At 73.7% G+C, this 56,018-nt stretch carries 45 protein-coding genes and 4 pseudogenes (1 of these 49 running past the window's edge); 15 read left to right on the top strand and 34 right to left on the bottom strand.

Annotated features, from left to right (window positions below; genetic code table 11):
* Nucleotides 1-886: pseudogene (locus tag ACFSL4_RS13975) on the top strand (FAD-dependent oxidoreductase) (its annotated part extends 65 nt beyond the left edge of the window); the annotation flags it as partial.
* Nucleotides 887-1,025: 139 nt separating this feature from the next.
* On the top strand, nt 1,026-1,646 hold the full coding sequence (locus tag ACFSL4_RS13970; RefSeq protein ID WP_381082272.1) for an L-threonylcarbamoyladenylate synthase: 621 nt from the start codon (nt 1,026-1,028) through the stop codon (nt 1,644-1,646).
* 30 nt (nt 1,647-1,676) lie between these two features.
* On the opposite strand, the gene ACFSL4_RS13965 is transcribed toward ACFSL4_RS13970, so the two are convergent.
* The 8 genes from ACFSL4_RS13965 to ACFSL4_RS13930 all read right to left on the bottom strand — a co-directional run bounded on the left by ACFSL4_RS13965 (nt 1,677) and on the right by ACFSL4_RS13930 (nt 10,141).
* Entirely contained in the window at nt 1,677-2,228 is a 552-nt protein-coding gene (locus ACFSL4_RS13965; RefSeq protein WP_381082270.1) for a hypothetical protein, read from the bottom strand.
* 77 nt (nt 2,229-2,305) lie between these two features.
* Nucleotides 2,306-3,364: an Acg family FMN-binding oxidoreductase gene (locus tag ACFSL4_RS13960; protein WP_381082268.1), complete on the bottom strand. Its 1,059-nt coding sequence runs from the start codon at nt 3,362-3,364 to the stop codon at nt 2,306-2,308.
* A 155-nt stretch (nt 3,365-3,519) separates the two neighbouring features.
* Nucleotides 3,520-4,416, bottom strand: a complete 897-nt coding sequence (locus ACFSL4_RS13955; RefSeq protein ID WP_381082266.1) for a universal stress protein — start codon at nt 4,414-4,416, stop codon at nt 3,520-3,522.
* Between the two features lie 63 nt (nt 4,417-4,479).
* Nucleotides 4,480-5,382: a universal stress protein gene (locus ACFSL4_RS13950; RefSeq protein WP_381082264.1), complete on the bottom strand. Its 903-nt coding sequence runs from the start codon at nt 5,380-5,382 to the stop codon at nt 4,480-4,482.
* A 150-nt stretch (nt 5,383-5,532) separates the two neighbouring features.
* Nucleotides 5,533-7,902 (bottom strand): glycoside hydrolase family 65 protein, encoded by a 2,370-nt coding sequence (locus ACFSL4_RS13945; protein WP_381082262.1) that lies wholly within the window; start codon nt 7,900-7,902, stop codon nt 5,533-5,535.
* Between the two features lie 207 nt (nt 7,903-8,109).
* Complete coding sequence (locus ACFSL4_RS13940) at nt 8,110-8,982, bottom strand: universal stress protein (RefSeq protein WP_381082260.1); 873 nt, start codon at nt 8,980-8,982, stop codon at nt 8,110-8,112.
* A 141-nt stretch (nt 8,983-9,123) separates the two neighbouring features.
* Complete coding sequence (locus ACFSL4_RS13935) at nt 9,124-9,324, bottom strand: hypothetical protein (RefSeq protein WP_381082258.1); 201 nt, start codon at nt 9,322-9,324, stop codon at nt 9,124-9,126.
* 301 nt (nt 9,325-9,625) lie between these two features.
* Entirely contained in the window at nt 9,626-10,141 is a 516-nt protein-coding gene (locus tag ACFSL4_RS13930) for a hydrogenase maturation protease (protein WP_381082256.1), read from the bottom strand.
* A 350-nt stretch (nt 10,142-10,491) separates the two neighbouring features.
* Between ACFSL4_RS13930 and ACFSL4_RS13925 the strand changes: the two genes are divergently transcribed.
* Together ACFSL4_RS13925 and ACFSL4_RS13920 are read left to right on the top strand one after the other, a co-directional pair.
* A complete protein-coding gene (locus tag ACFSL4_RS13925; protein ID WP_381082254.1) occupies nt 10,492-10,950 on the top strand; it encodes a Crp/Fnr family transcriptional regulator in 459 nt (152 codons plus the stop codon).
* Nucleotides 10,951-11,031: 81 nt separating this feature from the next.
* Complete coding sequence (locus ACFSL4_RS13920) at nt 11,032-11,685, top strand: CBS domain-containing protein (protein WP_381082252.1); 654 nt, start codon at nt 11,032-11,034, stop codon at nt 11,683-11,685.
* Nucleotides 11,686-11,798: 113 nt separating this feature from the next.
* On the opposite strand, the gene ACFSL4_RS13915 is transcribed toward ACFSL4_RS13920, so the two are convergent.
* Together ACFSL4_RS13915 and ACFSL4_RS13910 are read right to left on the bottom strand one after the other, a co-directional pair.
* Nucleotides 11,799-12,389 (bottom strand): Rv1733c family protein, encoded by a 591-nt coding sequence (locus tag ACFSL4_RS13915; RefSeq protein WP_381082250.1) that lies wholly within the window; start codon nt 12,387-12,389, stop codon nt 11,799-11,801.
* A gap of 137 nt (nt 12,390-12,526) precedes the next feature.
* Nucleotides 12,527-13,246, bottom strand: coding sequence for a CBS domain-containing protein (locus ACFSL4_RS13910; RefSeq protein WP_381082248.1), 720 nt, complete (start codon nt 13,244-13,246; stop codon nt 12,527-12,529).
* Nucleotides 13,247-13,822: 576 nt separating this feature from the next.
* On the opposite strand from ACFSL4_RS13910, the gene ppdK reads away from it, so the two are divergent.
* Entirely contained in the window at nt 13,823-16,519 is a 2,697-nt protein-coding gene (gene ppdK, locus ACFSL4_RS13905) for a pyruvate, phosphate dikinase (protein ID WP_381082246.1), read from the top strand.
* Nucleotides 16,520-16,620: 101 nt separating this feature from the next.
* Here ppdK and ACFSL4_RS13900 read toward each other — a convergent pair whose 3' ends face one another.
* The 4 genes from ACFSL4_RS13900 to ACFSL4_RS13885 all read right to left on the bottom strand — a co-directional run bounded on the left by ACFSL4_RS13900 (nt 16,621) and on the right by ACFSL4_RS13885 (nt 19,921).
* A complete protein-coding gene (locus ACFSL4_RS13900) occupies nt 16,621-17,448 on the bottom strand; it encodes a universal stress protein (protein WP_381082244.1) in 828 nt (275 codons plus the stop codon).
* A gap of 139 nt (nt 17,449-17,587) precedes the next feature.
* The gene (locus ACFSL4_RS13895) at nt 17,588-18,088 is read right to left on the bottom strand and encodes a pyridoxamine 5'-phosphate oxidase family protein (RefSeq protein WP_381082242.1); all 501 of its coding nucleotides are present in this window, start codon (nt 18,086-18,088) and stop codon (nt 17,588-17,590) included.
* A gap of 71 nt (nt 18,089-18,159) precedes the next feature.
* Nucleotides 18,160-18,831 carry a helix-turn-helix domain-containing protein gene (locus ACFSL4_RS13890; protein WP_381082240.1) on the bottom strand — a complete coding sequence of 224 codons (672 nt, stop codon included), beginning with the start codon at nt 18,829-18,831 and terminating at the stop codon, nt 18,160-18,162.
* A gap of 19 nt (nt 18,832-18,850) precedes the next feature.
* Nucleotides 18,851-19,921: a zinc-dependent alcohol dehydrogenase family protein gene (locus ACFSL4_RS13885; protein ID WP_381082238.1), complete on the bottom strand. Its 1,071-nt coding sequence runs from the start codon at nt 19,919-19,921 to the stop codon at nt 18,851-18,853.
* A 273-nt stretch (nt 19,922-20,194) separates the two neighbouring features.
* Between ACFSL4_RS13885 and ACFSL4_RS13880 the strand changes: the two genes are divergently transcribed.
* Together ACFSL4_RS13880 and ACFSL4_RS13875 are read left to right on the top strand one after the other, a co-directional pair.
* Nucleotides 20,195-20,581, top strand: a complete 387-nt coding sequence (locus ACFSL4_RS13880) for an STAS domain-containing protein (protein WP_381082236.1) — start codon at nt 20,195-20,197, stop codon at nt 20,579-20,581.
* 205 nt (nt 20,582-20,786) lie between these two features.
* Nucleotides 20,787-21,926, top strand: coding sequence for a site-2 protease family protein (locus tag ACFSL4_RS13875; RefSeq protein ID WP_381082234.1), 1,140 nt, complete (start codon nt 20,787-20,789; stop codon nt 21,924-21,926).
* A 963-nt stretch (nt 21,927-22,889) separates the two neighbouring features.
* Here ACFSL4_RS13875 and ACFSL4_RS13870 read toward each other — a convergent pair.
* From ACFSL4_RS13870 to ACFSL4_RS13860, 3 genes are read right to left on the bottom strand one after another with little or no spacing between them, the layout of a single operon-like run.
* Nucleotides 22,890-23,402, bottom strand: coding sequence for a flavodoxin domain-containing protein (locus tag ACFSL4_RS13870; protein WP_381082232.1), 513 nt, complete (start codon nt 23,400-23,402; stop codon nt 22,890-22,892).
* A gap of 17 nt (nt 23,403-23,419) precedes the next feature.
* Complete coding sequence (locus tag ACFSL4_RS13865) at nt 23,420-24,151, bottom strand: CBS domain-containing protein (protein ID WP_381082230.1); 732 nt, start codon at nt 24,149-24,151, stop codon at nt 23,420-23,422.
* 13 nt (nt 24,152-24,164) lie between these two features.
* Complete coding sequence (locus ACFSL4_RS13860; RefSeq protein ID WP_381082228.1) at nt 24,165-26,858, bottom strand: bifunctional acetate--CoA ligase family protein/GNAT family N-acetyltransferase; 2,694 nt, start codon at nt 26,856-26,858, stop codon at nt 24,165-24,167.
* A gap of 288 nt (nt 26,859-27,146) precedes the next feature.
* Here ACFSL4_RS13860 and ACFSL4_RS13855 point away from each other — a divergent pair, with 288 nt between their 5' ends.
* Nucleotides 27,147-29,099, top strand: a complete 1,953-nt coding sequence (locus ACFSL4_RS13855) for a PAS domain S-box protein (protein WP_381082226.1) — start codon at nt 27,147-27,149, stop codon at nt 29,097-29,099.
* Nucleotides 29,100-29,156: 57 nt separating this feature from the next.
* Here ACFSL4_RS13855 and ACFSL4_RS13850 read toward each other — a convergent pair whose 3' ends face one another.
* From ACFSL4_RS13850 to ACFSL4_RS13830, 5 genes are all read right to left on the bottom strand, one after another.
* Nucleotides 29,157-31,538 carry a phosphoketolase family protein gene (locus ACFSL4_RS13850; RefSeq protein ID WP_381082224.1) on the bottom strand — a complete coding sequence of 794 codons (2,382 nt, stop codon included), beginning with the start codon at nt 31,536-31,538 and terminating at the stop codon, nt 29,157-29,159.
* An 82-nt stretch (nt 31,539-31,620) separates the two neighbouring features.
* Nucleotides 31,621-32,493 (bottom strand): universal stress protein, encoded by an 873-nt coding sequence (locus ACFSL4_RS13845; RefSeq protein WP_381082222.1) that lies wholly within the window; start codon nt 32,491-32,493, stop codon nt 31,621-31,623.
* A gap of 5 nt (nt 32,494-32,498) precedes the next feature.
* Nucleotides 32,499-33,521 carry a zinc-dependent alcohol dehydrogenase gene (locus ACFSL4_RS13840; RefSeq protein WP_381082220.1) on the bottom strand — a complete coding sequence of 341 codons (1,023 nt, stop codon included), beginning with the start codon at nt 33,519-33,521 and terminating at the stop codon, nt 32,499-32,501.
* 21 nt (nt 33,522-33,542) lie between these two features.
* Entirely contained in the window at nt 33,543-34,448 is a 906-nt protein-coding gene (locus ACFSL4_RS13835; protein WP_381082218.1) for a universal stress protein, read from the bottom strand.
* A 187-nt stretch (nt 34,449-34,635) separates the two neighbouring features.
* Nucleotides 34,636-35,265, bottom strand: a complete 630-nt coding sequence (locus ACFSL4_RS13830) for a hypothetical protein (protein WP_381082216.1) — start codon at nt 35,263-35,265, stop codon at nt 34,636-34,638.
* A 513-nt stretch (nt 35,266-35,778) separates the two neighbouring features.
* On the opposite strand from ACFSL4_RS13830, the pseudogene ACFSL4_RS13825 reads away from it, so the two are divergent.
* A pseudogene (locus tag ACFSL4_RS13825) lies at nt 35,779-37,428 on the top strand (SulP family inorganic anion transporter); the annotation flags it as partial.
* A gap of 135 nt (nt 37,429-37,563) precedes the next feature.
* Here ACFSL4_RS13825 and ACFSL4_RS13820 read toward each other — a convergent pair.
* From ACFSL4_RS13820 to ACFSL4_RS13805, 4 genes and pseudogenes are all read right to left on the bottom strand, one after another.
* Nucleotides 37,564-38,109: pseudogene (locus tag ACFSL4_RS13820) on the bottom strand (pyruvate formate lyase family protein); the annotation flags it as partial.
* Between the two features lie 143 nt (nt 38,110-38,252).
* Nucleotides 38,253-39,176 carry a carbamate kinase gene (locus ACFSL4_RS13815; RefSeq protein ID WP_381082214.1) on the bottom strand — a complete coding sequence of 308 codons (924 nt, stop codon included), beginning with the start codon at nt 39,174-39,176 and terminating at the stop codon, nt 38,253-38,255.
* A gap of 3 nt (nt 39,177-39,179) precedes the next feature.
* Nucleotides 39,180-39,719 (bottom strand): Rossmann-fold NAD(P)-binding domain-containing protein, encoded by a 540-nt coding sequence (locus ACFSL4_RS13810; RefSeq protein ID WP_381082212.1) that lies wholly within the window; start codon nt 39,717-39,719, stop codon nt 39,180-39,182.
* Between the two features lie 33 nt (nt 39,720-39,752).
* On the bottom strand, nt 39,753-41,213 hold the full coding sequence (locus tag ACFSL4_RS13805; RefSeq protein ID WP_381082284.1) for an APC family permease: 1,461 nt from the start codon (nt 41,211-41,213) through the stop codon (nt 39,753-39,755).
* A gap of 363 nt (nt 41,214-41,576) precedes the next feature.
* Between ACFSL4_RS13805 and ACFSL4_RS13800 the strand changes: the two genes are divergently transcribed.
* Complete coding sequence (locus ACFSL4_RS13800; RefSeq protein WP_381082210.1) at nt 41,577-42,035, top strand: pyridoxamine 5'-phosphate oxidase family protein; 459 nt, start codon at nt 41,577-41,579, stop codon at nt 42,033-42,035.
* On the opposite strand, the gene ACFSL4_RS13795 is transcribed toward ACFSL4_RS13800, so the two are convergent.
* Together ACFSL4_RS13795 and ACFSL4_RS13790 are read right to left on the bottom strand one after the other, a co-directional pair.
* Nucleotides 41,995-42,831, bottom strand: a complete 837-nt coding sequence (locus tag ACFSL4_RS13795; protein ID WP_381082208.1) for a universal stress protein — start codon at nt 42,829-42,831, stop codon at nt 41,995-41,997. The two genes, ACFSL4_RS13800 and ACFSL4_RS13795, sit on opposite strands and share 41 nt — an antisense overlap.
* A gap of 70 nt (nt 42,832-42,901) precedes the next feature.
* The gene (locus ACFSL4_RS13790; protein ID WP_381082282.1) at nt 42,902-43,810 is read right to left on the bottom strand and encodes a universal stress protein; all 909 of its coding nucleotides are present in this window, start codon (nt 43,808-43,810) and stop codon (nt 42,902-42,904) included.
* 413 nt (nt 43,811-44,223) lie between these two features.
* Here ACFSL4_RS13790 and ACFSL4_RS13785 point away from each other — a divergent pair, with 413 nt between their 5' ends.
* Both ACFSL4_RS13785 and ACFSL4_RS13780 read left to right on the top strand, forming a co-directional pair.
* Nucleotides 44,224-44,688 carry a cyclic nucleotide-binding domain-containing protein gene (locus ACFSL4_RS13785; RefSeq protein WP_381082206.1) on the top strand — a complete coding sequence of 155 codons (465 nt, stop codon included), beginning with the start codon at nt 44,224-44,226 and terminating at the stop codon, nt 44,686-44,688.
* A 28-nt stretch (nt 44,689-44,716) separates the two neighbouring features.
* Nucleotides 44,717-45,442 (top strand): CBS domain-containing protein, encoded by a 726-nt coding sequence (locus ACFSL4_RS13780; protein ID WP_381082204.1) that lies wholly within the window; start codon nt 44,717-44,719, stop codon nt 45,440-45,442.
* A 182-nt stretch (nt 45,443-45,624) separates the two neighbouring features.
* Here the strand turns inward: ACFSL4_RS13780 and ACFSL4_RS13775 are convergent, their stop codons facing one another.
* The gene (locus ACFSL4_RS13775) at nt 45,625-46,212 is read right to left on the bottom strand and encodes an Rv1733c family protein (RefSeq protein WP_381082202.1); all 588 of its coding nucleotides are present in this window, start codon (nt 46,210-46,212) and stop codon (nt 45,625-45,627) included.
* Between the two features lie 234 nt (nt 46,213-46,446).
* Between ACFSL4_RS13775 and ACFSL4_RS13770 the strand changes: the two genes are divergently transcribed.
* A complete protein-coding gene (locus ACFSL4_RS13770) occupies nt 46,447-47,148 on the top strand; it encodes a response regulator (protein WP_381082200.1) in 702 nt (233 codons plus the stop codon).
* Between the two features lie 155 nt (nt 47,149-47,303).
* The gene (locus tag ACFSL4_RS13765; protein WP_381082198.1) at nt 47,304-48,305 is read left to right on the top strand and encodes an Acg family FMN-binding oxidoreductase; all 1,002 of its coding nucleotides are present in this window, start codon (nt 47,304-47,306) and stop codon (nt 48,303-48,305) included.
* Here ACFSL4_RS13765 and ACFSL4_RS13760 read toward each other — a convergent pair.
* Nucleotides 48,291-50,021 carry a sensor histidine kinase gene (locus ACFSL4_RS13760; protein ID WP_381082196.1) on the bottom strand — a complete coding sequence of 577 codons (1,731 nt, stop codon included), beginning with the start codon at nt 50,019-50,021 and terminating at the stop codon, nt 48,291-48,293. The genes ACFSL4_RS13765 and ACFSL4_RS13760 overlap by 15 nt on opposite strands.
* Before the next feature lie 235 nt (nt 50,022-50,256).
* Here ACFSL4_RS13760 and ACFSL4_RS13755 point away from each other — a divergent pair, with 235 nt between their 5' ends.
* Entirely contained in the window at nt 50,257-51,438 is a 1,182-nt protein-coding gene (locus ACFSL4_RS13755; RefSeq protein WP_381082194.1) for an AI-2E family transporter, read from the top strand.
* Nucleotides 51,439-51,703: 265 nt separating this feature from the next.
* Here the strand turns inward: ACFSL4_RS13755 and hypE are convergent, their stop codons facing one another.
* From hypE to hypF, 4 genes and pseudogenes are all read right to left on the bottom strand, one after another.
* Entirely contained in the window at nt 51,704-52,780 is a 1,077-nt protein-coding gene (hypE, locus tag ACFSL4_RS13750; protein ID WP_381082192.1) for a hydrogenase expression/formation protein HypE, read from the bottom strand.
* Nucleotides 52,773-53,897 (bottom strand): hydrogenase formation protein HypD, encoded by a 1,125-nt coding sequence (hypD, locus tag ACFSL4_RS13745; protein WP_381082190.1) that lies wholly within the window; start codon nt 53,895-53,897, stop codon nt 52,773-52,775. The genes hypE and hypD overlap by 8 nt, the downstream gene beginning before the upstream one ends.
* On the bottom strand, nt 53,894-54,202 hold the full coding sequence (locus ACFSL4_RS13740) for a HypC/HybG/HupF family hydrogenase formation chaperone (RefSeq protein ID WP_381082188.1): 309 nt from the start codon (nt 54,200-54,202) through the stop codon (nt 53,894-53,896). The genes hypD and ACFSL4_RS13740 overlap by 4 nt, the downstream gene beginning before the upstream one ends.
* 53 nt (nt 54,203-54,255) lie before the next feature.
* A pseudogene (gene hypF / locus ACFSL4_RS13735) lies at nt 54,256-56,018 on the bottom strand (carbamoyltransferase HypF); the annotation flags it as partial.

The following is a 56,018-nucleotide window of genomic DNA, read 5'->3' as shown; positions in this document are numbered from 1 at the left end:
GGCCGAGCTGGGCCGCCGGGTCGCCGTCGTCGACCGCCCCGACATGGTCGGCGGCGTCTCCATCCACACCGGCACCATTCCCTCCAAGACCCTGCACGAGGCCGTCCTCTGCCTCACCGGTCTCACCCAGCGGGATCTTTACGGGCAGAGCTACCGCCTCAAGCAGGAGATCACCGTCTCGGACCTGACCGCACGGACCCGCCATGTGGTGAACCGCGAGGTCGACGTCATCCGCAGCCAACTCTCCCGCAACCAGGTCTCCGTGTTCGCCGGCACCGGCCGGTTCGTGAACCCCCACACCATCGCCGTACGCGAAGTGACGAGGCAGGAAAGGCTGTTGAGCGCCGCCACATTCGTCATCGCCACCGGCACCCGGCCGGCCCGGCCCGCGAGCGTGGAGTTCGACGGCCGGTCGATCATGGACTCGGACAACGTCCTCGATCTGGAGCGGGTGCCCCGTTCGACGGTGATCGTCGGAGCGGGTGTGATCGGCATGGAGTACGCCTCCATGTTCGCCGCCCTCGGCAGCAAGGTCACGGTGGTCGAGAAGCGGCCAGGGATGCTCGACTTCTGCGACGTGGAGGTCATCGAGTCGCTGAAGTACGACCTGCGGGACCTGGCGGTCACCTTCCGGTTCGGGGAGACCGTCGCAGCGGTGGAACGGCATTCCCAGGGCACCCTGACGATCCTGGGGAGCGGCAAGAAGATCCCCGCCGACGCCGTGATGTACTCGGCCGGCCGGCAGGGCCTGACCGACGAACTCGACCTCGACAAGGCGGGGCTCGTCTCCGACGCGCGCGGCCGGATCACGGTCGACGAGCACTACCGCACGGACGTGCCGCACATCTACGCCGTCGGCGACGTCATCGGCTTTCCGGCGCTCGCGGAGTCGTACAAGGTCGCCGCGCTGGACGCGACGAACAAGATCCGGCAGGTCGACCGGATGAACGACTGATCCGGGCGGGGCCCCTGCCCGCGGTCCCCTCGCGTGGACAGCCGGCCCCAAAGTGATCGAGACTCGGCGGATGGCGAAGTACTACGACGTTCACCCCGACAACCCCCAGCCGCGCACGATCGGGCAGGTCGCCAACAGCATCCGCGAGGGCGCGCTCGTGGTCTACCCGACGGACTCCTGCTTCGCGCTGGGGTGCCGTCTCGGCAGTCGCGACGGCATGGAGCGCATCCGTGCGATCCGCCATCTCGACGACCGCCACCACTTCACGCTCGTGTGCCGTGACTTCGCGCAGCTGGGCCAGTTCGTGTACGTCGACAAGGATGTGTTCCGGGCGATCAAGGCGTCCACACCGGGCAGCTACACGTTCATCCTCCCCGCGACGCGCGAGGTGCCGCGCAAGCTGCTCAATCCGAAGAAGAAGACGGTCGGCGTCCGTATCCCCGACCATGTCGTGGCGCAGGCCCTGCTGGCCGAACTCGGTGAGCCGCTGCTGTCCAGCACTCTGCTACTACCGGGCGAGGAGGAGCCCATGACGCAGGGCTGGGAGATCAAGGAGCGGCTCGACCACGTCGTGGACGCCGTGATCGACTCGGGTGACTGCGGGACCGTGCCGACCACGGTCATCGACTTCTCCGGTGGCGTGCCCGAGATCGTCCGCAGGGGCGCGGGCGACACGTCGCGGTTCGAGTGATCCGGACGTCCCGCGAACGTCGTCCCGGTGTCAGCCGGTGACGGGGTCTTCGAGCGGACCCTGCTCGTCCGCGGGCTCGTCGTGCAGCCGCCGCACCAGGGAGTCCCGGTGCAGCGCGGCGAGCGCGGCCTGCAGATCGGGGTGGCGCAGCAGCGGCACCGCCCGCAGGTCCCCCTCGTCGGGGTCGGTGAGCCTGCGGAAGTCGAACGGGAATCCGGCCGCGTGCTCGCAGCCGCCGAGCGCGGCGACCGCGGCACGGGCGAGGGACGGCGTGGTCAGCAGGCAGGCCGCCCAGCTCGCGACCACCTCGTCCACCCAGGTGCGCCAGCCCGGCTCGGCCCCGTCGGCGGCCACCGGTCCCGGTCCGGCCAGCCGGTCCAGGCGGTCGGAGCCGCCCGGCCCGACGAACGCGACGAGGGCGGCGTCGGCCGCCGTGGGATAGCGCAGCCAGGCGGCCACCGTGGCGGCCTGGTGCGCCTGCACCTGCGCCAGGGCGGTGTCCAGGGCTCCGCCGGAGCCCTGGTAGGAGCGCAGCAGCCACTCCGTGGTGGCGGAGATCACGGGGGACAGGTCGGCGGACATCGACGTCACCGTAGCCGTGCACCCGAAACGGAGAAATGACGCAGATCACTCCGGGGGCATGGAAGGAGCCACAGGCCCTACGGTGCCGGACGGGAACGGCTCGGGGCCCGCCGGGGACGGGGACCGCCGGGGAGCCGTCCGTCGCCGGTCGCGAGCACATCCGCCGCGGGGCGCCGCGGAACCGGGCCGCCGCCGGGCGCGTATCCGAGGCGAAGGACCATCTGGGGGAACTTCCCCGCGCTCAGGGTGCCCCTGACGACCGCCCTGAGGCGGGGGATCTCCAGCGGCTGGGTGTGGAAGGCGGCCACGACGTCGTGGGCCGCCGCGTACAGCAGGATCCGCTCCAGGGCCTGACCGGCGCGGAGCCAGTCCGGACGGTCGTCGTGGTCCGTGCTCAGCACCGCGACCAGTCCCGTCCGCGTCGGCCACCGCCGGGGCGGCGAAGGGAACGCCCGGGTGACGTCCGCGTAGTCGCGTCCGGCGAGGACCGTACAGTCGGGGTGCGGCGCGGCCGTGTCGTGCGGAATCCCGTCGGTACGCGGCCAGGGGCTCTTCACCCGCCAGGTCCACCGGGCCAGCTCGGCGGCGTGCCCCCGGTCCGTCCGGTGGAACTCCTCGGCCTCCCGGACCAGGCCGGCCAGGTGCTGCCGGCTCTCGTTGTCGTCGATGCAGTACAGGGTGGCGCCCTCGTCGGCGGCGTGCGTCCGCAGCGCGTCGGTCAGCGCCGGTGGCAGCGGGTCCACCCGGAAGGGGCCGCGGGCGGTGCGCCGTAGCCGCAGCGCGCGGTACATGTGCTGCTCTTCGCCGGTGGGCCGCTCGTACGCTCCCCACAGCACCCGGGCCAGGAGCGCGCCGTCCCCGGGCCGGGGGAAGGGCTGCACGACCGGGTTGAAGCCAAGGTGCCGCATGGCGAGCCGGATGTTGAACAGGGCGGCGCCGCAGCTGATGACCATCTCCCGGCCGTGCGGATCGGTGAACACGAGGCGCCGGGTGATGTCGGCGTGCACCTCGATGCCCTTGCCCCGGCCCTCCTCGACGAAGATCCAGGGTTGTGTGTTGTACACCGAGGGCGCGGTGACGGCCGCGCGGACCAGATAGGTGGACGCGTGGCACGGACCCGCGCGCGAGACGGACATCGCCGGCGCCGCCCTTTCTCGAGCTTCCTGCTTCCATGCTCGTCCGCGCCGCCGCCCCGGGCATGGGCCGCACGGCCCTCCTCCTGGACCGAGCGGCCCAGGGTGCCGCCCGGGACGGCGTCGCGCGCAGACCGGCCCGCCGGGCGCCGTGCCGGTCAGTCGTGCGGAACCAGGGCGACCGGGCAGTTCACGTGGTGGATCAGGGCGTGGGCGACGGGACCGGTGTGCGAGCCGACCGCGGTGCGGCGCCGTCGGCGGCCCACCACCAGCAGGCACGCCCCGCCCGCCGCCTTTACCAGGACGTGGGCCGGGCGCCCCTCGTACAGGGTCTCCCGGACGAACACGGCGGGGAACTTCTCCCGCCACGGTGCGAGCAGCGCCGTGAGGTCCCGTTCCGCGTCCGCCTTGACCCGGGCGCGCTCCGCGGCGTCCGCGACGCCCCGTGTGTAGGGCACGTGCCAGGCGTGCGCCACCCGCAGCGGCGCCCTGCGCAGCTCTGCGGCGCGGAACGCGAACTCCAGCACGGCGTCGCAGGGCCGGCCGACGTCGAGGGCGACCGCGACATCGCGGTAGGGCGTCCGGTCGGAGGGCCGGCCCGAGCCGTCCGGGAGGCGCTCCTTCCGGGCGCTGTCACCGGCCCGTACGAGGACCACGGGCCTCTCCGCATGGGCCACGGTGGCCATGGCGACGGACCCGGAGAGGAACCCGCCGACGCTGCCCACTCCCTGGCTGCCGATGACCAGGAGCTCGGCCCGCTCCGCCTCGGCGAGCAGCGCGGGCCCCGGCTGCCTGCGCACCTGCTCGGTGGTGACGGTCACCTGCGGGTAGCGCTCGTTCAGCGGGTCGGCGGCGGCCCGCAGCACGCGCCGCGCCCGGGACTGCGGGGCCCGCAGTTCGGGCAGGACCGGCTGCGTGTCGTCCTCGGGCAGGCCCTCCCAGGCGTGCACCAGGCGCAGCGGCAGGCCCCGCCGCAGGGCTTCCCGCGCGGCCCAGTCGGCCGCGGCGAGGCTCTCGCGCGAACCGTCCAGGCCGGCGACGACCGGCCTCGGCATGACGGTCACCTCCTGTGTCGTGCGGCATCCGGCCGGGACGCGGTCGTCCCGCGTCCGGGCCCGTCACCCATGGGGCACGACGGCCACGGGGCAGCCGACGTGATGGATCACGGCGTGGGTCACGGGGCCGGTCCGCGGGCAGGCGACCCGTTCGGACAGGCGGCGGCCGACGACCAGCAGGCTCGCCGACGAGGCGGCGCGCACCAGGACGTTCGCCGCCTTGTCCGCCGCCACCGATTCCGCGACCTCCACGTCGGGGTACTTGTCGCGCCAGGGCTGGAGCACCGCCGACAGGAAGCCAAGCCACTCGTCCGCCCGTTCGGGGTCGGCGACGAGACCGATGTCGCCGGCGCCCAGGCCGAGCGGCGAGGGCGCGTGCCAGGCGTGCACGGCCCTCAGCCGCGCATGGCGCAGCCGGGCGGACTCGAAGGCGAACTCGATGACCTCGTCGCACGGGTCCTCGACGTCGATGCCGAGCACCACGTCCCGGTAGCCGGTGCGGGTGGAGGCGCTGCCGTCGTCCGCCGGGAGGTGTTCGTCCTCCGCCTCCTCGCCCGCTCGCACGAGGACGACGGGGCAGGTCGCCCGTGCCACCACGCCGAGGGCGACCGAGCCCACCAGGAAGCCGGTGAAGCCGCTCAGGCCCCGGGAGCCCAGGACCAGCAGGTCGGCCCGCTCGCCGGCCGTCACCAGGGTGGCGACGGCGGAGCCCTGGACCTGCTGGTCGGACAGGCGCACGTCGGGGCATGTGCCGCGGAGGTGCTCCTCCGCCTGCCTCAGGACGCGCCGCGCCAGATGCCGCTGGGCGGCGTTCGCCGGCTCCCGCTGCCCCTGGGGCGGATGCCCGTCCCAGGCGTGCACCAGGCGCAGCGCACGCCCGCGGCGCGCGGCCTCCCGGGCCGCCCACCCGGCGGCGGACAGGCTCTCGTCGGATCCATCGACTCCGGCAACGACGGGCGGAAGCATGACGCCCACCTCCCACACTCGGTCCCGTTCCCCACCAGCGTCCCGCCAAGGCCGCCGGGAGGCGATGGGCTGTCGGGTCCTGTGCGGGGACCGTCCGGCCCATGCCCACGGGCGGTGCGCCGGCCGGCCGCCGGACACCGTTGCGGCCATTCACTCCGCAAGCAGCAGCCGGCACGTCTCCCCCGGCCGCACGCACACCGCGCGGTCCGGCAGCCGGACGTCGATGGGATCGCGGTCCGACGCCGGCACCGCGATCTCCAGACTGCCGCGCTCCAGCCGCAGCCGCACGCCCCAGTGGCCCCGGTAGCGGATCGCGAACCCGTACGACGACAGCTCCGGCATCGGCACGGGGTCGAGCCAGAGCGCCCCGTTGCGGGTCTCCAGCCCGGTCAGCCCGCGCTGGACGAGGTCGAGGGTGCCTCCCATGGCGCCGAGGTGGATGCCCTCCCCCGTGGTGCCGCCCTGTACATCGGCAACATCGCCCCGCAGGGCCTCCTGGCAGTAGGTCCAGGCGTCGGCGCCCCGGCACCGGGCCAGGACCCAGCCGTGGACGACACCGCTGAGGGTGGAGCCGTGGCTGGTGCGGGCCAGGTAGTAGTCGACGGTGCGCCGCCAGACGTCCTCGTCGAGCCGGTGGCCCAGACGGCGGAAGAGCCCCTGGAGTTCGGACGGTGACAGGAGGTACCCCAGCATCAGCACGTCCGCCTGCTTGGACGCCTTGTAGCGGTTGACGGTGTCGCCCTCCGCCTCCAGGATCCGGTCCAGGCGCCGGATGTCGCCGTACTGCCTGCGGTAGCCGTCCCAGTCCAGCTCGGCGAGGTCGCCGTAGCCGTCGAACTGGCTGATCACGTCGTCGTGGAAGGGCACGTGGAGCGTGCGCGAGACGTCCTCCCACTGTTCGAGTTCGCCCTCGTCGAGCCCGGTGCGCTCGACGAGTTCGCGCAGCCGGGGCTCGGGCAGGGCGCGCAGCGTCTCCAGCGTGCGGCAGAGCACCCATGCGGCCATCACGTTGGTGTACGCGTTGTCGTCGAGGCCGGGCTGCGCCGCGCCGGGATAGCCGTCGTGGTACTCGTCGGGGCCGACCACGCCGCGGATACGGTGCCGCCCGAGGCTCTCGTCGTAGGTCGCCGCGTCCGCCCAGAAACGGGCGATCTGCAGCAGCATCTCGGCGCCCTTGGTGTGCAGGAACTCCGCGTCCCCGCTCGCCTCGCAGTACTGCCACACGTTGTACGCCACGGCCGAGCCGACGTGCCACTGGAGCCGGGAATGGTCGGGCAGCCAGCGGCCCGAGCGCGGGTTGAGGTGCAGTTCCTGGGTCTCCTCGCGCCCGTCGCTGCCGCTCTGCCACGGGTACAGCGCGCCCTTCCTGCCGATCGCGCGGGCCGCGGCGAGGGCCCGGTCCAGTCGCCGGTGGCGGTAGCGGATCAGTGCGCGGGAGACCTCGGGGAAGTGCAGGTTGAGGCCGGGCAGCACGAACAGTTCGTCCCAGAAGACGTGCCCGCGGTACGCCTCTCCGTGCAGTCCCCGGGCGGGCACCCCCACATCGAGGTCGGCGGTGTGCGGCGAGAGGGTCTGCAGGACGTGGAAGAGGTGCAGCCGCAGCACGTCTCCCGCCTCCCCGGGTACGTCGAGGGCGGCTCGCCGCCACAGCACGTCCCAGGCGGTGAGGTGGGTGTCGAGCAGATCGTCGAAGCCGGGTGCCGCGCCCACCCGGTCCACGGCTGCGCGCAGCGGGTCACTGATCGCCGGGTCGCGGGAGGTGTGCAGGGCGACGGTCTTGTCGACGGTGACGGTCCGGCCGGGCGTCAGGGTCAGGCCGACCCGCTGGACGGCGCGGGGGAACTCGTGGCGGGTCGCGATGGGCACCTCCGTGGTCAGCCGGGCCGCCAGGCCGATCCGGATGTCGGAGGTGCGGGTGCGGCAGCGCAGCCACACGGTGTCCGGGGCGGCGGTTCCGGTGTGCACATGGATGAGGTGATGGCCGTTCAGGTCGCGGTAGCGCGCCACGCCCGCGTTGACGACGCCGCCGTCGAGCGCGGCCTCGGCCTCCAGTTCGCCGGTGAACCCCTCGGCCGTGAACTCGGTGCGCAGGGCGGCGAGATGGGGGTCCGCCATGTGCACGAGTCGCTGCTGGCGCACCGACAGGGTGCGTCCCTCGCCGAGGTCGAACCGCGTCCGCCGCTCCAGCAGGCCCGACGACAGGTGAAGGACCTGACGGTGGTCGAGCACGGTCGCGGTGTCCGGGGTGAGCCAGTGCTGGCCGGCGAGGCGGAAACGCAGCGGCAGCCAGTTGGGGAGGTTGACCATGTCCTCGTTCTCGACCTCGCGTCCCGCGACCTGCGAGGTGAGCCGGTTGTAGCAGCCCGCCGCGTAGGTGCCGGGGTAGTGCACGTCGTCCGCGCCGCACTCGGGCAGCGCGCCCCGGGTGGCGAAGTAGCCGTTGCCCAGCGTGCACAGAGACTCGCGCAGGCGTTCGTGCGCGGGGTCGTAGCCCTCGTACGGCCAAGTCCAGCCCGTCACTGCGGCATTCCTCTCCCGAGCGGTTCTGCGGGGTCGCGTACGACGATGCCGGCGCCGCGCCGCATCAGTCTCGCCCCGCCGGCCGGTGCGGCGGCGCGGTCCACGCCGACCGCGAGGGCGGATCCACCGCGGTGGCCCGCCCCGGCACCCGGGGCGTGCTGCCGGACCGGACGGCCACGAGCACTCCTCTGGTCGGTGAGCGGGCGATCACATCCGCTGGGGCGCGATCGCGACCGGACAGTCGGCGTGGTGCAGCAGCGTGTGCGCCACCCGGCCGAGCTGGAGACCGAAGTACCCCTGTCGGCGCGGGGCCCCGATGACGACGAGGTCGGCGGCGGCCGAGCGCTTCAGCAGCACCGTCCGGGCCGGCCCTTCGACGGTGGCCCGGCGCACCCGGACCCCCGGATGGTCCGCCGCCGCGTCGTGGATCAGGGCGTCGAGCAGGGCGGACGCCCGCTGCTCGGGCCGGCACGCCGGTTCCCCGGGCGGCGGGTGACCGGTCGGCTCGTGCGAGGGGCGGCGCCAGGCCCGTACGACGTCGAGGACGCACCCGCGCGTCTGCGCCTCGCGGAAGGCGAACCGCACGGCCTCCCCCGTGGTGTCGGGCTCCCCGGCGCCGAGCATGATCCGCTCGTGGGCGCCGGACAGTCCCGCCTTGTCGCCGCGTACGACGATCACGGGGCAGGGAGCGCGGGCGGCCACGGCCAGGCCGACCGAGCCGAGCAGCAGCGTCGCCAGCCCGCCGCGGCCCCGGGATCCGGTGATCAGGGCGGAGGCGTTGCGGCCCTCGCTCAGCAGGGCGGACACCGCGTCCTCGGGCACCATGTCCGCGGAGACCTTCAGGTCCGGGTTGCGGCGCCGTGCGCGCTCCGCCGCGGAGGCGATGATGCGCTCCTCCACCACTTGCTCGGACGGGCCTTGCGGGCCGCCCGACGGGGCGATCCCTTCGTAGCGTTCCCACAGGGAGGCGTACACCAGCCGGAGCGGCAGACCGTGGCGGACCGCCTCGTCCACGGCCCAGTCGAGCGCCGCGAGGCTCGAGTCGGATCCGTCGACGCCCACGACCAGGGGCAGTTCCATCGTCGCCACCGCCTTTCCGCCCGGCTGCAGTCCACCTCTCACCGTCGCACGGCGGGACCCGGCGGCGGGAGGGGCGCTTCGGCCCCCGTCCGGGACGTTGGGCCCCTGCCTTCGCCCCGTGCCCGCCGCCCGCCGTGTCCGTCAGCAGCGGGCGGCGGGCCGGTGATCTGCCGTGATCGACCGTGACGACGGTGCCGGGCGGGACGGGCCGCGTCCGCGGCGGCGCAGCAGGCGGACGGCCAGCGCGTCGCACGCGGCGGTGAGGACGAACGTCACGCCCATGGCCGCGACGAGCAGGACGGCGAACCGCTGCCAGAACTCCGGTGTGAGACTCGTACCCATGCTGCTCGCTCCCCTCGGGATGGGCGGCTTCTCCTCATCCAGCCAACTCCCTTACATACGACGGCGCATGAGCCATCCGGCCCGGAGAAGGGTCGAAACCGGCCCTTGCGGCGCGGCCGCGACGGCGGGGAGGCGGGCATCGTGTCCACCGGGTTGGGCCGAACGGCCCTGGTGCTCCTGCTGCGGATGTGGTGTCCTTTAGATGACGGGAAGGACCCGAGAGAGACGCGGAGAAACGGCCGTCAGTGCCGCGCACCGCGCAATCAGGATTCGCGAGAAGCGGATAGGGTCCTTCCCGCCGTCATGTCCGGCCGTCGCCGCCCGTGTCCCGCGCCGCCGCGCCCCGGTGGCGGACGATCTCCTCCTCGACCCGCTCCGCCAGGACGTCGACCGCTCCCGCGACAGGCGCGGACAGTCCCCGGCCGAGCGTGGTGTCGGCCGCCTCGACGGCGTAGGAGACCAGCCGGCGGGGCAACCGGTCCAGTTCCCGCGCCGGCTCGACGGCCTCGCCGAGACCGTGCGGCCCCAGGCAGTCCGGCCGCCGCAGCGCGGCAGAGTCCAGTTCGAGCCGGTAGACGCGGCCGGGATGCCCGGGGCGGCCGTGGGCGGGCTCCAGCACGATGGCGAGTTCGGTGTCGTCCCAGAGCCGGATCACCCACCCGGGATCCTGGTCGCATTCGGCGAGCACCGTACCCGGCGGAAGCGGGCGGGCCGCCGCGCGCTCCCGCAGCCGGCAGAGCGCCTCCCAGCCGATCCCGTCGTCGTGCCGGAGCCGGTCTCCGACGGCGATGACCGCTATCCGGGTGGAGACAGCCATGGTTCCTCTCCCTCCGCTGCATGTCTTTCCGGCATGCGGGGTGGTGTGCGCCGCGCCAGGGGCCGGAGGACCCCGCCCCTGGTCCGGGGTGGGCCTCCTCGCCGCTCACGCACGGCCTCGTGGGCACATAGGGGCCGAACGACCCAGCGCCGGGACCGGGCGGCCCGTGGTGCCGTGCGGGGCCCGCGTCCAGGCTGATACCAGGCACCGACGGCACTCCGGTCCGGTTGTACGGGCCGCGGACGCCGCACCACCTGGTGCCCGGTCGGCACCGGCCTCCGAGGAGGCCGCGGCACGCACCACGAACTCGCCAGCCGGCTGCGGCGGCAGGAACGAAGGGAGACGGAGTGATGACCTCTGCCACGAGCATGGCCGCGGCCCTCCCGGCCGAGTACCGGGAACGGCTGATGCGGATCGCCCGCGAGGTGTCCTTCGACGCGGGGTCCCGTCTGTTCGAGGAGGGACGGCGTGCCGACAAGTTCTGGATCGTTCGCACCGGGACCGTGGCCCTGGACCTCCATGTGCCCGGCCGCCAGGCCGCCGTCATCGAGTCGCTGGGGCACGGGGAACTGGTCGGCTGGTCCTGGCTCTACTCGCCGTACGTGTGGCAGCTGGGCGCCGAGGCCATGAGCCCGGTGCGTGCCTACGAGTTCGACGCGGTGACCGTACGGGCGATGTGCGAGGAGGACCCCGAGTTCGGCCGTGCGATCGCCGTCTGGGTGGGCCGTGTGCTCGCCCACCGGCTGCACGCCGCACGCACCCGGCTGCTCGATCTGTACGCCCCGTACGGCAGCGGCGGCCGGTCCTGACCGGTCCGCCCCCGGCGCACCGGCCTGGGCGGGTCCCTGGATCTCACCGTCGCCCCCATCCGACATGTCGAGGAGGAGACCGTGCCCGCTACGCCGTACCTCGTGAGCGACGTCATGACGCACACCGTCATCGCCGTCGGCCGCGACGCCCCGTTCAAGGACATCGTCAGGCTCATGGAGCAGTGGAGGGTCAGCGCCCTTCCCGTGCTGGAGGGGGAGGGCCGCGTGATCGGCGTCGTCTCCGAGGCCGACCTGCTGCCCAAGGAGGAGTTCCGCGACAGCGACCCGGACCGGTTCACCCAGCTGCACCGCCTGTCCGACCTGGCCAGGGCGGGCGGGCTGTCCGCCGGGGAGCTGATGAGCTCGCCGGCCGTCACCGTGCACCCCGGCAGCACCCTCGCCCAGGCCGCCCGGATCATGGCCCAGCGGAAGGTCAAGCGGCTTCCGGTCGTCAACGACGAGGGCATGCTCGAGGGCGTCGTCAGCCGCGCGGACCTGCTCAAGGTCTTCCTGCGGCCCGACAAGGACATCGCCGACGAGATCCGGCGCGACATCGTCGACGTCCTGCTGCCGGTCCCGGTCGAGCCGGTCCACGTCATGGTCACCGAGGGCGTCGTCACGCTCACGGGGAAGATCCGCAACGCCGACCTGATCCCCATGACCATCCGCCTGGCGCGGGCCGTCGAGGGCGTGGTCGACGTGGACTGCCACATCTCCTCGGCCGACGCGTCGTGACCCGCGCCGGCCGGCTGCCGAACACCGCTGCGTGCGCGGCCCGAGGCTTCCTCGGGCCGCGCACAGACGTGAGGCGCGCCTCGTGATGCGGGGCGCGCCTCCGCTGAGCCCGGTCAGCCGATCGTCCGACGCCACCGAGGGCCGATCTGCTCCCACTCCCGGTCCCATGCCTGCAAGCGCCGCCGTTCGAGGCGTCCTCGCACCAGCCACCCGCCGGCCAGCACGCCGCCCGCGGCACCGAGCCCCGCCAGAGCACCCAGGAGCAACGCCTGCAGCCGTGCCTCCGCGGCGGTGGCCGGCCTGGGGACCAGCTCGCCCGTGCGGTCCGTCCACACCGTGGTCGTGCTGCCGGCCTTGCTGTCGGCCCCGACCTTCGCCAGACCCGTGCGGGCCGAGCCGTCGGCCGCGGTCCAGCGCACCTGCGCCCACACGGCACCGTCGGCGTAGGGCGTCGTCTGCGGACGCTTCGCCGCGTCCTCGGCCAGCACTGCCCGCACCGGGGAGCTCTGCGCGCGGCGCGCGTCGAGTCCGTCCTGCACCGCTCCCGCCGCGGCCTGTCCCGCGAACGCTCCGGCCAGAAGGACGAAGAACCAGGTGACGAGCACGATCCACGCCTCCACGCGATCGCTGCGACGCCGGAGGGAGTTGCGCCGCCACCGCCAGAGCCACCTGTTCCTCGCCGTCGTGCGCCGTGTCGTCGCCATCCGTCCGTCACCTTCCTCCGCTCGCTGCGGGCCCCGTGACACCCCCCTTGCTGCAAACGTCCCACGGCCCCCCTCCTCTCAGGAGGGGCCGACCGGGCACGCTGCCGGGACGTCCGGGCCCGCCTGCGGACCCGGGGTCACGTGATGGTCCCGGCTCCCCAGGGCCGCCGGGTGGCCTGCGGCAGATCGGGGTCGAGGGCGGGACGGCGTGGCAGCCCCACGAGGGCGCAGTCCACGTCCACGACGCCCTCGACACCCCGGACCAGGCGCGTGGTGATGGGCACGAGCGTGGTGTCGGGGATGCGGCCGGTGAGCTTGACGACGCCGTCGTGGACCTCCACCTGGATGGGCTCCCGCAGCTCGGGGAACAGCCGCGCGATGATCTCGTCCCGGACCTCCTCGGCGATGTCCTCGTCGTCCCGCATGAACACCGTGAGCAGGTCGGCGCGGCTCACGATGCCCACCAGCGCGCCCTCGTCGCCGACGACGGGCAGCCGCTTGACCCCGGCCCGGGCCATGATCCGGGCGGCCTGCGCCAGGGTGGCCGTCGCGCGCACGGTGACGGCCGGCGCGGTCATCAGGTCCTGCGCGGTCACGGCGTCGGCCTTGGCGAGGCCGGACAGCCCCTGGAGCCGGGGGGTCCGGCCCGGGTCTCGGTCGCGGAACTCCTCCTTGCGCAGCAGGTCGGCCTCGGAGACGACGCCCACGACCTTCTTCCGCTCGCCTTCCACCACGGGAAGGGCACTGACCTCCCACTGCCGGAGGGTCTTCACGATGTCCTTGAACGTCGCATCACGGCTGACCGCGACCACTCGGCCGGTCATGACATCGCTCACGAGGTGGGGGGTGCGTTGCATGGTGCCCTCCGGTGGTGCTGAAGCAGGGACCGTCCTACGACACCTCTCAGTCTCCGTCACGCCCCGGCCGGGGGCATGGGCCGAGTGGCCCCGTCCCGGGATCCCGCCGGGTTCCCGCTCAGGACTCGTAGGCATGACCTGGGTGCGTCCGGCCGCGTGCGGCGCGCACACCCCGGCGAGGTCCTGGCGGGTGCCGACGACGGAGCCGACGGCGGAGATGCCGCCGGGCACGGTCGCGAAGACCGGCACGGTGGTCGACGCGTTGCCGACGGACAGCGCGACCGAACCGGGGGTGGCGCACCGGGCGCCCGCCGGCCACACCGGGTTCCTGTCCTCCGCGTGGCCCTGCGGGTCCGGTTGCGGACGGGGCGCGGAGGCGGAGTCTGGTGGCGTCGGGATGCATCGGTCCGGGTCCGGCGGATACCCGCGTTCCAGGGCGGGGCGGCGCCCGGGGCCGTGGGCCGACCGGCCCAGCGGACGGGACGCCCGGCACCTCCCGCCCCGAGGGGACCCGTCCGACGCTGGAACGGCACCAAGCCCGTGCAGACGCCGTACCGAGCTGAGGAGCACAACGTCATGGTCCGTTACGTGTACGACTTCGCGGAGGGCGGCCGTGACATGGCCGACCTGCTCGGCGGCAAGGGTGCGAACCTCGCCGAGATGACCCGGCTGGGCCTGCCGGTGCCGCCCGGTTTCATCGTCACGACCGAGGCGTGCCGGGCCTTCCTGGCCACCGGCGCCGAGCCTGACGGGATGTCCCGGGAGGTCTCCCGGCACCTGTCGGCCGTGGAGGCCGGCGCCGGGCGGCTGCTGGGCCAGCCGGACGACCCGCTGCTGCTCTCCGTCCGCTCGGGGGCCCGGTTCTCCATGCCCGGCATGATGGAGACGGTCCTCGACATCGGCCTCAACGACGACTCCGTCCTGGGCCTGGCCAAGTCCTCGGGCAGCGAGCGGTTCGCCTGGGACTCGTACCGGCGGCTGGTCCAGATGTTCGGCAGCACGGTCATGGGCGTGGACTCCGCCTTGTTCGAGCGGGCCCTTGAACGACTGAAGGAGCTGCGCGGCGCCCCCGACGACCTGCACCTGGAGGCGGGCGACCTCGCGGAGCTGGTGGACGCCTACAAGATCCTGATCCGCGACGAGACGGGCGAGGACTTCCCCCAGTCCCCCGCCGAACAGCTCCGCCGGGCGATCCTCGCGGTCTTCCGGTCCTGGAACGGCGAACGCGCCCGTCTGTACCGGCGGCGTGAGCACATCCCCGACGACCTGGGCACCGCGGTCACCGTGCAGCGCATGGTGTTCGGCAACCTCGGGGCGGACTCCGGGAGCGGGGTCGCCTTCACCCGCGACCCGGCCACCGGACAGCCCGGCCCCTACGGCGACTACCTGTCCAACGCGCAGGGCGAGGACGTCGTCTCCGGCATCCGCAACACCGTGCCGCTGGCCGGCCTGGAACGACTGGTCCCGGACGCCTACCGGGAGCTGTGCGCCCACCTGCGGACGCTGGAGCAGCACTACCGGGACCTGTGCGACATCGAGTTCACCATCGAGCGCGGCAAGCTGTGGATGCTGCAGACCAGGGTCGGCAAGCGCACCGCCGAGGCCGCGTTCGCCATCGCCGCCGAGCTGGTCGACGAGGGGCTCATCGCCCCCGACGAGGGCGTGGCCCGGGTGAGCGGCGAGGGGCTGGCGCGGCTGATGTTCCCGCGCTTCGACGTCTCCGCGACGGGTGCGGCGCTCGCTCATGGCATCGCGGCGTCGCCGGGTGCCGCGTTCGGTGCCGTGGTCTTCGACTCGGCGGAGGCGGTGCGGCGCGCCGCGGCGGGCGAGAAGGTCGTCCTCGTTCGGCAGGAGACGACCCCCGACGACCTGCCCGGCATGGTCGCCGCCCAGGCGGTGCTGACCAGCCGCGGCGGCAAGACCAGCCATGCGGCCGTGGTCGCCCGCGGCATGGGCAAGGTGTGCGTCTGCGGCGCCGAGGAGCTGGCCGTGGACACCGAGGCCCGGCGCTTCACCACCCGCGACGGCACCGTCTTCGAGGAGGGAACGGTCCTCTCGGTGGACGGCTCCGCGGGCGCCGTGTACCCGGGGGCGGCTCCGCTGGTCGACTCCGCGGTCATGCGCTACCTGGAGACCGGCGAGCGGGACCCCGAGTCGGCCGGGGTGGTCGACGCGGTGGCCCGCGCGCTGCGCCAGGCGGACACCGTACGGCGGCTGGAGGTGCGGGCGAACGCGGACACCCCCGAGGACGCCGCGCGTGCGCGTCGCTTCGGCGCCCAGGGCATCGGGCTGTGCCGTACCGAGCACATGTTCCTCGGCGACCGCCGCAAGCTCGTCGAGGAGATGATCCTGGCCTCTGGGGACGCCGAGCGCGACCGTGCGCTGGAGGCGCTGCTGCCGCTGCAGCGGCGGGACTTCACCGGCATCCTGGAGGCGATGGACGGCCTGCCGGTCACCATCCGTCTCCTGGACCCGCCGCTGCACGAGTTCCTGCCGGACCGCACGGAACTCGCCGTCCGGATCGCGGCCGCCGAGGCCGCCGGCAACCCGCCGGACCCGCACGACACCGAACTCCTCGGCGCGGTGAACCGCATGCACGAGGAGAACCCCATGCTGGGGCTGCGCGGAGTGCGTCTCGGCCTGGTGGTGCCGGGCCTGGTCGCCATGCAGGTGCGGGCGGTGGCGGAGGCGGTCGTCGAACGCACGAGGGCCGGAGGATCGCCTCAAGCGGAGATCATGGTGCCGCTGGTCGGCGCCGTGGAGGAACTCCGGCTCGCCCGCGAGGAGGTGGAGCGGGTCCTGGCCGAGGTCTCCGAGGAGTCCGGGGTGCCCGTGCGGTGCCCGGTCGGCACCATGATCGAACTGCCGCGGGCCGCGCTGACGGCGGGCCGGATCGCCGAGGAGGCGGAGTTCTTCTCCTTCGGCACGAACGACCTGACCCAGACCACCTGGGGCTTCTCCCGCGACGACGTCGAGGCGGCGTTCTTCTCCGCCTACCTCGACAAGGGGGTCTTCGCCACCTCCCCGTTCGAGACGATCGACCGCACGGGCGTGGGCCGCCTGGTGGAGATCGCCGTCGCCGAGGGTCGTGCCGCCCGGCCCGGCCTGAAGATCGGCGTCTGCGGTGAACACGGCGGCGACCCCGACTCCGTCCACTTCTTCCACACCGCCGGGCTGGACTACGTCTCCTGCTCCCCCTTCCGCGTCCCGGTGGCCCGCCTGGAGGCCGGCCGCGCGGCACTGGAGGGGACCGACACCAGCGACAGCCGGTAGCGACAGCCGATGAGGAGAACGCGGTGGGGGGAGGGCCGCTGGCCCTCCCCCCACCCCCCTCACGGGTGCCTCACGGGTGCCGGAACGGACACGGCCGCCCGTCAGCCGTGCGGCACCACCGCGACCGGGGCCGCCGCGTGGTGCAGCACCGCATGGGTCACGGGGCCGATGTGCGGGCCGACCGGCGAGGGACGGCTCTTGCGGCCGACGACGACCAGTGACGCGTCGTGGGAGACGTCCGCCAGGTGCGACCCCGGTGTGCCGATCACGACCTGCTCGGTCGTCTCGACATCGGGGAACTTCTCGCGCCACGGACGCAGGCCGTCGGCCGGCTTGAGGCCGTGGACCACGCGGAGCGCGGCGTCGCGCAGGGACGCCGCGTCGAACGCGAACCGAAGGACCGCGTCGTCGGGGTCGTGCTGGTCGAGGCCGAGGACCACATCGCGGTACGGGCCCGCCGTGGCGGGCCCCACGGGAGCGGACAGGTGCTCGTCCGCCGCGTCGGTGCCGGCCCGTACGAGAACGACCGGCCGCTCGGCGCGGGCCACCACGGCCAGCGCCACGGATCCGAGCAGGGCTCCCGCCGCCCGGCCCGGGCCCCGTGACCCGAGCACCAGCAGCTCGGCCTCGCCGGCGGCGGCCAGCAAGGCCGCCGCGGGCTGTCCCGCCACCCGGTCGGCGATGACCCGCAGGCCGGGGTGACGGCTGGTCACCGAGGCCCGCACCTCGCGCAGCATGCTCGCGGACCGGTCGGCGTCCGGCGGCGGCACGGCCTCCCCTGCGAAGGGCACATAGCCGTAAGGTTGCTGGTCACCGGCGTGCACGAGGCGCAGGGTGGCCGATCGGCGCAGCGCCTCGCGGGCAGCCCAGTCGACTGCGGCAAGGCTCTCGGGCGAGCCGTCCAGGCCGACGGTGACGGTAGGGGTCATGGCGGGCCTCCTTCGGTGTCACCTCCACCCTGGTGGAGGTGCCGCGCGCGTCAGGAGGGCCCACAGGCCCCTGTGTGCCGCCGACCGGCCCTCGGCGGCGGCCTCACCGGGCCCGGCGGGCGGCCCCGGTGAGGGCGCGTCACGCGCCGGGGTGCCGCCGGGTACGGGTGCGCCGGTCCCCTCGGCCGGGTCCGGGACGGCAGGACGACAGGTCGATCCCGTACAGGCTGCGTCCGGCCACCAGGTCGCGCCCCGTCACCAGCTCCGGCTCGATGCGCACGAAGACCTCATGCGGCCACGGCACCCAGGAGCGCGGTCCCGTCCGGGCCAGCCGCTCGTGTTCGGCGGGGTCGGTGACCACCGCCGCCTGCCCGGTGACGACGACGCTCCAGCCGGACTGCGCGGCCGCGTCGATCTCGTCCGCCTCGAAGGCGACCACCGCTCCGTCGACCGCGCGGACCAGCTCCGAGGTCGCCGAGGTACGGAACACCACCGCGCCGTCGCCGTCCACACAGAAGTTGAGCGGCAGGACCGCGGGCAGGGCATGACGTGTGTGGACGATACGACCGACGGGAGCCTTGGCCAGCAGGCGCAGGCACTCATCGCGTTCGAGTTCGCGGAAACCGTCGTTCGGGTACATCAGTCAGTCCGTCTTCCGTCAGTCCGTTGTGCGCCTGGCACGGCGGCGCTGCCGTACGGAGCGAGGTCGTGTCACAACACCGTGATGCGACGCCCGGTGATGCTGAGGGGCTCGATGCGGATCCACATGTGGCGTTCCGGGTCCGCCCAGGGCTTGCTGTACGCCTGCTCCTCCAGCCGCTGCACGGATTCGGCGTCGGTCACGGTGCGGGCGTGTCCGCGGACCAGGACGCTCCAGCCCTGGCTGAACGCCTCGTCGATGCGGTCGACCTCGAACGCCACCTGCGCGCCGGACGCCTGTGCCGGCACGGTGTCGGGGGCGGTCCTGAAAACGACCGAGTCCCCGACGATGCCGTAGTTCACGGGAACGATCAGGGGCCCCGAGACGGTGGGCACCGCCACCCGTCCCACGCCGTGCGTGGCGAGCAGGTCCCGGCACTCCTGCGGAGTCAGTTCGGTGAACTGCGGGTGCCGCCCGGCCTGTCCCATGCCGGGCGGCAGATCGACGTCACCACCGGTGAGTTCGAGCACCGTGGTCTCCAGCGCGCCGGCGAGCCTGAGGAGGGTGGCCACACCCGGTGCGGCGGTGGGCTGCTCCTCCAGGTACTGCAGATAGCTGGGGGCCATGCCCGCCCGCGCGGCCGTTTCCTCCCGGGACAGGCCGAGTTCCTCGCGCCGGACGGCGACGCGGCGCCCGAGATTGCCCGTGGGGCGGCCCAACTCGTGCGGTGCGTGTGCGGCCATGGCCCGTCACTTCCTCTCGTCACGCCGCCCGGACGGCGACGACTTCGTGCTGCTCCCCGCCGAGCACCACCTTGAGCGCACCGGTGTCGGCGGCGCGAGCGAAGACGTCGTACGCCTCCTCCATCTGGTCCAGCGGGAAGCTGTGCGTGACCAGCGACGAGGTGGGCAGCCGTCCGGCGGCCGCCATCCGCAGCAGCGTGGGCGTGGAGTAGGTGTCCACCAGGCCGGTGGTGATGGTGAGGTTCTTGATCCACAGGTCCTCGAGGTGCAGGGTCACGGGCTTGCCGTGGACACCGATGTTGGCGACGTGCCCGCCGGGCCGGACCATGCGGGTGCACATCTCGAAGCTCTCCGGCGCTCCGACGGCCTCCATGACCACGTCGGCGCCCAGCCCGTCGGTCAGGTCGGCGATCAGCTGCTCGGGGGTTTCACGGGCGTCGGCCAGGACGTCCGCGCCGAGCTGCTTGGCGGCGTCCAGGCGGGCGGGCATGAGGTCCACGGCGATGATGCGCTCGGGCGCGAACAGGCGGGCCGTGGCGATCGCCGCGAGCCCGATGGGGCCGGCGCCGACGACGGCGACGGTGTCCCCCGGCCGTACGTGCCCGTTGAGCACGCCCACTTCGTAGGCGGTGGGGAAGATGTCCGCGAGCAGGACGGCGTCCTTGCTGTCCAGTGCTCCGGGCAGCGCGTGGACGGACAGGTCGGCGTAGGGCACACGGACGTACTCGGCGTGGGTGCCGTCGATCAGATGGCCGAGGATCCAGCCGCCGCCACCACGGCACTGGCCGTACGTGCGCTCCCAGCAGTAGCCGCAGCGGCCGCAGGCGGTGATGCAGGAGACCAGGACGCGGTCGCCCGGCTGTGTGGTGTGCACGTCGCTGCCGATCTCGACGACCTCGCCGACCGCCTCGTGCCCCAGCACCGTGCCGGGGCGCACCTCGGGCACGTCGCCCTTGAGGATGTGCAGGTCGGTCCCGCAGATGCTCACGGTGTCGACGCGCACGATCGCGTCGGTCGGTTCCTTGATGGCGGGGTCCGGAACGTCCTCCCAGGCGGACTGTCCGGGGCCATGGAAGACGAAGCCCTTCATGACGATCCTTCCTTCCTCTCCCCGGGTCTCCGGCTCCGGTGCGTGCCGGAAGCCGGTGCGGCGGGGCGTCCGAAACGATGCCGGGATTGCCCTGCACGTCCAGCTTGTCCAACCCCCCTGGGCTTGGCTTGGGCCGGTCGGCCCTCATCGCGGCGCCGGACGGGGCCGTCCGGGGCGCGGGGCCGCGGCGGACGGGCACCGGCACCGAACGGCGGGGCGGCGGGGACCGAACGGCCCTTCCGGGCGACCCGCCGTTCCCGCTTTCCTCACACCATGCCGGAAACCCTCCTGTCCCCGCCCAGCCGCACGGGCCGCGCCGTCCGCGCGACGGCCGTCGCGGAACTGCGCGGTGAGATCGACATCCTCACGGCGCCGCCGCTGAAGGCGCGCCTGGACGCCCTGACCGCCGGTCCGCACCCCGATGTGGTGCTCGACCTGCGGCCGGTGACTTTCATCGACTGCACCGGCCTCGGTCTGCTGTGCCGGGCCCGCAACCGGGTCATGGCGCGGGGCGGTCGGCTGCGGCTCGTCAGTGACAGCGCCTCCTTCCTGCGGCTCCTGCGCGGGACCGGTCTGGCCGGTGCGTTCGAGCTCTGCTCCGGGCTGCCCGGCGGCCTCGTCGCCAGGCCGCAGACGTGCCTCGCCGCCGTGGCGGGCTGATCCGCCGCCGGAGCCGCACCGCCGCAGGGCCCTTCGTCCCTCCCGAGAGCCGACCGGCCCACTGCGGGTGCACGGGCGCCGACGGACGATGAAGGTGCACGGAACTGACCTCCGCAGGAGAGCGTCAGGAAGAGGACGGCGCGCGTCCCGCCGGCCGCGGCGCACTGCGGCCGGCGGGCAGGACGCCGGGAAAGCGGGGCGTTCGGTGAAGGAGACGTTGTCCCTCGGGCGGATCGCCGGCATACGCGTCGGCCTGAACTGGAGTGTGCTGGTCATCGTCGCGCTGGTGGCCGTCGTCCTGGCCGACGGCCGGTTGCCCACGGTCCATCCCGGCCACTCGGCCTGGGTGTACTGGGCACTGGCGCTGCTGACGGCGGTGGTCTTCCTCGCCTCGCTGCTCGCCCACGAGCTCGCGCACGCCGTCGTCGCCCGCCGCAACGGCGTCGAGGTCGACGGCATCACTCTGTGGATGCTGGGCGGTGCCGCCCGCCTGCACACCGAGGCGCCGACACCCGGGGCGGAACTGCGCATCGCCGCAGTGGGGCCGCTGACCAGCGCCGTGGCGGGCGGGCTGTTCGCCGGCCTCGCCGTGTGGCTGGACGCCCTGCATGTTTCGGGGCTCCTGGTCGAGTCCGTCGCCTGGCTCGCCGCCATCAACATCGTGCTGGCCGTCTTCAACGCCCTGCCCGCCGCGCCGCTGGACGGCGGACGGCTGCTGCGCGCCTTCCTGTGGTACCGCACCGGCGACCGGCTGCGCGCGACCCGGGGCGCCTCGGCCGCGGGACGGGCCCTGGGCTGGTTCATGGTGGTCACAGGGTTCGCGGCCGTGCTCTTCGCCGGCAACCTCTCGGGGATGTGGGCCGCCCTGATCGGCTGGTTCCTCATCGTCACGGCGACCGCCGAGGCCCGCCAGGCGGAACTGCGAGGGGTCCTCAAAGGCGTCCCGGTCAGCCGTGTCATGACCCCCGACCCGGTCACCGTCCCCGAGACGATGACCGCCGGCCGGTTCCTGGGCCAGGCGCCCTTCGACCGCTACCGCCACTCCGCGTTCCCGGTCGTGACGCCCGACGGGGGCGTGGCGGGGCTGGTCACCCTCGGCATCGTCAACCAGGTGCCCGCGGAAGCCCGTTCGAGCACGACGATGGGCGACGTGATGCGCCCGCTGCCGGAGGTCGAGACGACCGCCCCCGGTGACATGGTGGTGGATCTGGTCCCCCGCCTCCAGGAGAGCAGGGAGCGCCGGGCCCTCGTCCTCGACGGAGGCCGCCTGGTCGGCATCGTGACGCTCGCCGACATCAGCCGCGTGGTGACGTGGCTGACCGCCGCCACGCGCCCGCGGAGCTGAGCACCGACGACTCCGGCCACGAGCCGCCGATCCCGCGGCCGGGGCCGTTCGGCCCCTGCGCGCGGCGGGTCGCGGACGCCAGGGTGGGGGCCGGGGAGGAACGGGGCCCTCCCCGGTAGCCGGGAAGGCGGATCGCCGTGAACCACGTGGTCGTTGCCTGTGTCGACCGGCCGGAGGGCGAAGGCGGGGCGGTGTCCGACCGGACCGCCGGGCTGCCCTTCGGGGTTGCCGACTGCTTGGCGGGGAGCGTGCACAAGGGCGATTTAGCCCGATCGTGTGATCGTCGGCTTCCTGGCCTGCGGCGTCCTGGGCCGTTCGGGCTTACGGTGGCGATCTGGGACGCCGGGCAGGGTGCCAGCGTGCGGGGCCCCGCTCCACCGGAGTGATGGTTCGGGGCCTCCCCGTCGCCTCTGGCTCTGCCCACATGGCCAGGTCGTGGGGGAACCGGCCTCCCGGGATCGGACCACGGACAGGATCCGTGTCGCTGCCCCGGGGCCGAGTACGCCGGAGACCTGGGGGTACCTCCCACGCCCTCCAGGCGGTGGGGGAGCGCCCAAGACCGTTCGGGGCGTGCGGCTGAGCGGACTCATTCCTGCTCAGTCCACAGGATCGGTACCGGAGGAGGACCGTGCCACCTGGGAGGACCACGAGGTGTAACTGCCGGCCGACGTGATGCGGCCGTGGCGTGAGAAGTACCCGCAGGTGCGGGTGCGGGTGCGCGAGGGCGTCCTCCTGTTCAGCCCGGCACAGGCGCTGGTCCACAACTCCGCCGCCGGCGCGCTGGTCGTGGCCGGGCGGCGGTCGGGCGGGGTGCCGGGGGCCGTCGTACGGGAGCTGCTGGAGAAGGCCGAGGCCCCGTCGCGGTGGTGCCGTCGTAGCGGGCCGCGCACCCGGGCGGGGCCCCGGTGCGGCGCACGGAATCCCGGTGCCCGCCGTGCGGGGCACCGGGATTCCGTGCGCTCGTCAGCCGGTCCCTTCCCTCCGGCTGACGAGTTCCCCGGCGATCCGCACCGCCCACTCGTGGATCCGGGGGAAGTCACGGAAGTCCCCGGCCATCCCGGAGTTCAGCATCATCCGGGCCACACGGCCCGTCGCGCCCTCTTCGAGGCACCCCCCGAAGGTCCTGTGCTCCCGGGTGTCCAGCCGCGCCATGGCCCGCCGCACCCCCGGCACGGGCGGGATGTCCCGCTCCGAGGCCGAGGAGTCGAGCGGCCCGCTGCTGAAGAACCACAGCGGGCGCCGCGCGAGGTCCCCGCGGTGGCGGTGGACGAACCGCCGGGCGTCCCGGTGCCAGCGCCCCTTGTACAGAGCGCCCCCGACCACCACCGCGCCGTACGGCGCCACGCTCGCCACGGAGGCGGCGGGCAGAGCCTCGGCGGTGATCCCGCCCCTGCGGAGGGCGTCGGCGACGGCCTCGGCTATCCGGGCCGTGGATCCGTTCGTCGTTCCGTAGGCGACCAGCACCGTGTCGGGCATGGCGGTCCGTCCCCCTCTCACAGCCTGCGCAGCCAGTCGTCGGCCACTCCGTGCAGGCGCGGTTCGTCGGGGTGCAGCCGGGAGTCGTCCAGCCGGTAGGTGAGCTGGTCGACCACGGCGACCACGCCGTCGATCTGCTTCGTCATGGAGACGGCGATCTCCGCGTCGCTCTTGCGCTCCATGTGCCCGGTGAGGGTGACCACACCCTCCGTCACGGAGACGTCGACGGCCCGCGGTGCCAGCCACAGCGTGCGCACCAGGACTTCCCCGGTCACCTCCTCGCGGATGTCCGCGTCCGGCCGCAGAAAGACCTGGAGCAGGTCGCGGCGGGTGACGATGCCGACGAGGCGGTCCTCCTCGTCCAGCACCGGCAGGCGCTCCACGCGTCGCTGCGCCATGGTCCGGGCGGCCTCGGCGATGGTCTCCTCGGCGTGCACGGTGACGGGGGGCTCGGTCATCAGCTGGCCGGCGGTGCGGGCCCCGGCCTTCGCGGCCTGCTTCCGGGCCCTGGGCGTCAGCCCGCGCAGGCGAAAGCCGCCCTTGGGCCCGTAGGGGTCGGGTGCCTCCGCCTGACGGGCCATGAGGTCGGTCTCGGAGATCACGCCGATGACCTTCTCGTCCTCGTCCACGACGGGCAGTCCGCTGATCCGGTTGTCGGCCAGCAGATGTGCAACCTCCTTGAACGGGGTGCCGTACCGGGCACGGACGACGTCCGTGGTCATCACGGAGCCGACCTTGTTGTGCTTCATCACTGTTCCCTCCTCAGCGGAGTCGGCGCAGATGGGGATCCTGGGGGCGGCGCGGCAGCAGGCGTACGCGTGCGTCGAGCACGGTCACCGCGCCCGGTGCCGCGAGAACGGGGTTGAAGTCGACCTCGGCGAGCTGCGGCAGATCGCTCGCCATGCGGGACAGGCGCAGCAGCAGCTGCTGAAGGTCCTCGAGTTCGACGGGCGCGGCGCCGTGGGCGCCGAACAGCAGCGGGGCGCAGCGCGGGCCCGTGATCAGGTCGTGGACGTCGTTGTCGGTCAGCGGGGCGAGCCGGGCCGCGTGGTCGGCGAGCACCTCGGTGGCGGTGCCGCCGAGTCCGAACAGCACGAGCGGGCCGAAGACCTCGTCCTGGACCACGCCGGCGAACAGCTCGGTGCCGCGTGCGGCGAGCGGCTGCACGACCACGCCGTCCATCAGGCCGGCGAACCGCGTCCTCAGGTCCTGGAAGGCGGCGCGCACCTGGGCGTCGCCCCGCAGGTCGAGATGGACCGCGCCCTGCTCGGTCTTGTGCACCAGGCCCGGCCAGTGGGCCTTCATGACGACCCGGCCGTCGGGGCCGCGCAGCCGCTCGGCCGCGCCGACGGCGTCGTCCTCGGTCTCGGCCCAGGCCCAGGGGAGCTGCGGTATGCCGTAGCAGGCCAGGAGGTCGGCGCAGGTGCGGGGGTCGAGCCAGCCGCCGTCGGGGTGTGCGGCGAGATAGGCGTCGGCGACCTCCAGGGCGCGCTCCGTCTCGATCCCCCGGAGGGCGGGGACGGTGCCGACGGGCCGGGCGAGCCAGGACGCGCGGCGGGCCGCGTGGGCCAACGCGCGCGCCGCCGCCTGGGGTTCGGCGTACGAGGGCAGGGTGCCGCCGCCCGTGACGGGCAGCAGCTTCACCGGCAGGTCCTGTTCGAGGCGTACCGCGACGAGCGTGCGGGCCCGGTGTGCGGGGCCGCCGGTGACGGCCCGGACCAGGACGTCCCCGGTCGCGGCGGCGACCGCCGTCGGAACGAGGGCCACCAGGACGGCGTCGATGCCCGGGTACCGCATCAGCCGGTCCACGCACGCCCTCAGCTGCTCCTCCGTGACGGCGGCGCCGGCGTCGACCGGGTTGCCCGCGCAGGCCCCGTCGGGCAGCAGGGCGAGCAGGTCGTCCTTCACCTCGGACGTGAACGGGGGCAGGTCGAGTCCCGCCTCGGCGCAGGCGTCGGCCGCCAGGACACCGGCGCCGCCCGCGTTGGTGACGATCGCCACGCGCGGGCCCGCCGGGAGCGGCTGGGAGCGCATCAGGGCCGCGGTCGCGAGGAGTTCGGCGATCGAGCGGGTGGCGGTGACCCCGGCCTGGGTGAACAGCGCCTGCCGGGTCACGGTGAGGGTCGCGGCCGCCGCGGTGTGCGACGCGGCGGCGCGGCGGCCCGCCTCGGTGCGGCCCGCGTCCACGGTCAGCAGGGGCATACGCCGGGTCACTCGGCGCGCGGTGCGGGAGAACGCCCGCGGGTTGCCGAAGGACTCCAGGTGCAGCAGGGCGAGATCGGTGCGCCCGTCGCTCTCCCACCACTGGAGCATGTCGTTGCCGCTGACGTCGTACTTGTCCCCGAGGGACACGAATGACGAGACTCCGATGCCGAGCCGGGACAGTCCGTCGAGCAGGGCGATGCCCACGCCGCCGGACTGCACGGCGACGCCCGCGGTCCCGGGGCGCGGGTGGCCGGCGGCGAACGTGGCGTCCAGCCGCAGCGCCGGGTCGGTGTTGGAGATGCCGAGGCAGTTGGGCCCCACCAGCCGCATGCCGTAGGTGCGGCACGCCGTCATCAGCGCCTCTGCCTGGGCGCTGTCGAGGCCGGCCGTGACGACGAGCAGTGCCCGCACGCCCGCCTTGCCGCACTCCTCGGCGGTGGCGGGGACCGCCGCGGCGGGCACGGCGACGACCACGAGGTCGGGGGTCTTGGGCAGGGCGCTGACGGAGGGGTGGCAGGGGACGCCGAGGACCGAGGAGACGCTGGGGTTCACGGCGAAGAGGCGGCGGGTGAAGCCGCCCGCGTGCAGGTGGTGCAGGATGGCCCGCCCCACCGATCCGGGCTTTCGTCCCGCGCCGACGACGGCGACCACCTCCGGCCTCAGCAGCGGCTCCAGGCTGGCCACGTCGGCGGCCCGGCCGCGCTCCTCCACGGCGGACAGATAGGCGTCGTTCTCGTCGAGTGCGAAGGTCCAGCGGACTTCGGGGCCCTCGAAACGGCGCACCATCCGCAGGCCCAGGTCGGTGAAGAGCCGCAGCACCTCGCGGTTCTCGCTGAGCGCGTCGGCCTGGAAGGTGGTGATGCCCGCCGCGCGGGCGGCCGCGATCAGATGCTCGACGAGCAGGGTGCCGACGCCGCGGTGGTGCAGCCCGTCGGCGACCGCGATGGAGATCTCGGCGCCGTCCGGCTCGCCGCCCGTGTCGTACTCGGCGAGGCCGATCACCCGGCCGTGGCGCTCGGCCAGCAGCGCGCCGTAGCCGGCGTGCGGGGGGTTGCACGCCCGTTCGGCGGCCAGGGCACCGGAGCGCCGGTTCACCGCGAAGAACCGCATCCGGAGGTTCTCCGGGGACATCTCCTCGTAGAACCGCTGCAACTGCTCGTGGTCGCCCGGCGCCACGGGGCGGATGCACACCGTGGTGCCGTCCGCGAGCAGGGCGTGGACCGTGGGGCGGTTGAGCACGTCGTGCGCCATCGCGGTTCTCCTCCCAACCTGTACATGTCGAGCATCCAGCGGACCGCGCACTGATCCCATGGGCTGTCCGGGGCGGGTGGGGGGCCGGTCGGCCCTAAAGCCGCCGGTCGTCCGGCATGCCCCGCCGCACACCGCCGAGCGGGCGGACGCGGACCCGGAGCGGTCACACGGGCGGCCTCCGGCGGACAGGTTCGACCGTTGTAGGCCACTAAGCGACATACGCCCGCGGAGCTGTTCGGTTTGCGCTGAGATGGCCGACTCATGGTGAGCCTGGGGACGGGTAGGGAAATGAGCGACTTGGCCGAAGCGTCCGTGTCCCGCCCCACCGACGTGGTGGGGCAGGAGACGTGCCGGTGCGGTGCGCACCACCGGGCGGGCGGCCCGGCGGCCGCCGAGGAGAGGTTCCGCGGGCTGCTGGAGGCCGCGCCGGACGCCATGGTGATCGTCGACGACACCGGGACCATCCGGCTCGTCAACGCCCAGACCGAGGCGCTCTTCGGCTACCACCGCGACGAGCTCCTCGGCCGGCCCGTCGAACTCCTCGTCCCCGGCCGCTTCCGCAGCCACCACACCGCGCACCGCGGCGCCTACGCCCACAACCGTCAGGTCCGCCCCATGGGCGCCGGGCTGGATCTGTACGGGCTGCGCAAGGACGGCACCGAGTTCCCCGTCGAGATCAGCCTCAGCCCCCTGGAGACCGCCGACGGCCTCCTGGTCTCCGCCGCCGTGCGCGACGTCAGCGAACGCAAGGCCGCCGAGGCGAGGATCAACGAGCTCGCCGCGCTGGTCGAGTCCTCGCAGGACGCCATCCTCGCCAAGACCCTCGACGGACGCATCACCTACTGGAACGCGGCCGCCCAGCGGTTGTACGGGTACACCGCGGCCGAGATCCTGGGACGGCACATGTCGGTGCTGGCGCCGCCGGAGCGGCAGGACGAGATCGTCACGCTGCTGGAGCGGCTGCGCCGGGGCGAGAAGGTCGAGCACTTCGAGACGCTGCGGGTCACCCGCTCCGGTGGTCTGCTCGACGTCGACGTCACCCTGTGGCCCACCCGTGCCCCGGACGGCGCGGTCCAGGGGGCGTGCGCGATCGTGCGCGACATCGGCGACCGCAAGCGCGCCGAGGCGGAGCTGACGGAGCTGTACGAGCAGCAGCGGCACATCGCCCTCACCCTGCAGCGCAGTCTCATGGGCACCCCGCCCGCCATCCCCGGCCTGCCCACCGCCAGCCGCTACCGGCCGGCGACCCAGGGCGCCGGCGTCGGCGGCGACTGGTTCGACCTGATTCCGCTCGGCGCGGGCCGGGTCGGGGTGCTGATCGGCGATGTGATGGGCCGCGGGCTGGAGGCCGCGGCCGTCATGGGCCAGCTCCGGTCCGCCGCGCACGCGCTGGCCAAGACCGGGCTGCAGCCCCGCCAGTTGATGCAGGCCCTGGACAGCGTCGTCGCCGACCTCGACGCCCCCGACCAGCTGGTCACCTGCTGCTACCTGGTGATCGCCGCGGACACGGGAGAGGTGACCATCTGCTCCGCCGGGCATCTGCCGGTCCTCGTCGCCGTCCCGGGTGAGGAGGCGCGCACACTGCCCGCCCCGGTGAACGCGCCCCTCGGTGTCGGGGGCGTGCTGCACGAGCAGTGCTGCACCACGATCCCGCGGGGCGCGACCCTCGTGCTCTACACGGACGGTCTGATCGAGACGCCGGGCACCGACATCGAGGACCAGCTCGCCCGGCTCGTCGCGACGCTGGGCAGGCTGGCCACCGCGGCCCCCGATCTGGAGGCCGCCGCCGACCACGTCCTGGCCGCCATGCTGCCCGACGCGGACGGCCACGACGACGTCACCCTCCTGCTGACGCGGTTGCCCGCGGCCCCGCTGGCCTCGGCCACCACGGACCTGCCCTCCGCGCCGGAGTCGGTGCCGACGGGTCGCGCCTTCCTCGACCGGACGCTCGCGACGTGGGGCTGCGCGAAGACGGCGGACGACGCGCGGCTGCTGCTCTCCGAGGTGCTCACCAACGCCGTGCGGCACGCCCAGGGCCCGATCGGGATGCATGTGTGCCGCACGGACACCGACCTCACCGTCGAGGTCAGCGACCGCAGCCCCCACCTGCCCCGGCCGCGCCTCGCGGCCGAGGACGACGAGTCCGGCCGCGGACTGTTCCTGGTGCGTGCCCTCGCGGCCGACTGGGGGGTGCGGCCCACCGACGACGGGAAGACGACGTGGTTCAGCCTCAAGCTGTAGCGGTTCCCCACGAACGGCCCCGGCCGGCCGGCGGGCCGGCGGTGCGGAGCGCGCCCGTCAGGCCCAGGTCCATTCCGCGACCTCGGGCATGTCCGTGCCGTGCTCGCGGATCCAGGCGTGGTGGCGGGTGCGGGCGTCGGCCATGTGCTGGCGTACGGCGGCGGCGCGGACCGCCAGTCCGGGCACGCGGTCGATGACGTCCATGACCAGGCGGTAGCGGTCCAGGTCGTTGCGCACCACCATGTCGAACGGCGTGGTCGTGGTGCCGGCCTCCTTGTAGCCGCGCACGTGCAGGTTCTTGTGGCCGGTGCGACGGTAGGCGAGGCGGTGGATCAGCCACGGGTAGCCGTGGTACGCGAAGATCACCGGCTTGTCGGTGGTGAAGAGGCCGTCGTACTCGAAGTCGGTCATGCCGTGCGGGTGCTCCTCCTTGGGCAGCAGCCGCGTCATGTCGACGACGTTGACCACCCGGACCGCGAGCTGCGGCAGGTGCCGGCGCAGCAGTTGCGCGGCGGCCAGCACCTCCTGCGTCGGCACGTCACCGGCGCAGGCGAGGACCACGTCCGGCTCGCCGCCGTTCTCGGTTCCGGCCCACTCCCAGATCCCGGCGCCGCGCGCGCAGTGCACACGGGCCTGGTCCATGGACAGCCAGTCGAAGCAGGGCTGCTTGCCCGCCACGATCACGTTGACGTAGTCCCGGCTGCGCAGGGCGTGGTCCGCCACGGACAGCAGCGTGTTGGCGTCCGGCGGCATATAGACGCGGACGACCTCGGGGCTCTTGTTGAGGACGTGGTCGACGAAGCCGGGGTCCTGGTGGGAGAAGCCGTTGTGGTCCTGGCGCCATACGTGCGAGGTGAGCAGGTAGTTGAGGGAGGCGATGGGGGCGCGCCAGGGCAGCCGCCGGGACGTCCTGAGCCACTTGATGTGCTGGTTGACCATCGAGTCGACGATGTGCACGAACGCCTCGTAGCAGGAGAACAGTCCGTGCCGGCCGGTCAGGAGGTAGCCCTCCAGCCAGCCCTGGCAGAGGTGTTCGGAGAGGATCTCCACCACCCGGCCGTGCCGGTCGAGGTGTTCGTCCACCGGCAGCCTCTCGGCCTGCCACGCCTTGCCGCTGGCGTCGAACACCGCCTGCAGCCGGTTCGAGGCGGTCTCGTCCGGGCCGACCAGGCGGAAGTCCCGCCGGTCGGCGGTGTCCTTCATGATCTGTTCGAGCAGGCCGCCGAGGATCCGGGTGGGTTCGTGGAGGGTGGCGCCCGGCTTGTCGACGGGCACCGCGAACGCGTCCAGGGACGGGATCGGCAGATCGCGGACGAGCAGCCCGCCGTTGGCGTACGGGGTGGCGCCCAGCCGCCGGTCGCCGTCGGGTACGCAGGCCAGCACGTCGGCGCTCGGGCGGCCGTCGGTGCCGAACAGCTCCTCGGGCCGGTACGACGTGAGCCATTCCTCCAACTGCCTCAGGTGCGCGGGGTTTTCACGCACGCCGGCCAGCGGGACCTGGTGGGCGCGCCAGGTGCCCTCGACCGGTTCGCCGTCGACCTCGGCCGGCCCGGTCCAGCCCTTGGGGGTGCGCAGCACGATCACCGGCCAGTGCGGCCGCTGTGTGACGCCCTCCTGGCGCGCCGTGCGCTGCATCAGGGCGATGCGGTCCAGCGCGTCGTCGAACGCCTCGGCCAGGGCGCGGTGCACCGTCATCGGGTCGTCGCCGGTGACATGGATCGGCTCGTGGCCGTACCCCCGCAGCAGCGCGTCGAGTTCGGGCTCCGGGAGACGGGACAGCACGGTCGGGTTGGCGATCTTGTAGCCGTTGAGGTGGAGGATCGGCAGCACCGCACCGTCGTGGACCGGGTCGAGGAACTTGTTGGAGTGCCAGGAGGCGGCCAGGGGACCGGTCTCCGCCTCGCCGTCCCCGATCACGCAGGCGACCAGCAGGTCGGGGTTGTCGAAGGCGGCTCCGTAGGCGTGGGCGAGCGAGTAACCGAGTTCGCCCCCCTCGTGGATCGAGCCGGGCACCTCGGGCGCGACATGGCTGGGTACGCCGCCGGGGAACGAGAACTGCCTGAACAGCTTCTCCATACCCGCCGCGTCCCGCGTCACGTCCGGATAGGTCTCGCCGTAGCTGCCCTCCAGCCAGGAGTTGGCGAGCACGGACGGACCGCCGTGGCCCGGTCCCCAGATGCACAGCGCGTCGAGGCCGCGCGCCTTGATGACGCGGTTGAGGTGGGTGTACACGAGGTTGAGCCCGGGCGAGGTCCCCCAGTGGCCCAGCAGCCGCGGCTTGATGTGCTCGGGCCTGAGGGGCTCGGTCAGCAGCGGGTTGGCCATCAGATAGATCTGGCCCGCCGACAGGTAGTTGGCTGCCCGCCAGTGGGCGTCCAGCGTGCGCAGTTCCTCGTCGCTCGGTGCGGTGCTGTGCCGGTGTTCGGGGGCCTTGGGCATCGGTGACTCCACTGGTCGTCGACGGTGGTCATCGGTGGCGGAGCGCGGCGGGCACGCCGCGCGGGAGATACAGGCGCCCCCGTCATTCTCGCTGAGGGACGACGGCAACGGGGCACGCCGCGTGGTGCAGCACTCCATGGGCGACCCGGCCCAGCTGGAGCCCGACGTGCCCGGGGCGGCGCCGTGCGCCCACGACCAGCAGGTCCGCGTCGGCGGAGGCGTCCAGCAAGATCGTGCGGGCCGGACCCTCGACCGTACGGCGGTGCAGGTCCACGTCCGGCGGGACGTCCCGCAGCGCCGCGTCCAGTGTCTGCACCGCCCGCTGTTCGTGCAGGCGGGCGGGTTCACCCGCAAGCTGCGGATGGTCGCTGGTCTCGTGGGCGGGGCACCGCCAGGCTCGTACGGCCTCCAGGGACGCGTGGCGCCTGTGCGCCTCCTCGGCGGCGAACCGTACGGCGGCCGAGTCCCCCGGGTGCTCGCCCACGCCGACCACGATGCGGCCCCGGGGCCCGGCCGGGGCCGGGCCGTCGTGGCCGCCGCGCACCACGATCACGGGGCAGTCCGCGTGGGCGGCGGCCGTGAGGCCGACGGAGCCGAGGAGCAGTTCGGCGACGGGGCCGCGGCCGCGGCTGCCCACCACCAGCGCGGCGGCCTGCCGTGCCTCCCTCAGCAGGGCGTACTCCGGTTCCTCGGCCAGGATTCCGGTGGAGACCTCGATGCCGGCCCGGCGCAGGCGCGCACGCCGCTCGGCGGTCCCGACGATGTCCTCGGCCTTCATCTGCTCCTCGGCCTCACCGGTGTGCCGGCCCGGAACGGCGCCCTCGTAGCGCTCCCACAGCGACGCGTACACCAGGCGCAGCGGCAGCCCGCGCAGGGCGGCCTCGTCGGCCGCCCAGTCGACCGCCCGCAGGCTCGGCTCGGAGCCGTCGACGCCCACGACCAGGGGGAGTCGCATCGTCGTCACCCTTCCGTTGCGAGGTCGAAGACGATGCGGGCCCTGACCCGGCCGCCGAGCACGTCCTCGATGGATTCGTTGACCGAAGCGAGCGGCCGGGTCTCGCGGATGACCCTGGTGCGCCCGGCCGCGTGCAGCTGGAACACCTCCGCCAGGTCCTGTCGGGTACCCACGATGGAGCCGATCACCGAGGTGCCGTTCAGGACGGTGTCGAAGATCGGGACCGGCATGGTGCCGTGGGCGGGAAGGGCGACCATGACGAGTTTGCCGCCACGGCGCAGCCCCGAGTTCAGCGCCGAGAAGGCGGCCTCGTTCACCGCCAGCGCGAGCGCGGCGTGCGCGCCGCCGTGACGCTTGAGGACCTCCCCGACATCTTCCTTGCGGGCGTCGATGACGAGGTCGGCGCCCAGCTCGGCGGCGAGTCGGAGCTTCTCGTCGGTGACGTCGATCGCCGCGACCCGCGCTCCGGCGATCCTCGCGTACTGCAGTGCCAGATGGCCGAGGCCGCCGACACCGGAGATCGCGACCAGCTGGGCGGGCCGGACACCGGCGACCTTGAGGGCCTTGTACGTGGTCACGCCGGCGCACGTCAGCGGCGCGGCGTCCAGCGCCGTGATGCCCTGCGGTACGGGCTGGGCGAAGTCGGCCCAGGCCAGCATCTTCTCGGCGTGGCCGCCGTCGCAGTCGTATCCGGTGTTGATCTGCTGCTCGCACAGGGTCTCCCACCCGGACAGGCAGTGCTCGCACCGCCCGCAGGCCCAGCCCAGCCACGGCACGGCCACGCGCTGTCCGACCGCCAGATGGGTGACGCCCTCGCCGAGCTCCTCGACGAGACCGACGCCCTCGTGGCCGGGCACGAACGGCGGACTCGGCCGCACCGGCCAGTCGCCGTGCGCCGCGTGGATGTCGGTGTGGCACAGCCCGGACGCCTCGACGCGGATGCGGACCTGGCCCGGGCCGGGTTCCGGGTCGGGGCGCTCCTCGATGACCAGGGGTTCACCGAGGGCCCGTACGACCGCTGCCTTCATGATGGTCCTCCTCGGATGCGGTCAGTCGTGCGGGACGACGGCGACGGGAACGACGGCGTGGTGCATCACCGCGTGGGTGACGGACCCGATGTGGGTGCCCAGCGGATTGCGGCGGAAGCGCCGGCCGACGACGACGAGCGACGCCTCGCGGGAGGCCTCCGCCAGGAGGTCTCCGGCACTGCCGAACCGGGACTCCTCGACCACCTCGACGGACGGGTACTTCTGCCGCCAGGGGCGCAGCACCTCGGTGAGGGCGGCGGCCTGCTGGCCGGAGAGCTCGTCGCGCAGGTCCACGCCGGCGGCAAGGCTGTAGGTGTAGTACGACGGCACGCTCCAGCCGTGCACGACGTGCACGGAGGTGGCGCGGCGGGCGGCCTCCTCGAAGGCGAAGGCGATCACCGTGTCGTCGGGGCTGTCGGTGTCGAGTCCGAGGACCACGGGCCGGAACGGCGCCGCGGCGGACGGGACGCCGGCGGGGTCCGTCTCGTGCTCGTCGGCCGCCTGTTCCCCGGCGCGGACCAGCACCACCGGCCGCATGGCGTGGGCCACGACGGCCAGGGAGACCGAGCCGACCATGAAGCCGCCGATCCCGCCCAGTCCGCGGGTGCCCAGGACGAGCAGTTCGGTGTCCTGCGTCAGCCCGGCCAGCACCTCGGCGGGGCCTCCGCTGACCTGCTCGGTGGTCACGTCGAGGCCGGGGTGGCGGCGGCGGAGTCCTCCGGCGGCGTCGCGGGGGATCCGCCCGGTCCAGTGCTCGTGCGTCTCGTCGCCCAGCAGCGGCGCCTCCGCCATGGCTCCGGGCACGGGCTCCCAGACGTGGACCAGCTTCAGCGGCAGGCCACGCAGGTTCGCCTCGCGGGCCGCCCACTCGGCCGCGGCCCGGCTCTCTGCCGAACCGTCGAGACCCACGGTGACGAAGCGGGGCATGATCTTTACCTCCTGGGTCGGGGATCCCGGGGGCCGGGTATCCGTTTTCTGCGTGCTCGTGCACGCGGCATCGTGCGGGGGACGGGGGCGGGCAGCAGAGCGCCCAGGGCATCCGCCCGGGGCCGGCCTGCTCCTGGAGCCGGCCGGCCCGGCGGACTGCCGGGCGGTTCCGCCGCCCCGGGGCGGGTCAGCGGAGCCAGCCGTGGTCACGGACGAACGGCAGCCGGGCCCACAGCCGGCCGAGGCCGAGGGTGTCGCCGGCGGAGACCGCGGCCAGCGTGATCAGGACGACCGCGTAGATCACGTGGTAGTCCGCGAACGGGTTGGCCGACATGCTCAGCGAACCGTCCGAGAGGTGCCGGGCGGGCGGCCACTCGGCGATCCACATGAGAGCCATCATCGCGGTCCCGGCGACGGCCGCAATCCGAAGCGCGAAGCCGCCGACCAGGGCGAGCCCGACACCGAGCAGTCCGGCCATGAACAGCCAGTCGGCCCAGGTGTCCCCGGCCCACGAGTGGAAGGTGGACTCCATCGGCCCGGCGGCCACACCGCTGAGGAATCCCTTGGTCGGCGAGCCGCCGTCGATCCACCCCTTGCCGGAGGGGGTGGCGTAGCCGAAGCCGAAGGTCTTGTCGAGGAACGCCCACAGGAAGACGAATCCGGTGAGCAGGCGCAGCGACGCGAAGGCGTAGGCCCGCGCGGTGTGCGCGTCGGTCCGAGCCGAGACGGCGGGCTCGGAGGCGGAGGCGGTCCGGTGCCTGCGGAACGACGGCAGGTGGAATCCCGCGCTCCCGTGAGGGTTCTCGTGCACAGCCATGATGGTGATCCCTTCGGGGATGGTCCGGTCGGTGCCTGACACCCTCACTGTGTCCGCGCGGCGCCCCGTCCCGCCGGGTGCCGAAGGTCCGCGAACTCCGGGCTGAACGGCCCCTTACCCGGGACCAGTTGGCGGCCCGGCCGGGCGCCGGCCAGCCCGACGGCGCAGGTGGTGGCGCACGGGGACCGACCGGCCCCTCGCCGGTCGGGGGTGATGCCGTGGATCCTTGGACCACCACGGGGAAGGAGGCCGATGCCGAAGAACTCGCAGAAGCGGGGCGTGGGGTGGCTGCGACGGCTGGCGCCAGGGGTCGCCGCCCCAGGGGGTGTTTCGAAAGTCCCGCACAGCACCCACGGCGCCCGGCACGCTCCCCCAAGCTCTTCGAGCAGGGGGCACCCCCACTCGCCGCACCGGCCGAAACCCCAAGTACGTCCAGTACGGGGGCTTTCGTCCGGCACGCCGAGAGCACGCACCGGACACCGCGGGCACCGCACAGGACTTCCGAAACACCCCCTAGTCGGCTACCGCCGCTCATGGCTGAGGGGGGACGTGCTGGCCGGTATCACGGTGGCCGCCTACCTCGTGCCGCAGGTCATGGCGTACGCGGGCGTGGCCGGTCTGCCCCCGGTCGCGGGGCTCTGGGCGATCCTGCCGGGTCTCGCCCTGTACGCGCTGCTCGGCTCGTCGCGTCTGCTGTCGGTCGGCCCGGAGTCCACGACCGCGCTGATGACGGCGACCGTGGTCGGCCCGCTGGCCGCGGGGGATCCCGGCCGGTACGCCACGCTGGCGGCCGCCCTCGCGGTCACCGTCGGGCTGTTGTGCCTGGGCGCGTGGGCGGTACGGCTCGGCTTCGTCGCGGACCTGCTCTCCCGTCCGGTCCTGATCGGCTACCTGGCCGGTGTGGCAGTGATCATGATCATCGATCAGCTGCCCAAGGTCACCGGCGTCGAGACGACCGGCTCCGAGTTCCTCCCTCAGCTCCGGTCCTTCGCGGGCCATCTGGGCGACATCCGTCCGGCGACGGTCGCCCTGTCCGCCGTGGCGCTCGCCTTCCTGCTCCTGACGGCGCGGTTCGTCCCCCGCGTTCCGGGCCCGCTGCTCGCCGTGGTCCTCGGTACGGTGGCCGTGGTGGCCCTCGGCCTCGACGACCGGTACGGCATCAAGGTGATCGGGCGCGTGCCGTCCGGGCTGCCCCGCCTGGCCGTTCCGGACCCGGCCGAGCTGCCGCGTCTGGTGCTCCCCGCCCTCGGCGTACTCCTCGTCGCCTACAGCGACTTCATCCTCACCGCCCGGGCGTTCGCCCGCCGGGACGACGACGGCCCCGGGCTCCGGGCCAACCAGGAGTTCCTCGCCCTGGGAGCGGCCAATCTCGGCGCGGGCGCCGTGCACGGCTTCCCGGTCAGCAGCAGTGCCAGCCGCACCGCGCTCGCCTCCTCAACAGGCGCCCGCAGTCAGGCGTACGCCCTCGTCGCGGGCGCGGCGGTGCTGGCCGTGCTGCTCTTCGTGAGCCCGCTGATGACCCGTACGCCCTCCGCCGTCCTGGGCGCGCTCGTCGTCTACGCCGCCCTCCGCCTGGTCGACCTCGCTGGCTTTCGGCGTCTGGCGTCGTTCCGCAGGAGGGAACTGCTGCTGGCCTTCGGCTGTCTGGCGGGCGTCCTTGCCCTGGGACTCCTCTATGGGGTGCTGGTGGCCGTCGGCCTGTCGGTGGCGGAGCTGCTGACGCGGGTGGCCCGCCCGCACGACGCCGTCGAGGGGATCGTGCCGGGGGTGGCCGGGATGCACGACATCGACGACTACCCGCAGGCCCGCACCGTCCCGGGTCTGCTGGTCTATCGGTACGACTCTCCGCTCTTCTTCGCCAACGCCGAGGACTTCCGCCGCCGGGCGCTGGCCGCGGTCGACGAGCAGCACGAGCCGGTCCGCTGGTTCCTGCTCAACATGGAGGCGAACGTGGAGGTCGACATCACCGCGCTCGACGCGGTCGACGAGGTGCGCCGCGAACTCGCCCGGCGCGGCGTCGTCTTCGCCCTCGCCCGCGTCAAGCAGGACCTCCTCGGCGACCTGCGTGCCTACGGACTCACGGACTCCGTCGGCGCGGACCGGATCTTTCCGACGCTGCCGACCGCCGTGGACGCGTACCGCGCCTGGTGCGGCGCCCGGTAGGCCGCACGCCGTGCGTCCCGGTCAGTGGGCCGGCACGCCGTGCGCCCGGAACCGCTTCAGGACGCGCTGAGTCGACCGGGGGTCCGGTACCGGTGTGTCCCGCAGCGGGAAGGGGAGCCCGAGCGCCTCGTACTTCTCGCGGGCCTGTTCGTACGGCAGCTTGGCCACCGAGAGCGCGGACACGGCCACGCCGTGCCGGTCCCGGCCGTTCGTCGGGTTCGCGCCGGGCGCGAAGGGCTGCCCGGCGCGGCGGCCGTCGGGGGTGTTGCCGGTGTGCCTGCCGTGGACGACGTTCGAGGTGATGGTCAGCACCGGCTGGGTGTGCTCGGCGTCGCGGTAGGCCGGATGCCGGCACACCTCGGCCATGAAGGACTCGACGAGCCCGGCGGCGAGGGCGTCCACGCGGTCGTCGGGCTCGTACTGGACGGCGCTGGTGCCGATGGAGACGCGGGCGCAGAACTCCTTGAAGCCGGCGGGCAGCCGGGGCGACCACAGGACCGTCAGGTTGGGTTCGGGGGCGGGGCCGAGGTTGTGGAGGGTCTGCAGGAAGCGGAAGGAGGTGCGGGTGACCGGCGGCCGGCCGTCGGTGCCGATACCGCCGATCGACTCGGTCACCCAGGCCGGGTCCCCGGAGAACAGCGCGTCGTACTCGGGGGTGCGCAGGAACCGCACGATCCGCATGGTCATCGACGGTCCTCTCGCCTGTCGCGCGCGGCCGCGCTCCCCTCGGATCCTGGTCGTTCGCGGTGGCCGCCGGGAGTGCCGGGCAGTTCCCGGGCGGGGCGGCCGTCCGGCCCCCTTCCCGTGGGCCCGCGGGCCGGGCGTCATCCGACGGGCAGATCGGGCCGCACGAGCGTGCCCGAGCGGCCGTGGACGATCTCGTACGCCGCGTCGAGGGAACCGATCGCGGCGAGGCCCCCGGTGCGTTCGACGAACCGCGCCACGGCCTCGGTCTTCGGTCCCATCGAGCCGGCCGGGAAGTGGCCGCGCCGCAGCTCGCTGGGAGTGGCGTCCAGGACGGGCCGCTGGCCGGGGGTGCCGTAGCGCTCGTAGACGTACGGGACGTCGGTGAGGACGAGCAGGAAGTCCGCCTTCAGGTCCTCGGCGAGCAGCGCCGCGGTGATGTCCTTGTCGACGACCGCCTCCACACCGGTCAGCGCGCCGGTGTCCAGATCGGCGGTGACGGGGACACCCCCGCCGCCGGCGCAGATGACCAGGGTGTGGTCCATGAGCAGGTCGTGGATGGTGTCGGTCTCCAGGATCCGCTCGGGTGCCGGCGAGGCGACGACGCGCCGCCATCCGGTGGTGTCCCGTGCGATGGACCAGCCGTGCTTGCGCGCGAGGGAGCGGGCGAGGTCCGCCGAGTACATCTGGCCGACGAACTTCGTGGGCCGGTCGAAGGCCGGATCGTCGGCCCTGACGAGGGTGTGGGTGACGAGCGCGGCGACCCGGCGCCCGGGCAGGGCGTTGTACAGGGCCCGGGCCAGCAGCGAGCCGATCATCCCCTCGGTCTGCGCCCCCAGCAGGTCCAGCGGGTAGGGGGCGCTGAGGGCGGGATCGGTCGATGTCTCGGCCGCGAGCAGACCGATCTGGGGCCCGTTGCCGTGGGTGATGACGATCTCGTGGTCACGGGCGAGGGCCGCGATGGCGGTGGACACCCGGTCGATGTTCGCCTGCTGCACGTCCGCGTCGGGGCGCTCGCCCCGGTGCAGCAGGGCGTTGCCTCCGAGGGCGACGACGATGCGCATGGTTCAGTCCTCCAGAGTGGCGACGAGCACGGCCTTGATGGTGTGCGGCCGGTTCTCCGCCTGGTCGAAGACGAGGGATGCGGGCGAGGAGAAGACCTCGTCGGTGACCTCGAACGCGTCCAGGCCGTGGGTCTCGAAGAGTTCCCGGCCGAGCCGGGTGCGGCGGTCGTGGAGGGACTGCAGGCAGTGCGCGAACCGCACGTCCGGGTCGCCGGTGGCCGCCGCCGTCTTGTCGTCGGCCTGGTACGGGAGCAGCAGCTCGATGCGCTCGCCCCAGATCTGGGCAGCTCCCCCGTGAAGGCCCGGACGTCGGTGTGCGGGAAGCCGTCGCCTCGTACCGCGGTCTCGGCGTCCTCGGTGAGGGTGATGCGGGCCCCGCCGGCGAGCGGGCGGGTCGTGACCAGGGCCGGGTCGGGCCACAGCGTCCTCGGGGCGGCGGTCCGCACGTCGATGCCGAGCAGGGCGGGAGAGTCCGGGCCCGGGGCGGTACGGGATCACCTGGCGCAGACGGCCGAATTCCGAGTCGACGTGGAAGGTGTTCATCTGTCGGCTTCCTCGGTGGTGGGGGGCGGGTGGTCAGTCCCGGTGGCCGAGGCCCTGCCTGCGCGGACCGCCGCTGCGGCTCCGCCGCGGCCGGAAAAGCGCCGGCGGGAGGGAGGGCGGAGTCTCCGGGGCTCGTGCGGCACGGTCGCCGGCCGCCGGCTCCACGGGCGCGGACCGCGCCGCCCCGCGGGCCTGGCCGCGCTTCAGCCACACATAGACCGGCAGCCCCAGCAGCAGCACGAACAGCCCGTAGTAGACGGTCTGGTAGCCGCTTCCCTGGATCGACCAGTAGGAGAACGCCATGGCCAGCGCGGCGACGGTGACGTCCCGGGCCAGGCGCCGCGGCGCGATGCCCTCCCGGCCGCGCACCAGCAGCCAGTGCAACTGTGCGGCCGCGGAGAACAGATACGGGATCACGGCCGTGAGCACGCTCAGCAGCACGATCTTGGTGAAGACGTCCTCGAAGCGGGTGTAGCTGAACACGGTGATCAGCGACGCGAGGAGGGTGGAGGAAACGATGCCGAAGACCGGAACGCCGCCTCGTCCGCGGAGCCGGGCGAAGGCCGCCGGGAAAAGCCCGTCACGGGCGGCCGCGTACGGCATCTCGGCGCTCAGCATGGTCCAGCCGTTGAGGGCGCCGATGCCGGAGACGACCGCGGCCACGGCGACGGCGTCGCCCGCCCAGCTCCCGCCGGCGATGCCGTTCGCCGCGTCCGTGAACGGCGCGGTCGAGGAAGCCAGTTCGCCGTGCGGGACCGTGCCGAAGACCGCCAGGGTGCCCAGCACGTAGATGACGGCGCAGACGAGCGTGCCGTAGACCGTGGCGCGCGGCACGTTCCGTCCGGGCTCGCGGACCCGCCCGGCGACCACGGACGCGGCCTCCAGGCCCAGGTAGCTGAACAGGGCGATGGCCGCGGCCGCCGAGACGGCGCCCGGCACGGACCGGCCGCTCGCGTTGAACGCCCCGAAGTTGGCGGGGTCGATGAACAGCAGCCCCACGGTGGCCATGAAGAGCAGCGGAACGAACTTCAGGACGGTGGTGATCACCTGGAAGGCGCCGCTGTTCCGTACCCCGGTGAGGTTGATCGCCGCGGGGATCCACAGCCCGGTCAGCGCGATCAGCACGGATGTCCAGGTGCGGTGACCGGTGTTGACGAAGACCTCCACGTAGCCGACCCAGGCCACCGCGATCGCGGCGTTCCCGGCCCACACCGTGATCCAGTACGACCAGGCGTTGAGGAATCCCGCGAACTCGCCGAACGCCTCGCGGGCATAGACGTAGGGCCCTCCGGACGCCGGAACGCGCCTCGACAGCGACCCGAAGGTCAGGGCCAGCGCGAGCGCTCCCAGCGTGACGGCACCGAAGGCCACGAGGGAGACCGGCCCGTAGGGTGCGAGGGCCGCGGGGAGCGCGAACACTCCCGTACCGATGATGCTGCCGATGACGAGCGCGCTCGCGGCGGGCAGGCCGAGCGCGGCCCCCTTGGCCGGCATCTCGCCGTCCTTCGTGGTGGTGGACATGGGTGTGCTCCTTGTGCGGCTGCCGTGGAGTACCGATCCGGGACGATCCTTGTGCACCGCGCACGGCGCGATCAGCGGCCGGAAGGCCCCTGCGGGGCCCATTGGTCCCCGGCCGGCTGCCCGCTCGGCCCCGTGCGGGGCTCCGCGTCCCGCGCCCGGCCGCCCCGCCGTGGCGGTCACCTACCACAACGGGCCGGGCGCCCCGGTCATCCGGGCCGAACGGCCCTACCGCGCGCCCGCCGGCCCGCCGTTCCATGGAGGCCGCTCCGCCCGTCGCAGAAGGCAGCCGCTTCGCCCGCGACACGGAACGAGGCAGCTACCCGCACGGAAGACACCATGTCCCCCGACACTCCTGAAGCGACCGTCGTGAAGCCACGCCACTCCCTCGACCTCACCGGCGAGGAGGCACTGCGGCTGCTGGGCGAGGTTCCCCTCGGCCGGCTCGTCTTCACCCGGCACGCCCTGCCGACGATCCGGCCCGTCAACCACGTCCTGCACAACGGCGACATCGTCATCCGCACCCAGGAGGGCACGGCTCTGACGTCCCGCGTCCGGGAGGCCGACAGCCGGGGTGTGGTCGTGGCCTACGAGGCCGACTGCATCGATCCCGACTCCCGGCTCGGCTGGAGCGTCGTGGCCACCGGCTACGCGCGCCCCGTCACCGACCCCGGCGAACTGGCCTACTACCGGTCGGTGCTGCGCCCGTGGCTGAGCGGCACCATGGACCAGACGTTCCGCATCCGCCCTGACCTGGTCACGGGCGTCCGGCTCGTCCCCGCGCCCGCCGAGGGGTGACGCCGGCCGCTTCCCGCCCCGCCGGCGGTGGGCGGAACGGCACGGTCACGCCGGGAACGAACAGGACGGGACAGTGGGCCCGGTGCAGGAGCGCCCGGGCGACCGTCCCGAGCCGCCTGCCCGGCCCCGGCGGACCCGGCCGGCCGGCCGCGACGACGAGGTCCGCGGTGCGGCTGGCCTCCACCAGCGCCCGCGCCGACGCTGCGGCCACCCCGGCGTCCGGTGACAGCCATGCGGTGCGCCCGCCGCGCCGGTGCTCCGTCTGTTCCGCCCCGCCGCGCCGCGCCGGGGACCGCAGGACCCGCAACCGGGCGCCCCGCAGTTCCGCCTCCTGAAAGGCGTACGCGGCCGTGTCGGCGTCGGCGGGGTCCTCCAGGCCGACCAGCACCTCCCCGTTCCGGCGCGAGGACACGCCGCCCCTCACCACGAGCAGGGGGCCCGGCGCGTGCGCGGCCAGGCGCATGCTCACCGAACCCAGCAGCGTGCCGGAGATGCTGCCGAGGCCCCGGCAGCCGACGACGGTGAGCGCGGCGTGGCGTGCGCGCTCCACGAGTGCCGCCGCCGAGTGCCCCTCGGCCCCGAGGGTGGTGACGGGGACCTCGGGATGCCGGCGGCGCACCCGCGCGGCGGCCGACGCCAGCACCGGTTCCGCCTCGTCCCGGTCCGGCACGGCGTACACGATCTCCAGGCCGAGGGCGCGCAGGGCCGCCTCCTCGGCGGCTCGGTCCAGTGCGCGTACCGAGACGGCCGAGCCGTCCACGCCGACGGTGACATGCCGGCTGGTCGTGGCGGTCATAAACTCTTCCTCCCCTTGGTCGTCGGCTCCCGGAAGGCGGTCCGGGCGCCGGTTCGGTCCAGGCGCCGGTTCAGGCGTGCGGGACGACGGCGACGGGGCAGCCGACGTGGTGGAGCACGGCCTGGGTGACCGCGCCGATGTGCGTGCCGATCCGGGCGTCCCGCGTCCGGCGCCCGACCACGACGAGAGAGGCGTGCGCGGAGGCACGCACGAGCTCCGGGGCGGCTCGCCCCTCGGAGACGGTCTCGGTCACCGGGACCCCGGGAAACTTCTCGCACCACGGACGCAGCGTCGCGACCACGTCGTGTTCCCGCTCGGCGAGCAGTTCGGGCCCGGCCTCCGGGCCCGTCCGGCCCTGGACGGCGTGGGCCGCCGGGGCTGTGAAGGTGTGGACGACGCGCAGCGAGGCGCCGAGGCGACGGGCGGACTCGAAGGCGAACTCGATCAGCTCGTCGCAGGGGTACCGGGTGTCCAGGCCGAGGACGACGTCGCGGTAGGGGGTCTCGGGTATCTCGTCGGGCGAGACGCCGACGGAGGCCGGCAGGTGTTCGTCGGCGAAGGTCTCGCCCGCGCGTACGAGCACCACGGGACGCGGGCACCGGGCGACGACGCGCTGGGACACCGAACCGACCACGAAGCCCGCGACCCGGCCGAGACCGCGGGACCCGAGCACCAGCAGGCCGGAGTCCCCGGCCGCGTCGAGCAGGGCGGTGACCGCGGAGTCCTGCACCAGCCGGTCCTCGACCGGCAGCCCGGGGTGCGCGGCGCGGACGCTGCCGACCGCCCGTTTCAGGGTCTCCTCCGCCCAGTCCCGCTGGGTCATGCCCATGGGCACGGAGGGCGCCGGTGTCAGCTGCCACGTCCAGGCGTGCACGAGGCGGAGCGCGGCGCCCCGGCGCAGGGCCTCGCGGGCGGCCCAGTGCGCGGCTGCGAGGCTCTCGCTGGATTCGTCGACCCCCGCGGTGACGTGCCGAACCATGGTGCGGACCTCCTCGTCCGGGTTCTCCGGCTCCTCCATCGAGCCTCGGGCACAGGACGTACCCGTGCGCAGGGGCCGCACAGGCCTTTCCTGGGGCCTATCGGCCCATCGTCCCGCCGTGCCGCTCCCTCACGGCGAAGCACCGGGGCGGCCGGGGAGGCGCCCCTGTGGGGCGCGGGGAAGCGCGCGAGCGCCCATCACGGACCCGCGGGCGTGTCGCACCCCCGGCGGGCCGCGGTGCTCCCCCAAGGGTCCGGGAGCGCCGCCCGCGAGGCCCGGCACCCCCGAAGCCCCGGCGTCGCCCGGCCGCACGGTGCCGGACGGCCCGGCCGGGGGGCCAGGTGGCCCATGGCCCGTCAGGCGGCACCGGGACAGGCTGAGAGCGCGGACCCGTATGTCCTCTGGAGGCCGTGATGAACGCTCCCCCGACGACGAGCATGCTCCGCGCACTGCCCGCCGAGCACCGCGAGCGGTTGATGAGCCGCGCTCGTGAGGTGTCCTTCCCTCAGGGAGCGCGTCTGTTCGAGGAAGGCGGGCGCGCCGACCGGTTCTGGATCATCCGCACCGGCACGGTCGACCTGGACATGCATGTGCCGGGCCGCCGCCCCGCCGTCGTCGCCACCCTCGGACGCGACGAACTCCTCGGATGGTCCTGGCTGTTCGCCCCACACGCCTGGCACATGGGCGCGGCGACGACGAGCCCGGTGCGCGCGTACGAGTTCGATGCCGCGACGGTCCGCGCGATGTGCCAGGACGATCCGGCGCTCGGCCTGGGCGTGGCCCAGTGGGTGGGCGGGATCGTGGTCCACCGCCTGGGCTCGGCCCGGACCCGGCTGCTCGACCTCTACGCCCCGTACGGCAGCGGCGGCTTCCGCTGATCGCGCATCTTCAACCGGAGGAGGCTCCATGCTCGGCACCCCGAATATCGTCAGCGATGTGATGACCCATACGGTCGCCGCCGTCGGCCGCCGCGCGGCCTTCAAGGAGATCGTGCGGATGATGCAGGACTGGAAGGTCAGCGCCCTGCCCGTGCTGGAGGGCGAGGGCCGTGTCGTCGGCGTCGTCTCGGAGGCCGACCTGCTGGCCAAGGAGGAATTCCGCGAGAACGTCTCCGGTCTCCTCCCGTCGGGGCCGGGCGCACCCGAGGGTGCCTTCCTCCCGCCGCCGGGCCGGCTCTCCGATCTCGCCAGGGCGGACGCGGTGACCGCCGAGGACCTGATGACCTCCCCGGCCGTGACCATCCGCCCGGACGCCACGCTCGCGCAGGCGGCGCGCGCGATGGCGGTGTCCCGGGTCAAGCGGCTCCCCGTGGTCGACGAGTTGGGCATGCTGCAGGGCATCGTCAGCCGCGCGGACCTGCTGAGGGTGTTCCTGCGCGACGACGAGGAGATCGAGCGGGAGGTCCGGCGCGAGGTCGTCTCACGCCTCTTCCCCTCGGCGGACGTGCGCATAGGTGTGGAGAACGGGGTCGTGACGGTCGGCGGCCGCGTCCGGGACACCTCGCTGGTGCCGGTGGCCGCGCGTCTGGTCAGGGCCGTCGAGGGCGTCGTGGACGTGCGGTTCGACCTCACCGGGCCGGGGGCCGCCGGCGCTGCCGCGGCGGGCGGGGACAAGAGGGCCGCCGCGCCCTGACCGGTGGGGGCCCCGCAGGAGGGGGTGGCGTGCGGGACGGGGCGGCCGGGAGGGCCCGTGCGGCCCGCGGCCCGCGCCGCCGGGAACCGGCTCCTGGGGAACGCCTCGGCCGCCGCGNNNCACGGAGGCGGGGCACCCGGGGTGCCCCGCCTCCGTCCCCCGCCTCCGGGTGGAGCCCGGTGTCAGCTCGTCTTGCGTCGCCACTGCGGCTCGACGCGGGCCCATTCGGCGCCCCAGCTCTCCGTGGCGCGCCGCTCGATCCGCAGGCGCACCACGCGTCCGCCCACGAGAACGGCGAGGCCCCCGGCCGCGGCAACCGCGGCCCCGGTCAGGACGACCCGTGCGGCGGCCTCCGACGCGCTCAGCGGGGCGGACACCAGGTGGCCGTGCCCGTCGGTCCACGCCGGTACCCCGGTGCCGGCCTTCACTCCCGTCTCCACGCTCGTGGTGCCGGTGCGGACGGCGCCGTCGCCGTCGGTCCAGCGGACCTTCGCCTGCACATGGTCGTAGCGGGATCCGGTGGCCGGGTCCCGCGGGTCCTCCGACGTGGTCTGCAGCAGGACCGCGGCGACCGGCTGCCGCTGCTGCCGCTGCTGGTCCACCGCCTCGCCCACGGCATGGGCGCCCAGGGCCCCGGCGGCGGTCCCGCCGGCCACGGCGACCAGCCAGGTGGCCAGCACGACCCAGCCCTCCACGGCGTCGCTGTGCCGTCGCAGCGGATTGCGCCGCCACCGCCACGCCAGGACCGTCCCGCGCCTGACCTTCCGCATCGGTCGCACCCCCTCCCGGGCTCCCGGGCCCGACGGCCCGGACACTGTGAGGAAGATCCCACCCCCCGGCCGATCTCCGCGAGGGGTCTCAGGGCCATGACGAGAGGGCCGGTGAGGGAGCATTGTGGGGGGAGCACTGGGGCCGGACGGCCCTGGTACGTCCGGTACCGACAACCGATCCTCGTCGGCACCGGCACTCCGCAGTCTGTCCGCACCGGAAAACGAGAGGTCCTCATGGACGAGGCACGTACCTTCACCGAGGAGAACCCGATTCGGGTCTTCCTGCTGGACGACCACGAGGTCGTACGACGCGGCCTGGCCGACCTGCTGGACGCCGAACCGGACATCTCGGTGGTCGGCGACGCCGACACGGTCGAGCACGCTCTCGCCCGTGGGCCGGCGGTGCGGCCGCACGTGGCCGTTCTCGACGTGCGCCTCCCGGACGGCGACGGCATCACCGTCTGCCGCGAACTGCGCAGCCGGATGCCGGAGCTGGCCTGTCTGATGCTGACCTCGTTCGACGACGAGGACGCGCTGCTGGACGCCATCATGGCCGGCGCCTCGGGCTATGTGCTCAAGCAGATCAGGGGCTCCGACCTGGTCTCGGCGGTACGCACCGTGGCCTCCGGGCAGTCCATGCTCGACCCGGCGACGACCGCGCGGCTGATGCACTCGCTGCGCGCCGACCCGGCCGAACAGCCGGCCACCTCACCGGAACTGGCGAGCCTGTCCCCGCGCGAGCGGGACATCCTCGCGCTGATCGGGGACGGCCTCACCAACCGTGAGATCGGCAAGAAGCTCTACCTGTCGGAGAAGACCGTCAAGAACCACATCTCCCGCCTGCTGGCCAAGCTCGGCGTCCAGCGACGCGTCCAGGCCGCGGTCCTCGCCTCCCAGCTGGAACCGCAGGAGTCCGGGGAGCACACCGCCCGGTGAGCCGGGGCCCGGGCCGCCCCGCCGGGTGGGTCCGGGCCCTTCGGGACCCCATGAGGCCGCATGGCCCCTGCACACTCCCCGCACCCCGCGCCACGCTGGTGGCCGGTCACCGACTAGCCCACCGGCCTGCCGGCAGGGGGCGGGGAGGAGTTCCGATGACCACTGCGACTCTCGACGTCGCGACCCTGGAGACCCTGGTCTCTGCGGCCGTCGCCGCACCCTCCATCCTCAACACCCAGCCGTGGCGCTTCCGCCTCGATCCGGACACCGTCACGGTGGAGATCCGCGCCGCGACGGAACGCGGCCTGCGCCATATCGACCCGACGGGGCGTGCCCTGCACCTCTCCGTGGGCTGCGCGGTCCTCAATCTGCGGGTGGCCGTCGCGCACTTCGGCTGGGAGCCGGTCACCCGGCTGCTGCCCAGGCCCGAGGAGCCTGACCTGCTGGCGACGGTACGGCTGGCCGGACCGGCCAGGAACTCCACGGCCCCCCGGCTGTACGACGCCGTGTGGCGCCGGCACAGCAGCCGGTTCCCGTTCTCGGAGCGGCCGCTGCCCTCCGCCGTGCTCACCGAACTCGGCGAGGCCGCCCGCGCCGAGGGGGCGCTGCTGAGCCGTCCCGTGCCGCGCGACACCGACCGTCTGCTGCGGCTCACCTGGGAGGCGGAGCGCCGCAACACCGCCGACGCGGACCGGGCCGCGGAGAGCCGCCACTGGGTGCAGGACGGACCGGGGTCCGCGGCCCTCGGCATGGCGCCCGGGACGCTGGGGCCCCAGGACTTCCGGGACCGGATCCCGATGCGGGACTTCGGTGCCCACCGGCACCCGGCGGCGCTGCCGTCCCGGCCCTTCGAGACCCGTCCGCTGCTCGCCACGGTGACCACCGCGCACGACCGGCGCGCGGACTGGCTGCGCGCCGGTCAGGCGCTGGAGCGCGTGCTGCTGGTGGCCACCGCCCGCGGGGTACGGGCTTCCCTGCTCCACCAGGCGCTGGAGTGGCCCGACCTGCGCGACGAGCTAGGATCGCGGTCGGGCGAGAGCCGGGACCACGTCCAGATGGTGCTCCGTCTCGGGTACGGCCCGGAGGGTCCCCCGTCGCCGCGCCGCACGGCGCGGCAGGAGCTGGTGGAGGACGCCGCGCGGTCAGTCCTGCGCTGAGCCCACCGGCACCCGCCACACCAGCCGTGTCCCGCCGCCCTCCTGGCACTCGCCCACGGCGAACGTTCCGCCCAGGGCAACGGCCCGCTCCTGAAGGTTCCGCAGCCCGCTGCGCGCCACGCCCTCCGGGACTCCACAGCCGTCGTCGGCCACCGTGAGCATCAACTCGCCCTCGGCGCACCGCAGATGGACGTCCATGGAGCGGGCCCCGGAGTGCCGCGCCGCATTGCTCAGAGCCTCGCCGAGAACCGCGATCACATGGTCGGCCACATCGCCGGGGACATCGGTGTCCACGAGCCCCTCGATACGCAGTGCGGGCGGGAACCCCAGCGATTGGGCGGACGCCGTCACCGCCTCGGACACCCGCCTGCGCAGGCCGGCCTCCTCCTTCGCTCCGCCGTGCGTGCGCAGTCCGAAGATCGTGGACCGAATGATCTTGATGGTCTCGTCGAGGTCCTCGACGGTCCGCATCAAGCGGTCGACGGCCTCGGGGTGGTCGACGAAGCGCTGGGTGCTCTGCAGGGTCATACCCGCCGCGAACAGCCGCTGGATCGCCAGGTCGTGCAGATCGCGGGCGATCCGGTCGCGGTCCTGCAGCAGTGTGATCCGCTCCGCGTCCCGGCGCCGCTCGGCGAGTTCCAGCGCCAGCGCCGCCTGCCCCGCGAATCCGAGCAGGGGGCCGGAGTCGGAATCCGCGAACGGCGTACGGCCCGCCGCGCGGCCGAGCAGCAGCACCCCGATCGACTTGCCGCCCGCGTTCAGCGGCACGCCGACCACGGGCCCCAGCCCGGCCCACAGGTCCGTGGCCGCGCCGATCCGGGGGTCCTGTCCGATGTCCGCGCTGATCAAGGGGTCGGAGGCGCCCAGTGCGGCTTCCACGAAACCGTCCTCGCCGGACATCACCAGGCCGCGCCGCCGCTCGGCTTGGATGCCGACGGCGAGCAGGGGCCGCAGCACGTCCTCGCCGGGCACGCGCTCGGCGAGCATCCCGACGTCGGCGGAGGCGATCTCCCGCGCCTGTTCGACGATCAGCTCCAGCACGTCGGCGCTCGGGGCGCCCGACAGCAGGGCGCTGGTGACCTCGGAACTCGCCCGCAGCCATCGTTCACGCAGCCGCGTCTCCTCGTACAGCCGGGCGTTCTCGATGGCGACGCCGGCCGCCACCGCCAGGGTGGAGAGCACCGATTCGTCGTCGGCGTCGAACTCCGAGCCGCTGCGCTTCTCGGTGAGGTAGAGGTTCCCGAAGACCTGGTCACGCACCCGGATGGGCACGCCGAGGAAGGAGCCCATCGGCGGGTGGTGGGCCGGGAAGCCGTAGGAGGCCGGGTGCTCGGAGATCCGGGCGAGGCGCAGCGGCTCGGGGTGCCGGATCAGCTGCCCGAGGATGCCGTGCCCGCTGGGCGGCGCCCCGATCCTGGCCCGGTCCTCCTCGCTGATGCCGGCGGTGTGGAACTCGGCGAGCGTGTTGTCCTCGCCGATCACGCCCAGCGCCCCGTACCCGGCGTCCACGAGGACGACCGCCGAGTCGACGATGGCCCGCAGCACCTGCGGCAGATCGAGCTCCCGGCCGACCGACAGCACCGCCTCCAGCAGGCTGTGCACCCGGTCCTGGGTACCCCGTGCCGCGTCGATGCGCGCCTGCAGCTCGTCCAGCAGTTCGTCCAGCCGCAGCTTGGGCAGCTGCTGCTCCGAACGCCGTCGCCCATCCCCGCTCATCGCTTCCTCCGACCGGCTCGCGCAGACGTGGTGCGGATCGACAGCGAACCCTCAGGTCATCACGATACTGGCTGGGATACCGAAGTGAGGACCTGCGATCACGTTCAGTAGACCTCTGGCCTCTTCCTATGACGTGCGGCTTCATGTAGGGGCGTCCCCGTCGGACGGGCGCGTTGCGGACCGCCCCATGTCCGCTTTACCCCTACTGTGCTATGAGATGACCAATGGTCAGGACATGGGAGAGGCAGTGGCGGATGCGGGCGGCCCGGCGGCCGGACCGGGGCGAGCACGCCGGCCCGGCGCCGTCGTGCTGGGCAGCCGGCCCTCCCGCTCCCTGCGCGCCGTCCGCCGTGCCCGGCCCGGCCGGGGCGCGGTCGCCGAGCGCACCGTTCCGTGGCTGCGCGTCGCCGCCGCCTACGCCTGGCGCGTGCTCCTCGTCGGATTGGTCGTCTACGGCGTCTTCACCGTCCTCGGACGCTTCCAGCTCATCGCCGTGGCGCTGTTCCTCGCGCTCGTCATCACCTCGCTCATGCGCCCCCCGACCGACCTGCTGAGCCGGTGGCTGCCGCGGTCCCTGAGCGTCGCGCTCTCCCTCATCGTCAGCATCCTGCTGCTGTTCGCGCTGCTCGCCCTCGTCGCCGACGCCGTGGTGAGCGAGTGGACGAAACTGACCGGGGAGTTCCGCCACGGCGTCCGGCAGATCGAACAGTGGCTCCAGCGCCCGCCGTTCCGGCTCAGCGCCGCCCGGCTCACCGAGCTGCAGCAACAGATCGTCTCCTATGCGGCCTCCCACCGGTCCGCCCTCCTCAGCAGCGCCGTCAGCGGCATCGGCCGGGTCGTCGAAGTGGTCACCGGCGGGGCGCTCGCGCTCTTCTCGGCGATCTTCTTCATCCATTCCGGCGACCGCATGTGGTGCTGGACGCGCGACCAGTTCCTGCCGCAGGCCGCCCGGCCGGTGTGGGACCGGGCCGGGCGCGCGGCCTGGCGGACGTTCGCCGGGTACACACGGGGCATCATCATCGTGGCCGCCACCAACGCGGTGCTCGTCGGCATCGCCCTGTTCGTGCTGCGGGTGCCGCTCGCGCTGCCGCTCACCCTGCTGGAGTTCTTCGCCGCGTTCGTGCCGCTCATCGGCTCACCGGTCGCACTCGGCGTGGCCACGGTCGTCGCCCTCGCCGGGCGCGGTCCGCTCACGGCCGCGGGGGTCCTGCTGCTCATCGTCTTCATCGGCCAGTTGGAGGGGCACGTCCTGCATCCTCTGGTGATGAGCTGGGCCGTCAGCCTGCACCCGGTCGTCGTCGCCGTGTCCGTGATCGGCGGCAGCATCGTCGCAGGCGTGATCGGCGCCGTCGTCGCGGTCCCGCTCGTGTCCGTCGCCTGGGCGGTGCTGCAGGCGCTGCGCGCGAGGCCCCCGTGACGGCCGCGGGGGGGAGCGGGACCCGCGCCGCCGTGCCCCGCGGGGAGTGCCGTGTGAGCGCCGTGTCACGCCGTTGCGCCGCGGTGGGCGCGGACGGAACGGCACCCGTGCAGGCCGTTCGCACGGATGTCACGGATGCAGGCGTGCACGGCGGCCGGCAGCAGATCACCCACCGGAGCGCCTGATGCCGATGCGCATCCGTCCCCCGATGCCCTTGCCACACGCCCGCCGGGGTCGTAGCGGGGCCGGGCACGGGGCACCGGAATCAGCAGATCCTCGGCAGCTGCTCCCCGATCGGCATGTCGACCACACGGGTGCCGCCAAGCCCGGTGCGGGCCACCACCATGCCCGGATGGTCCGCCACGGCCTCGCCGATGATCCTGGACTCCCCGCCCAGCGGGTGCGAGCGCATCGCCTGCAGGACGGCGTCGGCGTGCTCGCGCGGCACGAACGCCACCAGCTTGCCCTCGTTGGCGACGTAGAGGGGGTCAAGGCCCAGCATGGCGCACGCGTTGGCGACGGCCGGCGGGACCGGGACCTCGCGCTCGCTGATGACGGTCCCGGTGCCCGAGGCCGTCGCGATCTCGTTCAGCGCGGCCGCGAGCCCGCCCCTGGTGGGATCGCGCAGCACGTGCAGATCCGGGGTGACGGCGAGCATGGCGTCGACCAGTCCCCCGAGCGCGGCGCAGTCGCTCTCGATCTCCACACCGAATTCCAGGCCCTCGCGCACACTCATGATCGCCACACCGTGCACTCCGACGGCACCGCTGACGATCACGACGTCGCCCGGGACCACCCGCTGCGGCCGCAGGTCGACGCCCGCGGGGATGAGCCCGATGCCGGCCGTGTTGACGAAGACGCCGTCCCCGTGGCCGGCCTCCACCACCTTGGTGTCGCCCGTCGCCACCTCGACGCCGGCGGCCCGCGCGGCCGCGCCGAGCGCGTCGGCGACACGGGCGACCGTCTCCAGTTCGACGCCTTCCTCCAGGATGAAACCGCAGGAGAGGTACGCCGCCCGGGCGCCGCTCATCGCAAGGTCGTTGACGGTGCCGTTGACGGCCAGGTCGCCGATGCTGCCGCCGGGGAAGAACAGCGGCCGCACCACGAACGAGTCGGTGGACAGGGCCAGCCGGAGACCGCCGAGCGACACCGCGGCGGCATCACCGAGCTGGGCGAGCGCATCCCCGCCGAAAGCGGGCGCGAACACGTGCCGGACCAGTTCGGCGGAGAGCGCACCGCCTCCGCCGTGCCCCATGACGATGCGGGGCTGGTCGCGCAACGGAGCCGGGCAGGTCCAGGCCGCCGGGTCCGGGATCGGCTGCAGGTCGAGGGTGTCAGCCAACGGGGGTCGCCTCCCGGGCCGCGGGGGTGGTGTCCAGGCGCCGGTAGAGGTAGTACGCGGCGCAGGCGCCCTCGCTGGAGACCATCGTGGCTCCGAGCGGGGTGCGGGGGGTGCACAGGGTGGCGAACGCCTCGCACTCGTGCGGCTTGATCAGGCCCTGCAGGACCTCGCCGCTGCGGCACGCGGCCGGTTCCCGGGTTCTGATGCCGCCGACCGAGAAGCGGTGCTCGGCGTCGTACTCGCGGTACTTCTCCGACAGGCGCCAGCCGCTGTCCGGGATCACACCGATGCCGCGCCAGGCGCGGTCGGTGACCTCGAAGACGTCCTCCAGCATGGCCTTTGCGGCCGGATTGCCCTCGGCGGGGACGGCACGCGGGTAGGCGTTGTCGACCGTGTGTTCGCCGCGCTCCAGCTGCACCACGGTCCGGCGCACGCCCTCCAGGATGTCAAGGGGCTCGAACCCGGTCACGACGATCGGTACGCGGTGGCGCTCGGCCAGTTCCGGGTACTCGTCCACGCCCATCACGCTGCACACGTGCCCGGCCGCCAGAAACCCCTGCACCCGGCAGTGCGGGGATCTCATGACGGCCTCGATGGCGGGGGGCACGCGGACATGGGACACCAGGAGGCTGAAGTTGGGGATGCCGAGCCTGCGGGCCTGATACACCGTCATCGCGTTGGGGGGCGCGGTCGTCTCGAAGCCGATACCGAAGAACACCACCTCCCGGCCGGGGTTCTGCCGGGCGATCCGCAGGGCGTCCAGCGGCGAGTAGACGACCCGTACGTCGCCGCCCTCCCCGCGCACCTGGAACAGGTCGCGTCCGGTGCCGGGCACCCGGAGCATGTCGCCGAACGAGCAGAAGATCACCTCCGGGCGGGAGGCGATCTCCAGGGCCTTGTCGATGACTTCCAGGGGGGTCACGCACACGGGGCAGCCGGGCCCGTGGATCAGTTCGACCCGGTCGGGCAGGAGCTGGTCGATGCCGTGGCGGATGATGGTGTGCGTCTGACCGCCGCAGACCTCCATCAGCGCCCAGGGCCTGGTCACCGTGGCATGGATCTCGTCGAGGAGCCGGCGCGCCAGATCCGGGTCCTGGAACTCTTCGATGTACTTCAATTCCGCGCCTCCTCGCACGCGGGCGGGAGCTTCCCGCCCGCCTCTGCGGCCATGTCCCATGGGTCGCCGAACTCCTCCTGCAGCATGCCGAGGGTTTCGAACAGTTCGAGCGTCTGCTTCGCCGACTCCTCGTCCAGGCGCTGCAGGGCGAAACCGACGTGGACGACGGCGTACTCGCCGACCTGGAGGTCGGGCAGGTACTCCAGGCACACCTCCTTGACCACGCCGCCGAAGTCGACTCTGGCCATCCGGGTACCGTCGCGTTCCTCGATGTCCAGCACTCTGCCGGGTACCGCCAGGCACATGGGCCTCTCCTCGCTGTGGGTGGTGCGTCGCCCGGCGCTGCCGGGGCGGCTCGTCAGTCGGGGGATCCGGTGCGCTCCTCCACGCGGGCGGCCACCACGAGCTGGCCGAGGGCCAGGCCGCCGTCTCCCGGCGGGACCAGGTGGTGGCGCAGCACCGTGAAGCCGTCGGCGCCGAGGGCCGCGGCGCAGTCGGAGGAGAGCAGGGAGTTGAGGAACACGCCGCCGGTCAGGGCGACGGTGTCCACCCCGTGCGTGTCCCGGGCCGACACGCAGACGCGGTGGACGAGGCCGGTGACGGCCCGGTGGAAGCGGGCCGCGACCAGGGCCGGTGCCACGCCCGCCCGCAGGTCGCCGGCGATCGCCGCGAGAACGGGCCCCGGATCGGCCCGCAGCGGGCCGCCGCCCGGCTGCGGTGCCATGACGGCGAACGTGTAGGCGGCGGTGTCGCCGGCCGGCGCCCGCAGCGCGGCCGCCTCCAGTTCGACGGCTGCCTGGGCCTCGTATCCGGCCCGGTGGCAGATGCCGGTGAGGGACGACACCGCGTCGAAGAGCCGACCCATGCTGGAGGTGGGGACGCAGTTCAGGTTCCGCTCCAACTGCCGCTGAAGGACACGCCGTTCGTCGGGCGGGCAGGCGGCCGTGCAGGCCAGGTCGTCCGACCAGCCGATGCCGGCCGCGCGCAGGTGGGCCAGGGCCGTGCGGTAGGGCCGGTGCACCGCGGCGTCGCCCCCGGGCAGCGGTACGTACGCGAGGTGCGCGAGGCGGGTGAAGCCCTCGTAGTCGGCGAGCAGGAACTCCCCGCCCCACACCGCCCCGTCGTCGCCGTATCCGGTGCCGTCGAAGGCGACGCCCAGCACCGGCCGGCCGCCGTCGAGTCCCTGCTCGGCCATCGCGGAGGCGACGTGGGCGTGGTGATGCTGGACCCGGACGACCGGCCGGCCCGCCGCGCTGCGCAGAGCCCACCGGGCGGAGCGGTAGCCGGGATGCCGGTCGGCGACCAGCAGCCGCGGCCGTACCGGGGTGATCGACTCCATTTGTGCCACGGCCCGTTCGAAGGCCCGCTGGGTGGCGAGGTCGTCCATGTCGCCGATGTGGGCGGACAGCCACGCCCGGCGGCCCTCGGCGAGGCAGAACGCGTTCTTGAGGTCTCCCCCGACGGCCAGAGCGGGGCGCACCGGCACCGGAAGGACCAGCGGCAGGGGCGCGTACCCGCGGGCACGACGCACGGGCAGCGGTCTGCCGTCGCACACGCGCACCACGGAGTCGTCGCAGGGCACATGGATCGGCCGGTCGTGCGTGAGCCAGGCGTCGGCCAGGTGCGCCAGCCTGCGCAGCGCCTCGCCGTCGTCGGTGACGATCGGTTCGCCGGACACGTTGCCGCTGGTCATGACGAGCAGCCTGGGGCCCTCGGCATCGCCGGGGAGGCCGAACAGCAGCCGGTGCAGGGGGGTGTAGGGCAGCATGACCCCGAGGTCGGGGCTGCCGGGTGCGACGGTCTCGGCCGGCCACGGGCGGTCCGGCGCGGACGGGGTGTCCGTGCGGCGGCGCAACAGCACGATGGGCCGGGTGCTGCCGGTGAGCAGGCCGCGCTCCTCCGGAGCGAGCCGCACGAGGTGCTCGATGTCGTCGAGGCCCCCGGCCATGACGGCGAACGGCTTGTTCCCCCGGTCCTTGCGCCGGCGCAGCCGGGCTACGGCGGCGGGATCGGTGGCGTCGCAGGCCAGGTGGTAGCCGCCCAGGCCCTTGACGGCGAGGATCGCGCCGCTCGCCAGGAGCCTTCGGGCCCCGGCCACCGGATCGGCGTCCGCGGCCGGCC

This window comes from Streptomyces caeni, assembly GCF_042678285.1.
GTDB lineage: Bacteria > Actinomycetota > Actinomycetes > Streptomycetales > Streptomycetaceae > Streptomyces > Streptomyces caeni.
Note: the sequence above shows the minus strand (reverse complement) of the source record. Positions and strands in the feature narration are given on the sequence as shown.

Excerpts from the sequence above, each read along its gene's own strand:
- ACFSL4_RS13865 (WP_381082230.1), bottom strand. The coding sequence starts at position 24,151 with ATGAAGCACAACAAGGTCGGCTCCGTGATGACCACGGACGTCGTCCGT.
- ACFSL4_RS13770 (WP_381082200.1), top strand. The coding sequence starts at position 46,447 with ATGGACGAGGCACGTACCTTCACCGAGGAGAACCCGATTCGGGTCTTC.
- ACFSL4_RS13850 (WP_381082224.1), bottom strand. The coding sequence starts at position 31,538 with ATGCCCAAGGCCCCCGAACACCGGCACAGCACCGCACCGAGCGACGAG.
- ppdK (WP_381082246.1), top strand. The coding sequence starts at position 13,823 with ATGGTCCGTTACGTGTACGACTTCGCGGAGGGCGGCCGTGACATGGCC.
- ACFSL4_RS13855 (WP_381082226.1), top strand. The coding sequence starts at position 27,147 with ATGAGCGACTTGGCCGAAGCGTCCGTGTCCCGCCCCACCGACGTGGTG.
- ACFSL4_RS13815 (WP_381082214.1), bottom strand. The coding sequence starts at position 39,176 with ATGCGCATCGTCGTCGCCCTCGGAGGCAACGCCCTGCTGCACCGGGGC.
- ACFSL4_RS13885 (WP_381082238.1), bottom strand. The coding sequence starts at position 19,921 with ATGAAGGGCTTCGTCTTCCATGGCCCCGGACAGTCCGCCTGGGAGGAC.
- ACFSL4_RS13760 (WP_381082196.1), bottom strand. The coding sequence starts at position 50,021 with ATGAGCGGGGATGGGCGACGGCGTTCGGAGCAGCAGCTGCCCAAGCTG.
- ACFSL4_RS13900 (WP_381082244.1), bottom strand. The coding sequence starts at position 17,448 with ATGACCCCTACCGTCACCGTCGGCCTGGACGGCTCGCCCGAGAGCCTT.
- ACFSL4_RS13845 (WP_381082222.1), bottom strand. The coding sequence starts at position 32,493 with ATGCGACTCCCCCTGGTCGTGGGCGTCGACGGCTCCGAGCCGAGCCTG.
- ACFSL4_RS13895 (WP_381082242.1), bottom strand. The coding sequence starts at position 18,088 with ATGTACCCGAACGACGGTTTCCGCGAACTCGAACGCGATGAGTGCCTG.
- ACFSL4_RS13890 (WP_381082240.1), bottom strand. The coding sequence starts at position 18,831 with ATGGCCGCACACGCACCGCACGAGTTGGGCCGCCCCACGGGCAATCTC.
- ACFSL4_RS13805 (WP_381082284.1), bottom strand. The coding sequence starts at position 41,213 with ATGCCGGCCAAGGGGGCCGCGCTCGGCCTGCCCGCCGCGAGCGCGCTC.
- ACFSL4_RS13880 (WP_381082236.1), top strand. The coding sequence starts at position 20,195 with ATGCCGGAAACCCTCCTGTCCCCGCCCAGCCGCACGGGCCGCGCCGTC.
- ACFSL4_RS13870 (WP_381082232.1), bottom strand. The coding sequence starts at position 23,402 with ATGCCCGACACGGTGCTGGTCGCCTACGGAACGACGAACGGATCCACG.
- ACFSL4_RS13795 (WP_381082208.1), bottom strand. The coding sequence starts at position 42,831 with ATGACCGCCACGACCAGCCGGCATGTCACCGTCGGCGTGGACGGCTCG.
- ACFSL4_RS13955 (WP_381082266.1), bottom strand. The coding sequence starts at position 4,416 with ATGCCGAGGCCGGTCGTCGCCGGCCTGGACGGTTCGCGCGAGAGCCTC.
- ACFSL4_RS13840 (WP_381082220.1), bottom strand. The coding sequence starts at position 33,521 with ATGAAGGCAGCGGTCGTACGGGCCCTCGGTGAACCCCTGGTCATCGAG.
- ACFSL4_RS13810 (WP_381082212.1), bottom strand. The coding sequence starts at position 39,719 with ATGAACACCTTCCACGTCGACTCGGAATTCGGCCGTCTGCGCCAGGTG.
- ACFSL4_RS13965 (WP_381082270.1), bottom strand. The coding sequence starts at position 2,228 with ATGTCCGCCGACCTGTCCCCCGTGATCTCCGCCACCACGGAGTGGCTG.
- ACFSL4_RS13830 (WP_381082216.1), bottom strand. The coding sequence starts at position 35,265 with ATGGCTGTGCACGAGAACCCTCACGGGAGCGCGGGATTCCACCTGCCG.
- ACFSL4_RS13940 (WP_381082260.1), bottom strand. The coding sequence starts at position 8,982 with ATGGAACTGCCCCTGGTCGTGGGCGTCGACGGATCCGACTCGAGCCTC.
- ACFSL4_RS13950 (WP_381082264.1), bottom strand. The coding sequence starts at position 5,382 with ATGCTTCCGCCCGTCGTTGCCGGAGTCGATGGATCCGACGAGAGCCTG.
- ACFSL4_RS13790 (WP_381082282.1), bottom strand. The coding sequence starts at position 43,810 with ATGGTTCGGCACGTCACCGCGGGGGTCGACGAATCCAGCGAGAGCCTC.
- ACFSL4_RS13960 (WP_381082268.1), bottom strand. The coding sequence starts at position 3,364 with ATGTCCGTCTCGCGCGCGGGTCCGTGCCACGCGTCCACCTATCTGGTC.
- ACFSL4_RS13775 (WP_381082202.1), bottom strand. The coding sequence starts at position 46,212 with ATGCGGAAGGTCAGGCGCGGGACGGTCCTGGCGTGGCGGTGGCGGCGC.
- ACFSL4_RS13915 (WP_381082250.1), bottom strand. The coding sequence starts at position 12,389 with ATGGCGACGACACGGCGCACGACGGCGAGGAACAGGTGGCTCTGGCGG.
- ACFSL4_RS13755 (WP_381082194.1), top strand. The coding sequence starts at position 50,257 with ATGGGAGAGGCAGTGGCGGATGCGGGCGGCCCGGCGGCCGGACCGGGG.
- ACFSL4_RS13740 (WP_381082188.1), bottom strand. The coding sequence starts at position 54,202 with ATGTGCCTGGCGGTACCCGGCAGAGTGCTGGACATCGAGGAACGCGAC.
- ACFSL4_RS13765 (WP_381082198.1), top strand. The coding sequence starts at position 47,304 with ATGACCACTGCGACTCTCGACGTCGCGACCCTGGAGACCCTGGTCTCT.
- ACFSL4_RS13780 (WP_381082204.1), top strand. The coding sequence starts at position 44,717 with ATGCTCGGCACCCCGAATATCGTCAGCGATGTGATGACCCATACGGTC.
- ACFSL4_RS13910 (WP_381082248.1), bottom strand. The coding sequence starts at position 13,246 with ATGCAACGCACCCCCCACCTCGTGAGCGATGTCATGACCGGCCGAGTG.
- ACFSL4_RS13860 (WP_381082228.1), bottom strand. The coding sequence starts at position 26,858 with ATGGCGCACGACGTGCTCAACCGCCCCACGGTCCACGCCCTGCTCGCG.
- ACFSL4_RS13930 (WP_381082256.1), bottom strand. The coding sequence starts at position 10,141 with ATGGCTGTCTCCACCCGGATAGCGGTCATCGCCGTCGGAGACCGGCTC.
- ACFSL4_RS13935 (WP_381082258.1), bottom strand. The coding sequence starts at position 9,324 with ATGGGTACGAGTCTCACACCGGAGTTCTGGCAGCGGTTCGCCGTCCTG.
- ACFSL4_RS13925 (WP_381082254.1), top strand. The coding sequence starts at position 10,492 with ATGACCTCTGCCACGAGCATGGCCGCGGCCCTCCCGGCCGAGTACCGG.
- ACFSL4_RS13800 (WP_381082210.1), top strand. The coding sequence starts at position 41,577 with ATGTCCCCCGACACTCCTGAAGCGACCGTCGTGAAGCCACGCCACTCC.
- ACFSL4_RS13835 (WP_381082218.1), bottom strand. The coding sequence starts at position 34,448 with ATGCCCCGCTTCGTCACCGTGGGTCTCGACGGTTCGGCAGAGAGCCGG.
- ACFSL4_RS13785 (WP_381082206.1), top strand. The coding sequence starts at position 44,224 with ATGAACGCTCCCCCGACGACGAGCATGCTCCGCGCACTGCCCGCCGAG.
- ACFSL4_RS13970 (WP_381082272.1), top strand. The coding sequence starts at position 1,026 with ATGGCGAAGTACTACGACGTTCACCCCGACAACCCCCAGCCGCGCACG.